General features: G+C 68.8%; 55 protein-coding genes and 2 riboswitches (1 of these 57 only partly in view). Of the genes, 24 read left to right on the top strand and 31 right to left on the bottom strand.

Annotated elements, in window-relative coordinates; all coding sequences use genetic code 11:
- The first annotated feature begins 60 nt into the window (after positions 1-60).
- Positions 61-633 (top strand): peptide deformylase, encoded by a 573-nt coding sequence (locus ACIBTM_RS11190; protein WP_395876354.1) that lies wholly within the window; start codon positions 61-63, stop codon positions 631-633.
- Positions 634-713: 80 nt separating this feature from the next.
- On the opposite strand, the gene ACIBTM_RS11185 is transcribed toward ACIBTM_RS11190, so the two are convergent.
- Entirely contained in the window at positions 714-2,882 is a 2,169-nt protein-coding gene (locus tag ACIBTM_RS11185) for a glycoside hydrolase family 15 protein (RefSeq protein WP_395876353.1), read from the bottom strand.
- 157 nt (positions 2,883-3,039) lie between these two features.
- Between ACIBTM_RS11185 and ACIBTM_RS11180 the strand changes: the two genes are divergently transcribed.
- From ACIBTM_RS11180 to thiD (ACIBTM_RS11170), 3 genes are all read left to right on the top strand, one after another.
- A complete protein-coding gene (locus tag ACIBTM_RS11180; RefSeq protein WP_395876352.1) occupies positions 3,040-3,639 on the top strand; it encodes a LysE family translocator in 600 nt (199 codons plus the stop codon).
- A gap of 36 nt (positions 3,640-3,675) precedes the next feature.
- Positions 3,676-3,806: riboswitch (TPP riboswitch) on the top strand.
- Entirely contained in the window at positions 3,800-5,443 is a 1,644-nt protein-coding gene (gene thiC / locus ACIBTM_RS11175) for a phosphomethylpyrimidine synthase ThiC (RefSeq protein ID WP_395865672.1), read from the top strand. Its footprint overlaps the riboswitch before it by 7 nt.
- Positions 5,440-6,261: a bifunctional hydroxymethylpyrimidine kinase/phosphomethylpyrimidine kinase gene (gene thiD, locus ACIBTM_RS11170; RefSeq protein WP_395876351.1), complete on the top strand. Its 822-nt coding sequence runs from the start codon at positions 5,440-5,442 to the stop codon at positions 6,259-6,261. The genes thiC and thiD (ACIBTM_RS11170) overlap by 4 nt, the downstream gene beginning before the upstream one ends.
- Before the next feature lie 63 nt (positions 6,262-6,324).
- Here thiD (ACIBTM_RS11170) and ACIBTM_RS11165 read toward each other — a convergent pair whose 3' ends face one another.
- Together ACIBTM_RS11165 and ACIBTM_RS11160 are read right to left on the bottom strand one after the other, a co-directional pair.
- Positions 6,325-7,842 carry an alkaline phosphatase family protein gene (locus ACIBTM_RS11165; RefSeq protein ID WP_395876350.1) on the bottom strand — a complete coding sequence of 506 codons (1,518 nt, stop codon included), beginning with the start codon at positions 7,840-7,842 and terminating at the stop codon, positions 6,325-6,327.
- Between the two features lie 94 nt (positions 7,843-7,936).
- Positions 7,937-8,317, bottom strand: coding sequence for a winged helix-turn-helix transcriptional regulator (locus ACIBTM_RS11160; RefSeq protein ID WP_395876349.1), 381 nt, complete (start codon positions 8,315-8,317; stop codon positions 7,937-7,939).
- A gap of 106 nt (positions 8,318-8,423) precedes the next feature.
- On the opposite strand from ACIBTM_RS11160, the gene ACIBTM_RS11155 reads away from it, so the two are divergent.
- From ACIBTM_RS11155 to ACIBTM_RS11145, 3 genes are read left to right on the top strand one after another with little or no spacing between them, the layout of a single operon-like run.
- Complete coding sequence (locus tag ACIBTM_RS11155; protein ID WP_395876348.1) at positions 8,424-9,347, top strand: NADP-dependent oxidoreductase; 924 nt, start codon at positions 8,424-8,426, stop codon at positions 9,345-9,347.
- 23 nt (positions 9,348-9,370) lie between these two features.
- Complete coding sequence (gene thiD, locus ACIBTM_RS11150) at positions 9,371-10,201, top strand: bifunctional hydroxymethylpyrimidine kinase/phosphomethylpyrimidine kinase (RefSeq protein ID WP_395876347.1); 831 nt, start codon at positions 9,371-9,373, stop codon at positions 10,199-10,201.
- A 25-nt stretch (positions 10,202-10,226) separates the two neighbouring features.
- Positions 10,227-11,024 carry an ion transporter gene (locus tag ACIBTM_RS11145; protein ID WP_395876346.1) on the top strand — a complete coding sequence of 266 codons (798 nt, stop codon included), beginning with the start codon at positions 10,227-10,229 and terminating at the stop codon, positions 11,022-11,024.
- Here ACIBTM_RS11145 and ACIBTM_RS11140 read toward each other — a convergent pair.
- From ACIBTM_RS11140 to thiO, 4 genes are all read right to left on the bottom strand, one after another.
- Positions 11,002-11,436 carry a MarR family winged helix-turn-helix transcriptional regulator gene (locus ACIBTM_RS11140; RefSeq protein ID WP_125683770.1) on the bottom strand — a complete coding sequence of 145 codons (435 nt, stop codon included), beginning with the start codon at positions 11,434-11,436 and terminating at the stop codon, positions 11,002-11,004. The genes ACIBTM_RS11145 and ACIBTM_RS11140 overlap by 23 nt on opposite strands.
- A 109-nt stretch (positions 11,437-11,545) precedes the next feature.
- A complete protein-coding gene (locus ACIBTM_RS11135) occupies positions 11,546-12,304 on the bottom strand; it encodes a thiazole synthase (RefSeq protein ID WP_395876345.1) in 759 nt (252 codons plus the stop codon).
- A 1-nt stretch (position 12,305) separates the two neighbouring features.
- Positions 12,306-12,506: a sulfur carrier protein ThiS gene (gene thiS, locus ACIBTM_RS11130; RefSeq protein ID WP_395876783.1), complete on the bottom strand. Its 201-nt coding sequence runs from the start codon at positions 12,504-12,506 to the stop codon at positions 12,306-12,308.
- On the bottom strand, positions 12,506-13,579 hold the full coding sequence (gene thiO / locus ACIBTM_RS11125; RefSeq protein ID WP_395876344.1) for a glycine oxidase ThiO: 1,074 nt from the start codon (positions 13,577-13,579) through the stop codon (positions 12,506-12,508). The genes thiS and thiO overlap by 1 nt, the downstream gene beginning before the upstream one ends.
- A riboswitch (TPP riboswitch) is annotated at positions 13,575-13,682 on the bottom strand. Its footprint overlaps the gene before it by 5 nt.
- 30 nt (positions 13,683-13,712) lie before the next feature.
- Here thiO and thiE point away from each other — a divergent pair.
- Positions 13,713-14,378, top strand: a complete 666-nt coding sequence (thiE, locus tag ACIBTM_RS11120; RefSeq protein ID WP_395876343.1) for a thiamine phosphate synthase — start codon at positions 13,713-13,715, stop codon at positions 14,376-14,378.
- 80 nt (positions 14,379-14,458) lie between these two features.
- Here the strand turns inward: thiE and ACIBTM_RS11115 are convergent, their stop codons facing one another.
- Positions 14,459-15,169, bottom strand: coding sequence for a hypothetical protein (locus ACIBTM_RS11115; protein ID WP_395876341.1), 711 nt, complete (start codon positions 15,167-15,169; stop codon positions 14,459-14,461).
- Between the two features lie 149 nt (positions 15,170-15,318).
- Between ACIBTM_RS11115 and ACIBTM_RS11110 the strand changes: the two genes are divergently transcribed.
- On the top strand, positions 15,319-16,257 hold the full coding sequence (locus tag ACIBTM_RS11110; protein WP_395876340.1) for a threonine/serine dehydratase: 939 nt from the start codon (positions 15,319-15,321) through the stop codon (positions 16,255-16,257).
- A gap of 67 nt (positions 16,258-16,324) precedes the next feature.
- Here the strand turns inward: ACIBTM_RS11110 and ACIBTM_RS11105 are convergent, their stop codons facing one another.
- Complete coding sequence (locus ACIBTM_RS11105; RefSeq protein ID WP_395876339.1) at positions 16,325-17,830, bottom strand: MFS transporter; 1,506 nt, start codon at positions 17,828-17,830, stop codon at positions 16,325-16,327.
- 223 nt (positions 17,831-18,053) lie between these two features.
- Positions 18,054-18,809: a GntR family transcriptional regulator gene (locus ACIBTM_RS11100; protein WP_181772244.1), complete on the bottom strand. Its 756-nt coding sequence runs from the start codon at positions 18,807-18,809 to the stop codon at positions 18,054-18,056.
- A 140-nt stretch (positions 18,810-18,949) separates the two neighbouring features.
- Between ACIBTM_RS11100 and ACIBTM_RS11095 the strand changes: the two genes are divergently transcribed.
- Positions 18,950-19,993 carry an SIS domain-containing protein gene (locus tag ACIBTM_RS11095; RefSeq protein ID WP_395876338.1) on the top strand — a complete coding sequence of 348 codons (1,044 nt, stop codon included), beginning with the start codon at positions 18,950-18,952 and terminating at the stop codon, positions 19,991-19,993.
- Positions 19,990-20,949 carry an N-acetylglucosamine kinase gene (locus ACIBTM_RS11090; protein ID WP_395876337.1) on the top strand — a complete coding sequence of 320 codons (960 nt, stop codon included), beginning with the start codon at positions 19,990-19,992 and terminating at the stop codon, positions 20,947-20,949. The genes ACIBTM_RS11095 and ACIBTM_RS11090 overlap by 4 nt, the downstream gene beginning before the upstream one ends.
- A 108-nt stretch (positions 20,950-21,057) precedes the next feature.
- Here ACIBTM_RS11090 and ACIBTM_RS11085 read toward each other — a convergent pair whose 3' ends face one another.
- Complete coding sequence (locus ACIBTM_RS11085) at positions 21,058-21,741, bottom strand: DUF3159 domain-containing protein (RefSeq protein ID WP_395876336.1); 684 nt, start codon at positions 21,739-21,741, stop codon at positions 21,058-21,060.
- Between the two features lie 273 nt (positions 21,742-22,014).
- Between ACIBTM_RS11085 and ACIBTM_RS11080 the strand changes: the two genes are divergently transcribed.
- The 6 genes from ACIBTM_RS11080 (at position 22,015) to ACIBTM_RS11055 (ending at position 26,515) form a co-directional block, all read left to right on the top strand.
- A complete protein-coding gene (locus tag ACIBTM_RS11080; RefSeq protein ID WP_395876335.1) occupies positions 22,015-22,854 on the top strand; it encodes an SGNH/GDSL hydrolase family protein in 840 nt (279 codons plus the stop codon).
- A 227-nt stretch (positions 22,855-23,081) separates the two neighbouring features.
- The gene (locus ACIBTM_RS11075; protein WP_395876334.1) at positions 23,082-23,801 is read left to right on the top strand and encodes an OmpA family protein; all 720 of its coding nucleotides are present in this window, start codon (positions 23,082-23,084) and stop codon (positions 23,799-23,801) included.
- Between the two features lie 7 nt (positions 23,802-23,808).
- Positions 23,809-24,255 carry a hypothetical protein gene (locus tag ACIBTM_RS11070; RefSeq protein ID WP_395876333.1) on the top strand — a complete coding sequence of 149 codons (447 nt, stop codon included), beginning with the start codon at positions 23,809-23,811 and terminating at the stop codon, positions 24,253-24,255.
- 91 nt (positions 24,256-24,346) lie between these two features.
- Positions 24,347-24,823, top strand: a complete 477-nt coding sequence (locus ACIBTM_RS11065; protein WP_037335500.1) for a DUF6932 family protein — start codon at positions 24,347-24,349, stop codon at positions 24,821-24,823.
- Entirely contained in the window at positions 24,820-25,704 is an 885-nt protein-coding gene (locus ACIBTM_RS11060; protein ID WP_395876332.1) for a hypothetical protein, read from the top strand. The genes ACIBTM_RS11065 and ACIBTM_RS11060 overlap by 4 nt, the downstream gene beginning before the upstream one ends.
- 160 nt (positions 25,705-25,864) lie before the next feature.
- A complete protein-coding gene (locus ACIBTM_RS11055) occupies positions 25,865-26,515 on the top strand; it encodes a DUF4190 domain-containing protein (RefSeq protein WP_395876331.1) in 651 nt (216 codons plus the stop codon).
- Between the two features lie 278 nt (positions 26,516-26,793).
- Here the strand turns inward: ACIBTM_RS11055 and ACIBTM_RS11050 are convergent, their stop codons facing one another.
- From ACIBTM_RS11050 to ACIBTM_RS11020, 7 genes are all read right to left on the bottom strand, one after another.
- The gene (locus ACIBTM_RS11050) at positions 26,794-29,583 is read right to left on the bottom strand and encodes a BTAD domain-containing putative transcriptional regulator (RefSeq protein ID WP_395876330.1); all 2,790 of its coding nucleotides are present in this window, start codon (positions 29,581-29,583) and stop codon (positions 26,794-26,796) included.
- A gap of 481 nt (positions 29,584-30,064) precedes the next feature.
- Positions 30,065-30,964, bottom strand: a complete 900-nt coding sequence (gene thpD / locus ACIBTM_RS11045) for an ectoine hydroxylase (RefSeq protein ID WP_395876329.1) — start codon at positions 30,962-30,964, stop codon at positions 30,065-30,067.
- Between the two features lie 24 nt (positions 30,965-30,988).
- Positions 30,989-31,378 (bottom strand): ectoine synthase, encoded by a 390-nt coding sequence (locus ACIBTM_RS11040; RefSeq protein ID WP_007033454.1) that lies wholly within the window; start codon positions 31,376-31,378, stop codon positions 30,989-30,991.
- A 44-nt stretch (positions 31,379-31,422) separates the two neighbouring features.
- Positions 31,423-32,673 (bottom strand): diaminobutyrate--2-oxoglutarate transaminase, encoded by a 1,251-nt coding sequence (gene ectB / locus ACIBTM_RS11035; protein WP_395876328.1) that lies wholly within the window; start codon positions 32,671-32,673, stop codon positions 31,423-31,425.
- Positions 32,674-32,711: 38 nt separating this feature from the next.
- Positions 32,712-33,203: a diaminobutyrate acetyltransferase gene (gene ectA, locus ACIBTM_RS11030; protein ID WP_395876327.1), complete on the bottom strand. Its 492-nt coding sequence runs from the start codon at positions 33,201-33,203 to the stop codon at positions 32,712-32,714.
- A gap of 223 nt (positions 33,204-33,426) precedes the next feature.
- Complete coding sequence (locus ACIBTM_RS11025) at positions 33,427-36,399, bottom strand: patatin-like protein (protein ID WP_395876326.1); 2,973 nt, start codon at positions 36,397-36,399, stop codon at positions 33,427-33,429.
- Positions 36,400-36,502: 103 nt separating this feature from the next.
- Entirely contained in the window at positions 36,503-37,486 is a 984-nt protein-coding gene (locus ACIBTM_RS11020) for a zinc-dependent alcohol dehydrogenase family protein (RefSeq protein ID WP_395876325.1), read from the bottom strand.
- A gap of 123 nt (positions 37,487-37,609) precedes the next feature.
- On the opposite strand from ACIBTM_RS11020, the gene ACIBTM_RS11015 reads away from it, so the two are divergent.
- The gene (locus ACIBTM_RS11015) at positions 37,610-37,981 is read left to right on the top strand and encodes a winged helix-turn-helix transcriptional regulator (protein ID WP_395876324.1); all 372 of its coding nucleotides are present in this window, start codon (positions 37,610-37,612) and stop codon (positions 37,979-37,981) included.
- A gap of 32 nt (positions 37,982-38,013) precedes the next feature.
- On the opposite strand, the gene ACIBTM_RS11010 is transcribed toward ACIBTM_RS11015, so the two are convergent.
- Both ACIBTM_RS11010 and ACIBTM_RS11005 read right to left on the bottom strand, forming a co-directional pair.
- The gene (locus tag ACIBTM_RS11010; protein ID WP_395876323.1) at positions 38,014-39,258 is read right to left on the bottom strand and encodes a DUF445 domain-containing protein; all 1,245 of its coding nucleotides are present in this window, start codon (positions 39,256-39,258) and stop codon (positions 38,014-38,016) included.
- A 7-nt stretch (positions 39,259-39,265) separates the two neighbouring features.
- A complete protein-coding gene (locus ACIBTM_RS11005) occupies positions 39,266-40,048 on the bottom strand; it encodes an Abi-alpha family protein (RefSeq protein ID WP_395876322.1) in 783 nt (260 codons plus the stop codon).
- Between the two features lie 89 nt (positions 40,049-40,137).
- Here ACIBTM_RS11005 and ACIBTM_RS11000 point away from each other — a divergent pair, with 89 nt between their 5' ends.
- The gene (locus tag ACIBTM_RS11000; RefSeq protein ID WP_395876321.1) at positions 40,138-41,061 is read left to right on the top strand and encodes a maleylpyruvate isomerase family mycothiol-dependent enzyme; all 924 of its coding nucleotides are present in this window, start codon (positions 40,138-40,140) and stop codon (positions 41,059-41,061) included.
- On the opposite strand, the gene ACIBTM_RS10995 is transcribed toward ACIBTM_RS11000, so the two are convergent.
- Positions 41,024-41,422: a pyridoxamine 5'-phosphate oxidase family protein gene (locus ACIBTM_RS10995; protein ID WP_395876320.1), complete on the bottom strand. Its 399-nt coding sequence runs from the start codon at positions 41,420-41,422 to the stop codon at positions 41,024-41,026. The genes ACIBTM_RS11000 and ACIBTM_RS10995 overlap by 38 nt on opposite strands.
- 82 nt (positions 41,423-41,504) lie before the next feature.
- Between ACIBTM_RS10995 and ACIBTM_RS10990 the strand changes: the two genes are divergently transcribed.
- Positions 41,505-42,434, top strand: coding sequence for an AraC family transcriptional regulator (locus tag ACIBTM_RS10990; protein WP_395876319.1), 930 nt, complete (start codon positions 41,505-41,507; stop codon positions 42,432-42,434).
- Here the strand turns inward: ACIBTM_RS10990 and ACIBTM_RS10985 are convergent.
- From ACIBTM_RS10985 to ACIBTM_RS10970, 4 genes are read right to left on the bottom strand one after another with little or no spacing between them, the layout of a single operon-like run.
- A complete protein-coding gene (locus ACIBTM_RS10985) occupies positions 42,422-42,778 on the bottom strand; it encodes a lipopolysaccharide assembly LapA domain-containing protein (protein WP_038507764.1) in 357 nt (118 codons plus the stop codon). The two genes, ACIBTM_RS10990 and ACIBTM_RS10985, sit on opposite strands and share 13 nt — an antisense overlap.
- Before the next feature lie 38 nt (positions 42,779-42,816).
- Positions 42,817-43,965, bottom strand: a complete 1,149-nt coding sequence (locus ACIBTM_RS10980) for a dipeptidase (protein WP_395876318.1) — start codon at positions 43,963-43,965, stop codon at positions 42,817-42,819.
- Between the two features lie 9 nt (positions 43,966-43,974).
- Positions 43,975-44,607 (bottom strand): alpha/beta hydrolase, encoded by a 633-nt coding sequence (locus tag ACIBTM_RS10975; RefSeq protein ID WP_395876317.1) that lies wholly within the window; start codon positions 44,605-44,607, stop codon positions 43,975-43,977.
- Positions 44,604-45,563: a ring-cleaving dioxygenase gene (locus tag ACIBTM_RS10970; RefSeq protein ID WP_395876316.1), complete on the bottom strand. Its 960-nt coding sequence runs from the start codon at positions 45,561-45,563 to the stop codon at positions 44,604-44,606. The genes ACIBTM_RS10975 and ACIBTM_RS10970 overlap by 4 nt, the downstream gene beginning before the upstream one ends.
- A 98-nt stretch (positions 45,564-45,661) precedes the next feature.
- On the opposite strand from ACIBTM_RS10970, the gene ACIBTM_RS10965 reads away from it, so the two are divergent.
- Complete coding sequence (locus tag ACIBTM_RS10965) at positions 45,662-46,123, top strand: MarR family winged helix-turn-helix transcriptional regulator (RefSeq protein WP_395876315.1); 462 nt, start codon at positions 45,662-45,664, stop codon at positions 46,121-46,123.
- Positions 46,124-46,292: 169 nt separating this feature from the next.
- Here the strand turns inward: ACIBTM_RS10965 and ACIBTM_RS10960 are convergent, their stop codons facing one another.
- The 4 genes from ACIBTM_RS10960 to ACIBTM_RS10945 are packed head-to-tail and all read right to left on the bottom strand — an operon-like array spanning position 46,293 to position 51,520.
- Positions 46,293-47,900, bottom strand: coding sequence for a benzoate-CoA ligase family protein (locus ACIBTM_RS10960; protein ID WP_395876314.1), 1,608 nt, complete (start codon positions 47,898-47,900; stop codon positions 46,293-46,295).
- A 17-nt stretch (positions 47,901-47,917) separates the two neighbouring features.
- Positions 47,918-49,339, bottom strand: a complete 1,422-nt coding sequence (boxB, locus tag ACIBTM_RS10955) for a benzoyl-CoA 2,3-epoxidase subunit BoxB (protein WP_395876313.1) — start codon at positions 49,337-49,339, stop codon at positions 47,918-47,920.
- Between the two features lie 7 nt (positions 49,340-49,346).
- Complete coding sequence (boxC, locus tag ACIBTM_RS10950; protein ID WP_395876312.1) at positions 49,347-50,939, bottom strand: 2,3-epoxybenzoyl-CoA dihydrolase; 1,593 nt, start codon at positions 50,937-50,939, stop codon at positions 49,347-49,349.
- 38 nt (positions 50,940-50,977) lie between these two features.
- Positions 50,978-51,520, bottom strand: a complete 543-nt coding sequence (locus tag ACIBTM_RS10945) for a TetR/AcrR family transcriptional regulator (RefSeq protein WP_395876311.1) — start codon at positions 51,518-51,520, stop codon at positions 50,978-50,980.
- A 60-nt stretch (positions 51,521-51,580) separates the two neighbouring features.
- Between ACIBTM_RS10945 and ACIBTM_RS10940 the strand changes: the two genes are divergently transcribed.
- Positions 51,581-52,057, top strand: a complete 477-nt coding sequence (locus ACIBTM_RS10940) for a cupin domain-containing protein (RefSeq protein ID WP_395876310.1) — start codon at positions 51,581-51,583, stop codon at positions 52,055-52,057.
- Here ACIBTM_RS10940 and ACIBTM_RS10935 read toward each other — a convergent pair.
- Entirely contained in the window at positions 52,020-52,451 is a 432-nt protein-coding gene (locus ACIBTM_RS10935) for a hypothetical protein (protein ID WP_395876309.1), read from the bottom strand. The two genes, ACIBTM_RS10940 and ACIBTM_RS10935, sit on opposite strands and share 38 nt — an antisense overlap.
- 188 nt (positions 52,452-52,639) lie before the next feature.
- Between ACIBTM_RS10935 and ACIBTM_RS10930 the strand changes: the two genes are divergently transcribed.
- Both ACIBTM_RS10930 and ACIBTM_RS10925 read left to right on the top strand, forming a co-directional pair.
- Complete coding sequence (locus ACIBTM_RS10930) at positions 52,640-54,541, top strand: ABC transporter ATP-binding protein (RefSeq protein WP_395876308.1); 1,902 nt, start codon at positions 52,640-52,642, stop codon at positions 54,539-54,541.
- A 13-nt stretch (positions 54,542-54,554) separates the two neighbouring features.
- The gene (locus ACIBTM_RS10925) at positions 54,555-55,439 is read left to right on the top strand and encodes an alpha/beta fold hydrolase (RefSeq protein ID WP_395876307.1); all 885 of its coding nucleotides are present in this window, start codon (positions 54,555-54,557) and stop codon (positions 55,437-55,439) included.
- Here ACIBTM_RS10925 and ACIBTM_RS10920 read toward each other — a convergent pair.
- Positions 55,420-55,751: the 3' portion of a 2-keto-4-pentenoate hydratase gene (locus ACIBTM_RS10920; RefSeq protein ID WP_395876306.1), read on the bottom strand. Its footprint extends 430 nt past the window's final position; 332 of the gene's 762 nt are visible here — the last part of the coding sequence; its start codon lies beyond the right edge, outside the window; it ends in the stop codon at positions 55,420-55,422. The genes ACIBTM_RS10925 and ACIBTM_RS10920 overlap by 20 nt on opposite strands.

Genomic DNA, 55,751 nt, shown 5'->3' with positions numbered 1-55,751 from the left:
TATCGGCGTCGGCGCGTCACGGGTAAGGGTGTACCAGAAGGGTCCGACTAAACTGCGCGCGTGACCGTCCATCCCATCGTGATCGCCGGCGAGCCCGTGCTGCACAACCCGACTCGGGAGATCACCGAGTTCGACGACAAGCTGCGCACCCTCGTCGACGACATGTTCGAGACCATGTACGCCGCCGAAGGGGTGGGCCTCGCGGCCAACCAGATCGGCCTCGACCTGCGCGTGTTCGTCTACGACTGCCCCGACGACGAGGGCACGCGCCACAAGGGCGTCGTGGTGAACCCGAAGCTCGAAACGTCGGAGATCCCGGAGACCATGCCGGATCCGGACGACGACTGGGAAGGCTGCCTGTCGGCGCCCGGCGAGTCGTACCCGACAGGCCGCGCTTCGTGGGCGAAGGTCACCGGTTTCGACGTCGAGGGCAATCCGATCGAGGTCGAAGGAACCGGCTACCTCGCGCGCTGCCTGCAGCACGAGACCGATCACCTGGACGGCTTCATCTACCTCGACCGGCTGGTCGGGCGCCATGCCCGCGCGGCGAAGAAGATGCTCAAGTCGAACAAATGGGGCGTTCCGGGCAACTCGTGGCTGCCGGAGGCTCAGCCCGAGTCCGCCGACGACTGACTGTCCCTGCGCGCGCTATGAACGGTCCGTTCCTTGCAAATTTTGCAAGGAACGGACCGTTCATAGGGCTCACGCGAGGGTCAACACCCCAGGAAGTGGCACCGCACGACCCGCGGCTGCTCGATCACCTTCCCGGCCTCCACCGACCACGCGAGCCGGAGGTACTGGGCGTGCGTCCAGGCCAGCGGCGTCGCGGACGCGGTCGGGGTGCCCGCCGGGAAGCCCGGCTGCCCCGAAGGCGCGTTCTCGTCCCAGACCTGCTCCGGCATCGTGTCCCCGGAGCTGCTGACGCGCCCTAGGTCGCCAAGCCGCTTCGCGGCCGTACCCCGGTCACCGGCGGCGAGGTCGTACTCGCCGCGTTCACCCGCGAGCAGCGGCCACAGTCGCCCGAAGGTGGTCCGGCTTTCGGCCGGGAACGTGTAGTCCCACGGCGAGCCGTCGGCCTTCTCGCCGTATCCGTCCTTCGTGTAGCGGTGCCAGAACTGGCCCGTCGGGGTGGTGAACGCGATGTCGGCGTCGGTGACCTTGACGCTGTTCGTGATCACCGGATCGTCGGCGCGGTAGATGCCCAGCCTCACCAGTTCGAGGAACCCTGCGTCGGTCACCGCGCGCTGGTCCATCGTCACGCTGGAATTGCCCAGGTTGTACTTCGTGCCGTTGTCCGCGTTCCCGTCCTTGGTCAGCCGGACGAAGTACGGGTCCTTCGACAGCGGGCCGTTCGTGGTCACCGTCCACTGGGCGAGCTTCGCCTTGAAGGCGTCGGCGGTCGCGAGGTAGCGCGCCGCGTCGGCGCCGGCCCCGTTCGCCTTGGCGAGGTCGGCCGCGCAGACCAGCCCGGCGATCACCGCGGCGATCGTCGAGGGCGAGTAGCCGTCCTGCTCCTCCCAGCGTTCCTGCTGGCTGTACGGCGACGCGTGCCCGTTGTCCGCCTTGTAGGACAGCAGGAATTCCGCCGCCTTGCGCACCCCCCGCCAGGTCTTCGCGTCGGTGCGGCCGAGCTGCTGCGCGAGCACGATCGGCAGCGCGGTCTCGTCGAGCTGGATGGACGTCCAGTACGGCGTGCCGTCGACGTGGCTGTTCTGCGGCAGATGCCCGTCCGGCAGCTGCTGCGTGCCGAACATGTAGTCGACCGACCGGTTCGCGGCGTCGTGGTCGCCGGCGGCGAGCAGCCCGGTCGCGATCTGGTAGAGGTCACGCGGCCAGACCAGGTGATAGGTGCCCGACGGCGACCATTCCGGGTCGTTGTTCCCGAACCGCCACGGCATGCTCGGCGACGCGATGAGCGCGCCCCGGTGGATCTTGTCCTCGCTCGCCGCGAGCATGAGCACCGACGCCTGGTAGAGGTCCCGCTCCCGCTTGGTTTTCAGGGACGACGGCGCGTCCTTCACCTGGCGGAGGTACTGCTTCCAGCCCCGGTCGTACGCTCGGGCGGCGTCGGCGAATCCGCGCCGCAGAGAGGCTTTCGCGTTGGTGAGCGCGTCGGAGTCCTTCGCGCCCATGCCGAGCGAAAGCGTGAAGTCCCGTGAGCGGACACCGTCGGCGGAGGTCTGCCCGGTGATCAGCACGTTGCCCTTGGCCGCGGTCGCGTAATCCTTGAGGCTGAAGGATTTCGTCAGCTGGGTGATGCCGTCGGACGAACCCGCGTAGCCCACCGAAGTCCGTGAGAACGCTGGTTCCGCCGCCAGCGCGGCCGACGTCTTCGCATCCGAAGAGACCGCGCTCGCGCCGTCGGAGCGCGCGGAGTCGTCGGAGCCCTCGTTGGTGAGGTCGGGATCCGCGACCGCGTACACCTGGTACGGACGGCCGGTCAGCGAGACGAAGTCGACGTCGATCAGCACAGTCGCGCGCGCCGGGTCGGTGACGTAGGTCTTGCGGAGCTTCCAGCGGCGCTGGTCGTCGGTGATGGTCTGTTCGTAGGTGAGGCCGCCGGTGCGGCGCACGTGCCGCGCCTTGGCCGAGGAATCGACGGTCGCGAAGCTCCTCCCGTCCGTGACGACGAGGTCGAGCGCCCGCACGCTCGGCGTCGACAGATCCGGGTAGTAGACCTCGGACATCCGGCCGCCCTGCAGGGTGAACCAGACGTTGCTGGCCTGTTCGCGGGCGGTGCCGAAGCCGGTCTTGTCCGCGGGTAACCAGCTCGGATGGGCGCCTGGCGCTCCTGGCGCCTCACCATCCTGTGCGGTGGCGACCGCCGGGACCAGCCCCGCGATCAGCACGCCTGCCAGTGCCGGGAGCACGAGTTTCCGCATATCCACCCCAGACTTCTGTAACGGTGCAGAACCTCCGGGATTCTGTCGTGAATCCCCGGCGCGCACATGCTCCAAACCGGTGAACCGCTAACGCTGTCGACATGTCGGCGGAGGGAATTGCGTTGCTCGCCGCAGCCTCGTGTCCGACGATCGGGCGATGCCGAACCTGCCGGCGTTCATCCCCGCCGCCTTCCTCATCGCGATGGTCCCCGGCCCGGCGACGGTGATGCTGATCAAGCAATCGGCGAAGGGCTCCCGCCGGAACGCGTTCGCCACCGTCGCGGGCATCGAAGCCGGCGTCGCGTCCTGGGGACTCGCGGCGGTGTTCGGTCTCACCGCACTCCTCCTCGCCTCCCAGGTCGCGTACGACATCTTGCGCATCGCGGGCGCGGTCTTCCTGATCCATCTCGGCGTCAAGGCGCTCTTCTTCCACAAGCGCACGGACGACGCGGACACCGCCGAACCCGCCGGCCGCGGGTTCCGTTCCGGCTTCCTGATCAACGTCGGCAATCCGAAGGCGGGCGTGTTCGCGATCTCGTTCCTCCCCCAGTTCGTCCCCGCCGGTGCCGGGCCCGGGCCGCTCCTGCTGTGCGTCGCGGCGTGGATCGCCGTCGACATCGTCTGGTTCTCGTCGCTCGCCCTGCTGGTCACACGCCTGGGTGAGTGGCTGCGCCGCGATCGCGTCAAGCGGTGGCTGGACCGTACTTCCGGCGGTGTCCTGGTCGGCTTCGGAGTGACCGTCGCCTTGGAGGGTTGATTGTCCGCGCCCCGGCGTGGCATGGTCGGGGCACAACCAAACAACCGCGGGAGCTCGCGCCATGGCGGGCTGAGAGGGCGGCTGGAGTCTTTCTAGAGGACCCGGCGCCGCCGACCGCATGAACCTGACCGGGTAATGCCGGCGTAGGGAGTGAACGTCGTTGACGACGCTTGAGAACAAGGCTGCCATCCAGCCGACCGTGACCACCGGTCCGATCACCGGTTCCCGGAAGGTCTATCACCAGACGGAATCCGGTCTCCGGGTCCCCGCGCGGCGGATCGATCTTTCGAACGGCGAGCATTTCGACGTTTACGACACCTCCGGCCCGTACACCGACGACGACGCGCAGATCGATGTCCACAGTGGACTCCATCGGCTGCGCGCCGGCTGGGCCGACGGTCGTGAGCACAACACCCAGCTCGGCTGGGCGAAACAGGGCGTCATCACCCGCGAGATGGAGTACATCGCGGCACGCGAGCGCTGCTCGCCGGAATTCGTGCGGGACGAGGTCGCGCGCGGCCGCGCGGTGATCCCCGCCAACCGCAAGCACCCGGAGACCGAGCCGATGATCATCGGCAAGAACTTCCTGGTGAAGATCAACGCCAACATGGGCAACTCGGCCGTCTGGTCCTCTGTGGAGGAAGAGGTCGACAAGATGGTGTGGGCCACCCGCTGGGGCGCCGACACGATCATGGACCTCTCCACCGGCAAGCGGATCCACGAGACGCGCGAGTGGATCATCCGCAACTCGCCGGTCCCGGTCGGCACCGTGCCGATCTATCAGGCGCTGGAAAAGGTCAACGGGGAGCCGGAAAAGCTGTCGTGGGAGGTCTACCGCGACACGATCATCGAGCAGTGCGAGCAGGGCGTCGACTACGTCACCGTGCACGCGGGCGTGCTGCTGCGCTACATCCCGCTGACCGCGCGCCGGGTCACCGGCATCGTCTCGCGCGGCGGCTCGATCATGGCTGCGTGGTGCCTCGCGCACCACAAGGAATCCTTCCTGTACACCAATTTCGCCGAACTGTGCGAGATCCTCCGCGAGTACGACGTCACCTTCTCCCTCGGTGATGGCCTGCGGCCGGGCTCGATCGCCGACGCGAACGACCGCGCGCAGTTCGCCGAGCTGGAGACGCTGGGCGAGCTCACGCATATCGCCCGCGAACACGACGTCCAGGTGATGATCGAGGGCCCCGGCCACGTGCCGATGCACAAGATCAAGGAGAACGTCGAACTCGAGGAGAAGCTGACCGGCGAGGCGCCGTTCTACACCCTCGGCCCGCTCGCGACCGACATCGCGCCGGCGTACGACCACATCACCTCGGCCATCGGCGCGGCGCAGATCGGCTGGTACGGCACGGCGATGCTCTGCTACGTCACGCCGAAGGAGCACCTCGGCCTGCCGAACCGCGACGACGTGAAGACCGGCGTCATCACCTACAAGATCGCCGCGCACGCCGCCGACCTCGCCAAGGGGCACCAGTACGCGCAGGAGTGGGACGACGAGCTTTCCAAGGCCCGCTTCGAATTCCGCTGGAACGACCAGTTCAACCTGTCGCTGGACCCGGACACCGCGCGCTCGTACCACGACGAGACGCTGCCCGCGGAACCGGCGAAGACGGCGCATTTCTGCTCGATGTGCGGGCCGAAGTTCTGCTCGATGCGCATCACGCAGGACGTCCGCAAGTACGCCGAGGAACACGGACTGTCCACTGTGGAGGCAATCGAAGCCGGGATGTCGGAGAAGTCGACCGAATTCGCCGAGCAGGGCAACAAGGTGTACCTGCCGGTGGTCAATCCGTGACAGTCACACCCAGGACCGCCCTCACCATCGCCGGATCGGATTCCGGTGGTGGTGCGGGCATCCAGGCCGACCTGCGCACCTTCTTCGCCAACGGGGTGCACGGGATGGTCGCGCTCACCGCGGTCACCGTGCAGAACTCGCTCGGCGTGCAAGGGTTCAGCGAGATCCCGGTCGACGTCGTCACCGGCCAGATCAAGGCCGTCGCCACGGACATGGGTGTCGACGCGGCGAAGACCGGGATGCTCGCGACGGCCGAGATCATCAACGCCGTCGCGAAGACCCTCGACGAGGTCCACATCGGACGCTCGACGGGCACGCCGTTCGTCGTGGATCCTGTCGCCGCTTCGATGACCGGGCACGCGTTGCTGCGCGAGGAGGCGCTGGAGGCGATCCGCACCGAACTCTTCCCGCGCGCCACGCTGATCACCCCGAACCTGGACGAGGTGCGGCTGCTGACCGGCGTGGACGTCACCGGGCCCGCGACCCAGCGGGAAGCGGCGGAAGCGTTGCTGGAATTCGGTTCCGCGTGGGTGCTGGTGAAGGGCGGGCATCTCGACGCGGCGCAGGATTGCGTGGACCTGTTGTCCGACGGCGATTCCTGGGTGGAGCTGAGCGGTCCGCGGTTCGACACCCGGAACACCCACGGCGGCGGGGACACGATGGCTTCGGCGATCACGTCCTCGCTGGCGAAGGGGACCGACGTCCCCACCGCCGTCGCAGAGGGGAAGCGGTTCATCGAGCGGTGCGTGGCGGAGTCGTATCCGCTGGGGGCCGGGGTCGGTCCCGTTTCCCCCTTCTGGCGGCTCTCCAGCCCCTGACGCGTGCAATGAAAGTGTCTTTCCTTGCAAATTTTGCAAGGAAAGACACTTTCATTGCACGCGCTAGCGGGTGCTGAGGCGAGGAGCGTCCACCGCCCAGTACCAGTCGTTACCCGCGGCGTAGAGCCGCCAGGTCAGCTTCACCGAACGAGCCCCCGCCGGCACCCGCACCGAAGCCGACGTCGGCACCGAAAGCACGTCGCCGCCCTTGTTCGCCGTGCCGGCCTCCGGCCCGTAGACCAGCACGTTCTGCTCAGGACCGCCGTCGAACGACGCCGTCAGCGCGCCCCGCTGCGTCCCCTCCTGCCGGTAGTGCGAAACGAACGCGACGTCCACAGTGGACTTACCGGTGACGTCGACGGCAGGCGAGACGAGCGAGGAATCGAAAGTGCCGAGCGACGAGGGCGAGCCCTTGTCGTCCCACTCGTCCGGGTCCGCGACCGCGAAGACGCCACGCGCCCGCGCGTTCGCCTCACGCTGCTGGCCGGGGGCGGTGCGGGTCCAGAAGTCGTCGGTGGTGAGAGACCAGCCCTGCCACTCCGTCACCCCGGCGGGCATTCCGGCGGCGTTGCGCACGGTCCAGCCGCCCGGGGCGTCGTGCGTCCAGCCGAGGACTCCGGCCGGGACACCGGTTTCGTCCTGTCGCGGCTTCAAAGCGGCCGAGTCGAAGACGTCCGAAGGCGCGGACCCGAGCGGGTAGCCGTCGTAGGCAGGCGGAGCGGCGATGCCCAGATGCCGCAGCACCGTCGGCGCGATGTCGACGATCTTCGGTGCCACGGCGGGGGTTCCGGCCGGGACCGCGCCGCCCGCGGCGATCACGAAGGTCATCCGCTCCTCGGGGCTGTCGCCGCCGTGTCCGCCGGACGCCGTGTGGCCGTGGTCGGTGGAGATCATGATCAGCCAGTCCTCGTCGGCGCGGTTCGCCCGCGCGTCGACGGCGGCGAGCAGGCGGCCGATCAGCGCGTCGTCGGTGCGCAAAGAGGCTTGGTACTGCGAGGAGTCCGCGCCGTGTTCGTGGCCGGCGATATCCGTCTGTCCGAAGTAGACGAACGACGCGTCGGCCTTGTCCTGCTTGAGATGCTTCTCCGCGTCGACGGCGACCTGCTCGTCGGTCTTCTCGTAGCCCGCGCTGTCGCCGTTCAGGACGAACTTGCGGTCCTGTCCGGTGCGCAGGATCCTGTCGCCGATCGGCGTCCAGTCGACCGCCGCGTAGGTGTCGAGCGCCGAGTTCGCGGTTTCGGCGCGCGCGAGCCAGCTCGGATGCGAGGCGAGATCGTTGCCGGTGAAGGAGTTGTCCTTCACCTTGTGCTTGTCCGGCCAGACGCCGGTGAGGATCGTGGACCAGCCGGGACCGCTGACGGTCGGCGCCATCCCGCTGCCGTACAAGGAACTGCGCGACACGTACCCGCGGTTCGCCAGCGCGTGGACGTTGGGGGTGTCGGCGGCCATCAGCTTGTCGAACCGGGCGCCGTCCAGGCCGATGACCAGCACCTTGGGCGTTTTGGCCGCGGCGACGGCGACACCGGACGTCAGCCCGGCGACGGCTACCAGGGCCGAGAGGAGGGAAAGCGTTCTGCGCACGAAAGCCTCCGGTAACTTGTTCGAACCAATTGTTCGTCAAGTTAGTGCGCCGAACTGTCTTCCCGATGAAGTCCGCGTGCCCCCGCGAAGGACTTCAGCCGACGGGCTCCATCGCCCGCGAGTCGTACTCCTTCCGCGACTGGAGGATCCCGTCGAAGTTGGCGACCGACCATTCGCTGACCGCCATGAGCAGCGTGCCCGCGCTCGCGCCGCGTTCGGTCAGCGCGTACTCGACGGTCGGCGGCGTGGTCGGGTAGACCGTGCGCGTGACCAGGCCGTCGCGTTCGAAAGCACGCAGGTTCTGCGTCAGCATCTTCTGGCTGATCCCGCCGACGGCGCGGCGCAGTTCACCGAACCGGTGCGGCCGCCGCGACAGCGCGCCGAGCACCAGCGCGGTCCATTTGTTGGCGAGCAGATCGAGGACGTCTCGGCACGGGCAGTTCCGCAGATAGATGTCCCACGGAGATTCCGGCACTTCACAGGTAGTTTCCATCAGGTACCTAGTTTACCTAGAAGTGCCTTCTGGCGAAAAGTGACCAAGCCGCCGAACATGAAAAGCACCTACAACGGAGGAGCTTTCGATGCGCGTCGTGACCCAGCAGCGGCTTGGTGGCACTGAAGTACTGGAGGTGACCGAGACCGGCCGTCCGGTCCCGGGCCCGACGGAGGTGCTCGTGCGGGTGCGCGCCGCCGGGATCAACCCGGTCGACTGGAAGACCCGGGCTCACGGCGTCTTCATGAGCGAGCCGCCGTTCGTCCTCGGCTGGGACGTCTCCGGTGTCGTGGAAGAGCTCGGCGTCGGCACGACGCATTTCGCCGTCGGTGACGAGGTCCTCGGCTTCCCGTGGTTCCCCCGGCAGGCAGGCGGTTACGGCGAATACGTGACCGCGCCCGCCCGCCAGTTCGTGCGCAAACCCGCCAGCCTCACCCACGAGCAGGCCGCCGGGCTGCCGCTCGCCGGGCTCACCGCGTGGCAGGGCCTGGTGGACCTCGCCGGTCTCCGGCCGGGACAGCGGGTACTGATCGACGCGGCCGCGGGCGGTGTCGGGCACCTCGCCGTCCAGGTGGCGAAGGCACGCGGCGCGTACGTCCTGGGCACGGCGAGCGCGGGGAAGCACGGCTTCCTCCGCGAGCTTGGCGTCGACGAGCCGATCGACTACCGCGACGAGACCACGACGGCGTCCGATGTGGACATCGTGTTCGGGCTGGTCGGCACGGAGAGCGATCTGCGCTGGCTGGACGCGGTGAAGCCGGGCGGCCTGCTGATCGCGGTCCCCGGCGGCCCGAGCGAGGCTGTCGTGGCGAAGGCGGAGAAGCTCGGCGTGCGGACTTCGGGGATGCTCGCCGAACCCGATCAGCTCGGCCTGCTGGCGCTGACCGGGCTGGTCGAGAAGGGCGAACTGCGCGTCCACGTCGAGCGGACCTTCCCGCTGGAAGACGTCGCCAAGGCGCACGAAGCCGGCGAAGGCGGCCGCGTCACCGGGAAGCTCGTCCTGACCCTTTGAGATCGCGCGTGGAAAATGAACCCATGAGCGAGAACCCGAGCCCGCCGTCGGCGCTGACCATCGCAGGCTCCGACTCCGGCGGCGCCGCCGGCCTGCAGGCGGATCTGCGCACGTTCCTCACCTGCGGCGTGCACGGCCTGGTCGCGGTCACCGCCGTGACCGTCCAGAACACCCTCGGCGTGCACGACCGCACCGACATCCCGGCGCGGATCGTCGCGGGGCAGATCGAGGCGGTCGCGGCCGACATGGGCGTCAACGCGGCCAAGACCGGCATGCTCGCCTCGGCCGAGATCATCCACGCCGTCGCCGCGGCCTGCGACAAGGCCGAGATCGGCCGGGACAGCAAGGTGCCTTTCGTGGTCGACCCGGTCGCGGCGTCGATGCACGGGCATCCGCTGTTCGACGAGGCCGGGCTGGTGGCGCTGCGCGACGAGCTCCTGCCGCGCGCGACCGTCCTCACGCCGAACCTCGACGAGGTCCGCCTGCTGACCGGGATGACCGTGACCACCCGCGAGCAGATGCACCAGGCCGCCGTCGTACTGCACCGGCTCGGGCCGAAGTACGTGCTCGTGAAGAGCGGGCACCTCGTCTCCGACCCGGAATGCGTCGATGTGCTCTTCGACGGCTCCACGTTCGTCGAGCTGCCGGGCGAGCGGTACGCGACGCAGCACACGCACGGTGCCGGGGACACGATGGCGTCGGCGCTGACGGCCGGCCTCGCGAAGGGGATGTCCGTCGTCGAGGCCGCCCGATACGGCAAGTGGTTCGTCTCACACGCGGTCGAAAACGCCTATCCAATGGGCGCGAAGGTCGGTCCGGTTTCGGCATTTTGGCGGCTTGCACCGGAGCAATGAGCACAAGGCGGTTACGATCTCCGCCGTGACAGGACGCGAAACGGTGGCCAGGGTCGTCGAGGACCGCCGCTTCCAGAACTTCATCATCGCGGTGATCGTCTTCAACGCCGTCACCCTCGGTCTGGAGACCTCGACCAGAATGGTCGCCGAGTACGGGTCACTGCTCCACACGGTCGATTACGTCGCGCTCGGGATCTTCGTCCTCGAACTGAGCGCGAAGCTCTACGCCTACCGCGCGAAGTTCTTCCGCGATCCGTGGAACATCTTCGACCTGGTCGTCGTCGGCATCGCGGTGATCCCCACGACCGGCCCGTTCGCGGTGCTGCGGGCGTTGCGGGTCCTGCGGGTGCTGCGGCTGATCTCGGTCGTGCCGTCGATGCGGAAAGTCGTCACCGGCCTGCTCGCGTCGATACCCGGGATGGCTTCGATCGCCGCGCTCCTCGCGCTGATCATCTTCGTCGCGGGCGTGATGGCGACGAAGCTGTTCGGCGTGATCTCGCCGGAGAACTTCGGCGACCTCGGCACCTCGCTGTTCACCCTGTTCCAGGTGATGACGGGCGAGGCATGGCCGGACATCGCGAAGGAGATCATGAAGGAGGCACCCACGGCCTGGGTGTTCTTCGTGGTCTACATCCTCGTGTCCAGCTTCGCGGTGCTGAACCTCTTCATCGCCGTGGTCGTCAGCGGGATGGAGGACGAGCTTCGCCAGGACATCCGCGAGGAAGAGGCGAAGCAGGCCGAAACCCAGGCTCAGGCGAACGAGGAGATCCTCGACGAGCTTCGCGCTCTTCGCGCCGAAGTCAGCGCTCTTCGTCGGCAATAAGCGCTTCGAGGGCGGGCAGAGCCGCCGCCAAGGCCGCCTGGTGCTCCGGGGTCAGCCGTTCGAGGCGTTTGCCGAGTTCGTTCACGCGCGTCGACCGGACGCCGGAAACCAGCCTCTCGCCCTCCTCAGTGGCCTCTGCGAGCCAGGCGCGCCTGTCGATCGGGTCCGATTCACGGCTGACGTAGCCCGCTTCGACCAGCGACGCGACGATCCTCGACATGGTGGCCGCGGCGACGCCTTCCTTCGCCGCGAGATCACCCAGGCGGAGCTGGCCGTAGTGCACGAGCGTGGCGAGCGCCGAGATCGCGCCGTGGCCGGGCCCTGGCACGCCCGCCTGGCGCAGCGACCGGGACAACCTGCCCACCGCCAGGAACAACCTGCCTGAAACGTCCTGGACCGCTGACGTGGTCACCACTGGCTCCTCTGGGTACACGGCGGCGGGTGCGCCTCCGGAAAGTGCCGTCAACCATACGGGCTCCGGGTGCGTAGTCACTGTCAAGGCCGTGAACCGTACAAAAGGGTTATCGAGGAGGGCTCGAGGCGTGCGCCCAGAACCGCTGCGGGATCCGCCCCGCACCGGCGGCCAGCCGCCCGGCGGTGACGGCGGCCCGCATCGCCGACGCCATCCGTTCCGGGTCCGCGGCCCTGGTCACGGCGGTGGAGAGCAGGACGGCGTCGCAGCCGAGCTCCATCGCCAGCGTCGCGTCGGAAGCCGTGCCGATCCCGGCGTCGAGGATCACCGGGACCCCCGCGCGCGACACGATCAGCTCGATGTTGTGCGGGTTCCGGATGCCGAGACCGGTGCCGATGGGCGCGCCGAGGGGCATCACCGCCGCACAGCCCGCCTCCTCCAGCCGCAGCGCCAGCACCGGGTCGTCGTTGGTGTACGCGAGCACGGTGAAGCCGTCCGCGGCGAGCTGTTCGGCCGCTTCGAGGGTCTCGAACGGGTCGGGCAGCAGCGTGCGGTCGTCGGCGTGGACCTCCAGCTTGATGAGGTCGGTTTCGAGCGCTTCGCGGGCGAGCTGCGCGGTGAGGACCGCTTCGGCGGCCGTGCGGCAGCCGGCGGTGTTGGGCAGCAGGCGGATGCCGAGCCGCCGAAGCAGCTCAAGGACGCCGGAGCCGCCTTCGGCATCGGCCTTGCGCATGGCGACGGTGGTCAGTTCCGTTCCGGACGCGACCAGCGCGCGTTCCAGCACGGCGAGGTTGCCCGCGCCGCCGGTGCCGATGATCAGCCGCGACGAGAGCTTGTGCTCGCCGATGACGAGGTCGTCACCGTTCATGTCAGCCTCCTTGCACAGCGGTGAGGATGTCGACGCTGGCGCCCTTGCGCACCACCGATTCCGGCCATTCGCCACGCCGGACGACCACGCCGTCCACCGCGACCGCGACACCCTTCGTCGCCGTGCCCAGCGCCTCCAGCACACCCTCGACGGTGGTCCCGTCGGGGAATTCACGCCACTGGCCGTTGACCTGGATCTCCATCACACCCGCTCCTCGCTCCGCCGCGACGGCGTGGCCGCCGCGACCTCGTCCGGCAACGGCCGTCCGTCCAGCCAGGCGACCGCGGCGTCCGCGGTGACCGGGGCCATCAGGAGACCGTTGCGATGGTGACCTGTCGCGGCGAAGACACCTTCGCCCAGCTCACCGATGAAAGGCATTGTGTCGATGCTCGCCGCGCGAAGCCCGGCTGCCGTCTCGACGAGTTCGTATTCGGTCAGGCCCGGGAAGACGCGCTCCGCGCCTTCGAGCAGCTCACGTACACCTCGGACGGTGACGGTCTCGTCGAAACCGGCCTCGTACTGGGTCGCGCCGAGCACGAGCTGACCGTCGTCACGGGGGACGAGGTAGATCGGGCGGCCCTCGACCATCGCGCGGACGGTCCTCTTCGGCGGCGGCAGGCAACCCCGTCGTGGTCGCAGGCGGAGGATCTCACCCTTCAGCGGGCGGACGGCGCCGTCGAGCGCGGGGTGCAGGTGCCCGGCCCAAGCGCCCGCGGCGAGGACGACGTCGCCTTCAAGGGCTTCGAGCTCGGTGACCGTCTCGTGGCGGAACTCGACACCGTGCACGTCGCACGCGTGTTTGAGCGCGTGCAGCAGCTTTCTGTTGTCCACGGCCAGATCCCCGGGAACCAGGAGTCCACTTCGGACGGATCCGGCGAGACCGGGCTCGGCGCGGCGGGCTTCGCGACCGGTCAGCTGCTCGACCTCACGACCGAGTTCGGTGAGGTACGCGGCGAGCATTTCGAGGTTGCCCGCGTCGGCGCTGTCCAGCGCGACGACGAGCGTGCCGTGCGGTGAAAGGCCCGGATCGACGCCCTCTTCGGCCAGGTCACGGGCGAAATCCGGCCAGCGCCGCAACGACGCCTCGCCGAGGGTGAGCACGTCCTCCTCACCGGGCCAGGCCTCGGTGACCGGCGCGAGCATGCCGCCCGCGAGCCACGACGCGCCGTGCCCCGGATCCGGGTCGTACACGGTGACGCGACGACCGCGCGCGGACGCGCGCCAAGCGACCGCGAGGCCGATGACCCCGCCGCCGACAACCGAAAGTTCCACCATCTGAAATCACGCTCCCTGCGCCGGCATGACCCGGATCAGGTTCCACGGTCGGAGCGGTCTCGGCTCCCTCTCAGCCCGTCCTCGGGCTCCCGTGCGGACCACCCCACCGTAGCGCGCGAGTACCGTCGCCGCCATGCCCACCCTGTCTGGTCCGACGATCCGCGCCCGGCTCGCGGACGCCCGCCTGTACCTCTGCACCGACGCCCGCCGCGGCCGCGGCGATCTCGCCGAATTCGCCGACGCGGCGCTGGCCGGCGGGGTCGACATCATCCAGCTGCGGGACAAGACCGGCGGTGCCCCGATCGAGGCGAAACACGAGATCGCCGCCCTCGAAGTGCTGGCCGAGGCGTGCGAGAAGCACGACAAGCTGCTGGCGGTGAACGACCGGGCGGACGTCGCGCTCGCCGTCGGCGCGCACGTGCTGCACCTGGGTCAGGACGACATCCCGGTGTCGCTGGCCCGCCGGGTGCTGGGGGACGACGTGGTGATCGGCCGGTCCACCCATTCGGCCGAACAGGCCGCGGCCGCCGCCGGGGAACCCGGCGTCGACTACTTCTGCACGGGCCCGTGCTGGCCGACCCCGACGAAGCCGGGCCGGTCCGCGCCGGGACTCGATCTGGTGCGCTCGACGGCCGCGTCCGGCACGACGCGGCCGTGGTTCGCGATCGGCGGGATCGACACCGAACGGCTGCCCGAGGTGCTGGCCGCGGGGGCGTCGCGGATCGTCGTCGTCCGGGCTATCACGGAGGCCGAAGACCCCGAAGCGGCCGCTCGCACGCTTCGCTCCGCCCTCTCCTGACCTCCTGCGTTTCGTCCTCTGAATGCGGTAGTTCGTATCGCCGACTACCGCGTTCAGAGGACGAAACGCGGGGAGGGGGGTCAGGGCACGGGGGTGTTCGAGGCAGGAGCGGACGGCGTCGTCGGGGGCGGCTGGGAGGTCGAAGGCGTGGTAGACGGCGCTGTCGGCGTCGTCGGGGGCGCCTGCGTCGTGGTGGGTGTCGTCGAGGGGGTCGGCGTGTTCGACGGCGTCGTCTCCGGCTTGTTGTCCGGAGTCTCCGAAGGCGACGTCGCGGGCGGGGTGTCGTGCTTGTCCTGCCGCTCCTGCCCCTGTCCGCCGCCGATGATCTTCCCTATGGTCGTCCCGGTCCCGCCGCCGAAGGTCTTCCCGGTCGCGCCCTCGAAACCGGTGATCGCGAGCAGCGCCACCGCGAACGCGACCACGCTGACCCCGGCGATCACCGCCCAGCGTGGCTTGAACTTCCGGCCCGTGGATTCCTCTTCGTCCTCGGACGGTTTCAACCGGACGGTCTCCTGCTCGCCGGGGTCGAGCACCCGGCGCCGTCCCGGCACGGTCAGCACCACTCGCGCCTTCAGTGCCGCGTCCTTCGTCCGCTGAAGCGAACGCAGGTACAGCTCGCCGCCGAGCGTCGTGATCACACTCGCCAGCCCGGCGCCCGCCACCGTTCCGGCCACGCCGAGCGTGGAACCCAGCAGCGCCGCGGTGATCGCGGCCATCGCCGCCGCCGTCACCTGGATGATCCGGCCCTGCTTTTCCGTCTTTTCGGTCTTCTCCGAGGTCTCCTTGGTCATGATCCCGTTCTGCTGCTAGTCGGTCCTCACCCGTCCTAACGAATAAGGCGCACGGGATGCTCCCTTCGTTGTCCGCACGTGAGGAGCACCACGTCATCTGTCCAAAAAGGACTGTCCATGGTTCACAACTCCTTGACATAATCGGACGTATGGATCTGGTATCGATCGAGGAAATCCGCGACGCGGCGAGCCGTGTCAAAGGCGTCGCGGTGCGCACACCACTACTGGCGCAAGGGTGGGCGCCGTTGTGGCTCAAACCGGAAAGCCTTCAGCCGATCGGCGCTTTCAAAGTGCGCGGGGCCTACAACGCGATCGCCGCGTTGACCGAAGATCGGCGGGCGCGCGGCGTCGTCGCGTTTTCCAGTGGCAACCACGCGCAAGCGGTCGCCTACTCGGCGAAGCGATTCGGGATTCCCGCGGTGATCCTCGTCCCGGACGTCGCCCCGCGCGCCAAGGTCGAAGCCACCAAGGCGCTCGGCGCCGAAGTCATCGAAGTCCCGATCGACGCCCAGGAGTCCTCCGCGCTCGCCGTCGCCGAGGAACGAGGGCTCACCATGATCCCGCCGTTCGACCACCGTGACGTCATCGCCGGACAGGGCACCGTCGGCCTGGAGATCGCCGAAGACCTGCCGGACGCCGGCGTCGTCCTCGTCCCGCTCAGTGGCGGCGGGCTGGCCTCGGGCGTCGGCACGGCGATCAAGGAGCTGCTGCCCGGCGCGAAGGTCATCGGCGTCGAACCGGAGCTGGCGGCAGACACCGCCGAGGGCCTGCGCGCGGGCAGGCGGATCGAGTGGCCGATGGACCTGCGGGCGCGGACCAGCGCCGACGGCCTGCGCGCCCAGCCGTCGGACCTGACCTTCGCCCACCTCCAGTCGGTGCTCGACGACGTCATCACCGTTTCGGAGGAGGAGATCCGGAACGCCGTCCGGACGCTGGCGCACCGCGCCCGGCTGGTCGCCGAGCCGAGCGGCGCCACCGCGACCGCCGCGTTCCTCTCCCATCGCGACGCGCTGCCGCCGGGCAAGGTCGTTTCGGTCGTTTCGGGCGGCAACCTGGACCCGGCGACCCTCGCCGACCTCCTCGCCTAGGACGACACGCGTGATCAGACGGACGACACTCGCGACGTCCGTCCAGTCACGCGTGTCGTCCGTCTGATCACGCGTGGCCGCCGGGGCGGACGTGCGTCGGGGGCGAGTCGACCCCGCAGTGGAGACATTCACCCGGATGCGGTGACTCGTCGGTGTCCTCGGCCGAAGGCGTGTCGAGGACACCGTTGTGGATGCCGAGCGCGATCAGCCCGCCCCCGATCGCCAGCGCCGCGCACACCAGCAACGCCGTCCGCCAGCCCGCGGTCAACGCGACCGGATCGGTGTACGCGGCGCCGGACAGTCCGGCGACGGCGGGCAGCACGGCGATCGCGAGCAGGCCACCGGACCGGGCGATGGCGTTGTTGACCCCGGAGGCGACGCCGGCGTACCGGTCCGGCGCGGCGGCCAGCACCGTCGCGGTCACCGGCGCGACGACCGTCGCCAGCCCGGCGCCGAACACGACGACGGCGGGCAGCACCGATCCCAGGTACGAAGATCCCGGCCCGACGCGCATCAGCAGGAGCATGCCGACGCCGACCAGGATCGGGCCGGCGACCAGTTGCGTACGCGGCCCGATCTTCTGCGCGAGCGCGCCCGACCGGCCGGAGAACAGCAGCATGATGACGGTGATCGGCAGCCCGGCGAGCCCGGCCGCGGTCGGCGAATAGTTCAGCGACACCTGAAGCTGCATGACCATCAGCATCATCACCCCGCCGAGCGCCGCGTAGACGACGAAGGTCAGCGCGTTGGCGAGGCTGAACGTCCGGTCGCGAAACAGTTTCGGCGGCACCAGCGGATCGGCGGAGCGATGCTGGATCACCAGGAACGCCGTCAGCCCCGCGACGCCGAGCACGATGGCCACCAGGACGACGGCGTCACCGATGCCGCGTCCGGGCGCCTCCACCAGCGCGCCGGTGAGGCCGGCGAGACCGATCGCGCCGACGGCGGCGGCGAGGAAGTCGGGATGCCCGGTCGCCTCCTCGTCGCGGGACTCGGGCACGTAGCGCCGGGCGAGCAGGACGCAGACGGCGGCCAGCGGCAGGTTGATCAGGAACGCCAGCCGCCACGACCACACCTGCACGAGGACGCCGCCGAGCAGCGGGCCGATCGCCGCCGCGATGCCACCGAGCCCGGACCACGCGCCGATCGCGCGGGCCCGGTCGTCGTGGGCGAAGGACGCTTGCAGGATCGCGAGGGAGCCCGGTGTGAGCAAAGCTCCCCCGATCCCTTGGAGGATCCGGGTCGCGACGAGCATCTCGGTCGTCGTCGCGGCGGCGCACAGCCCGGAGGCGACGCCGAACCAGACGACGCCGACGAGGAACATGCGACGGCGGCCGTAGCGGTCGCCGAGTGATCCGGCGACGAGGATCAGCGCGGCGAGCGCGAGCAGGTAGCCGTCAAGGATCCATTGAAGGCCCGCGACGGACGCTTCGAGTTCTTCGCCGATCCTCGGGAGCGCGACGTTGATGATCGTCCCGTCGAGCATCGCCATACCCGAGCCGACGATGGTCGTGGCGAGCACGCCGCGCGCCACCGGCGTCCCCCACCGAATCCCCGCCCCAACCTCAGTCATGGGATGACTGAATCACGCAACCAGCCACCGGGCCACCGACACCCAAGAATTACCTGACACCTCAGACAAAAGGCGACCGAACGAACTGAACCGGAAGACCTGACTCCCCGACGCGCGCCAGCGCGAAGGGGAGTCCGCACGGGCGCGCCCTCTTTTCGGCCGAAGGCCACGGAAACGTTTTGTAGGGCGCCCGCGCCCTGCGAAACGTTTCCGTCAGCGCGCCCTAAGGAAGCAGCGTGGTGACGAACTTGTAACGGTCACCCCGATAGATCGCCCTGGCGAACTCGACCGGTTTTCCGTCGGTGGCGAAGGAATGCCTCGAAAGGAGCAACATCGGCATTCCGACGTCGGCGCCGAGCATCTCCGCCTCGTGCGGTCCGGCGAGCGCGGTCTCGATCGTTTCCTCGGCCCTTTCCAGCTCGACGCCGTAGTGCTCCCTCAACACGGCGTACAGGGAGCCACCTGCGGAAACGTGTTTGCGCAAACCGCGGAACCGGCCGAGCGGGAGATGCGTGGTCTCGAGTGCCATCGGCTGCGAATCGGCGAGCCGGAGGCGGCGAAGGCGAAGAATCTTCGCACCCACCCGGATTCCGAGCAGTTTCGCCAGATCGGCTTCGACGGGAAGTTCGTCGATCTCCAGGAGCTTGGAGGAAGGCTTGAGGCCCTGCTTGCGCATGTCCTCGGTGTAGGACGACAACTGCAGGCGCTGCGCGAGTTTCGGTTCGGCGGCGAAGGTGCCCTTGCCCTGCACGCGGTGGAGCCTGCCCTCGGCGGTGAGGTCGGCGAGCGCCTGCCGGACCGTGGTGCGCGAAACGGTGAATTCCCCCGCCAGTGCCCGTTCCGTCGGAATCGGCGAGCCCGGGGGCAACGCGTCGAGCAGATCGAGCAGATGCTGTTTCAGCGCCCAGTACTTGGGTTCGCGCTGTCCGCGCATCCCTGCCGTAGCGCCCGCCTCACCCGCGGTGGTTGTCTCCAACATGACCGACTCCCTAAGCCTTCCCACTCGAACGCGCACCGTCCCCGCTAGGAAACGTACCCTTCTCCACAAACGTCCATTCGGGCTAGCATTGGTCTAGACCTACTCGGGGGACGAAGTACGTCCCGGTGGAAGGGAACGAGATGACCGAACAGCGCCCCGGCGAGCACATGGCCGCGGAGATCTCCCAGCAACCCGCCATTCTGGCAGGCATCGTGGAGCGACAGGCCGAAATCGCCGAGGTGGCCGAAGCCATCTCCAAGCGCCCGCCCAGGTTCGCACTGCTCGCCGCCCGGGGCTCCAGCGACCACGCCGCCTTGTATGCGAAGTACCTGATCGAAGTACTCCTCGGTCTCCCCTGCGGTCTCGTCTCGCCCTCCACCGCGACTTTGTACGGCGCCCGTCCCGATCTGCGGGACGTTCTCTTCATCACAGTAAGCCAAAGCGGCGGTTCCCCGGATCTCATCGAGGTCACCGAAACCGCGCGTCGCCAGGGAGCGCTGACCGTCTCGGTCACCAACACCCCCGAATCGCCGCTGCGCGCCGCCGCCGAACTCGGCGTCGACATCGGCGCGGGGCTGGAAAAAGCCGTGGCCGCCACCAAGACCTACTCGGCCACCTTGCTGTCGCTTTACCTTCTGATCGACGCGGTCCGCGGCGGCAAGGGCGAGGACGCGGAGAAACTCGGCGAATTGGCCCAGGCCACCCTCGACGGTTCCGTCGAAGGCGTGCAGCGCGCGGTGGACCGCTACCGCTTCGTCGACCGGGTGCTCACCACCGGCCGCGGTTACTCCTACGCCACGGCGCTGGAAGGTTCCTTGAAGCTGGCGGAAACCAGCTACCTCGCGGCCCGCGCGTACAGCGGTGCGGATCTGTTGCACGGCCCGGTCGCCGCGGTCGACGGCGAGACCGCCGTGCTGGCCGTGACGAGCCAGGGACACGGAGTGGGCGCGATGCAGGAGGTCCTCGAGGCCGTCGGCAAACGCGGCGCGGACGTGCTCGCGGTCGGTTCGGCTTCGGCCGACGTCCCCGCGGCGCTGCGGATCGGCGTCGCGCCGTCCGCCGAAGAGGTCGCCCCGATCCTGGAGATCCTGCCCATCCAGCGGATCGCGCTCGGTCTTTCGCTGGCGCGCGGCGGTGACCCGGACAGCCCCCGCGGGCTGCTCAAGGTGACCAAGACCCGGTGAGTCACGTCATCGGTGTGGACGCCGGAGGCACGTCGACGCGAGCGATCGCCGTCGACGCCTCCGGCGCCGTCCTCGGCACCGGGCGCGCGGGCGGGGCGAACCCCAACTCCCATCCGCCGCACACGGCCGCGTCGCGGATCGCGAACGCGATCACCGGCGCGCTGGGCGGACTCGACCCGGCCGCGACGGCCGCGTGCGTCGTCGGCATGGCAGGCGTCAGCAAACTGAGCGATCCGTCGATCGCGGAGATCTTCGAAGCCGCTTGGAAGGACGCGGGAATCGGTCCGGTGCGGACGGTCCCCGACCCGGAGGTCGCCTACGCGTCGGCGACTTCCTCTCCGGACGGTTCGGTACTCGTGGCGGGTACCGGATCGATCGCCGGCCGGATCCGCGGCAGGCGAATGGTGTCCACCGTCGGCGGCTACGGCTGGTTGCTCGGTGACGAAGGTTCGGCGTACTGGCTCGGCCGTGAAGCCGTTCGCTCCACTTTGGATGTTCTGGGCCGCGGCGGCGAACCCGGTCCGCTCGCGCGCGCCGTGCTCATCGAAGCGCTCGGACCGTCCGCAGTGGACCCCGGGAGCGACCGGACCCCGGACGCGTCACTGTGGCGCGCGCTCATCACGAGCGCCAATTCCGAAGCGCCGATCCGGCTCGCCAGATTCGCCCCGTTCGTCAGCGAGGCCTACCGCGAAGGCGACCCTGCGGCGGACGAGATCACCACCCGCGCGGCCGCCCTGCTGGTGACGAACGTCATGACCGCGCGTGATCCCGGGGAGACGACGCCGATCGTCCTGGTGGGCGGTGTGCTGTCACCGGAGGGCCCGGTCGGGGCGAAGGTCCGCGCCGAACTCGCCGGTCTCGAGGTCCTGACCAGCACCGACGGTGTCCTCGGCGCCGCTTGGCTCGCCGCCGTCGACGCCTATGGGGAAGGGGCACCGCGGCCGGTGCCATCCTGAAAAAACACCCGGAACAAGCCCGAAAAGACCAAACCATCGACTCCGGGGCCGAACTCCGGGTACCGTAGGACCCGGCCCCCGGACCCTCCCCCCTCGCCGGGGGCCGCCTTATGTCCTGGGCAGCCCATTCGGCTCGGAATCCGAGGGATCTTCGTTTTCCTCCACCACCCGCAGACCGGGGTGTTCCGGCGGCAACGTGCGGTAGAGCACCCAGCCGCTCACGGCGACCGTCACCGCGACCAGCGGCCAGGACAGCACCGTCCGCGCGATACCGAGCGCGACCACCTGCCCGCTCCACCACAGCGAGCCGTACACGGCGACCCGCAAGGTGTACTGCAGGAAGACCCACACCCAGCTCGCCCGCGAATACGCGCGCAGCAGCGCGGGATCACGGCGCCAGCGGGTCTTCTGCCCGATGACGAGCCCGACCACGACGCCGAGCAGCGGCCACCGGACCACGATGCTGGCCGCCCACAGCAGCGCGCTGGCCACATTGGACAGCAGCTGGATGAGGAAGAAGTCTTCGGCGCGGCCGGTGTGCAGCGCGATCAGCGCGGCGGCGATCACCGCGGCGAGGCTCACCACGACCGCGCGGGCCTTGTCGCCCCGCGCGACCCGGTACCCGCCGAGCAGCACCGCCACCCCGATGGCCGCACCGGCGCCCCAGGCGATCGACTGACCGGCGATCAGCCAGCCCAGGACGAAGGCCACGGGCGGGATGCTCGCGTCGATGGCGCCACGCCGCCCGCCGAGGATCTGGGCGAGCGACTCGCGCGGGGGTCGTGAGGTCACCCTTACAGCCTGCCGGATCTATGAGCCTGAACACCCGGGCGGGGAGACGTTCGCCACATACCGTGTCCGTTTTACGCCTACTTGAGGTGAATCTCCGCAGCCCAGGAGTGTACATCCCGGTAATGGAGATGCATGGACGTCCGACAAAATAAGAGACTGTGTCAACGGGCTGAACCATGGGTTTCGGCCAGGTGGGATTGCAGGGGCGCTCTCAGCTGTTAGTTGTGGTGTACAAGTACCAACCGGGGGCACACGGACGGAAGGGGACCCAACGTGTACGGATTCGACAGCTACGTGGCGATCGGTGACAGCTTCACCGAAGGACTCAACGACGACCTGCCCGACGGCACCTTCAGGGGCTGGGCGGACAGGCTGGCAGAGATCCTCGCCGAAGGCAGGCCAGATTTCCAGTACGCGAACCTCGCCCTCCGCGGGAAGATGCTCGACGAGATCCTCGAAGAGCAGCTGCCCATCGCCCTCGAAGTGAAGCCCGACCTGGTCACCCTGTGCGCGGGCGGCAACGACATCATCGTGCCGGGCGCGGACGTGGACGCCGTCGCCGCGCGGCTGGAGGCGGGGGTCGCCAAGCTGCGCGAGGCCGGGATCCCGGTGCTCATCTTCAACGGGCCGGACACCAAGTACCTGTCCGTGATGCATGTCCTCCGGGGGAAGGTCGGCATCTACAACGCGCATCTGTGGGCGATCGCCGACCGGCACGGCGCCAAGATGGTCGACATGTGGGCGATGGCCCCGCTGCACGACCGCCGCGCCTGGAGCGACGACCGGCTGCACTTCACCCCCGAGGCCCACCGGCGGATCGCGCTCCGCGCGGCCGAGGTCCTCGGCGTCCCGGTCGCCGACGACTGGCGTGAGCCGTGGCCCGCGTCCGAGCAGCCGAGTACCTGGATCACGTCGCGCCGTTCGGACCTCGAATGGACGAAGGCGCATCTGCTGCCGTGGATCCGGCGTCAGCTCAAGGGCGAGTCCATGGGCGACGGCCTGTCCCCGAAGCGTCCCGAACTCGCGCCGCTGCTCCCGCTGGAGCAGATCGAGTCGCCGGGCGTGACCCTGCCGGCGAAGGATCTGCGGGAGATCCACCACCACGCGAGCTGAAGCGCGCGAAGGCCCCCTTCCCTCGGCTGAGCCGCGGCAAGGGGGCCTTCACGCGCTTCAGGGCCGCCGATCGATGTCACCCAGAAGGGTCATGTGCCGACCCGGCGACCGGCCTCGGGCCGCGGTCGACGTCGCAGGCCAGACCGGGTGTGCGGCACCTCTCGGAGAGCGCGGGACGTGCGGAAAGCCGGTTCGCCAACCGGACTGACGCGGCTTACAGTCCCTTCATGCCCGGTACACGCTGGAGCCGCTTGCTGCCTACAGCGCTGCTGGTCACGCTCGCCTTGACGGCGATCACCGTCTGGTCGGCCTCGGACGACATCGAGGCCGAGCTCGCCGCGCGCGCGAAAGCCGCGCTCGCCGACGTCGGCGTCTCCGGCGGTCAGGTGAGCTTCTCCGGCCGTGACGCGAGCCTCACCGGTTTCCCGCCGGACAAGGCCGCGCAGGCGATCGACGCCATCCAGCGGATCGACGGGGTACGGACGGTCGAGATCTCCGGCGACACCGCCCCGCCCGCGGGCCCGGTGACGACCAGCGGCGAGCCGTCGGGCCCGCCCGCTCCGCCGAGCCCGTCGCCCAGCCCGGCACCGACCTCGGCCAAGCCGACGGACAAGGCCGGGTTCCAGGCCGAGATCGACCGCCTGCTGACGGCCACGCCGATCACGTTCGAACCGGACACCACCGAACTCACCGCGGACGGCGAACGCGGTGCGCTTGAGATCGCGAAGCTGCTCACGGACGCGCCCCGCGAACTGAAGTTCCGGATCACCGGGTCGGTCGCGACCGGTTCGGACCGGAAGCTCGCGCTGAACCGGGCGCTCACGGTGGAGCGGCTGCTGGAGCGCAACGGGGTCAAACGCGACCAGGTGTACTCCCCCCAGCGCAAGAACTCCGACGGCGCGAGCGGCGAGGGCCGCCGCGTCGACATCACGGCTGAACAGAGGTGATGGCCTGATGCTCTGGCTCTTCGGGCAGATCTGGCTCTGGCTGCTCATCTCGTTCGCCCTCGGCTGCGGTGTCACCTGGCTGCTGATGCGCGGCGAACGACGTGACCGGCCTGCCGCGGAACCGGCGGCCCACGAGCCGGTGCGCTCCGCCGGGATCCCGGTGGAGCACGAACGGGGCCCCGAACCCGTGCCCGAGCCGCTCTCCACCGAACGGACGCAGTTCCTCCCGCCCGCGCGGGTCCACGGCGACGACGAGCCGTACGACCAGGAGGCGGAAGGCCACCGTGAGGGTCAGCTGATCCCGGAACCGGTGCGGGCCTACCACCCGGAGCAGCCGGAACCGGCCGCGCGCAACGGCGAGGGCGGGCACGAACCCGAACCGGTCTGGCCGAGCGACGAGGACTGGCCGCCCGCCGAACGCGCACCCGACCACCGGCCGGGGCAGGGCCACTGACACTCGCCTGGTAAATTCGGCTACGCACTGTGAGCGGGACGCCGGGTACGTTTCTTCGATCGGGATCTCCGGCACACGAAGGAGGCTCCGATTGGCGCTCCCCTATTGGACGCCGCACAACCTGCTGCCTCCTGGCCGCCATCCCGCCGATCTGGCCGATGTCTACGAGCGGCTGGTCTTCGACGCGCCGCATCAGAACGATCGTGAAATCCTCTTCAGCGCGCTGAACAGTTATCTGGGCGTCGCCCGGCGGATCATGCCGACCGGCCGCGCGTGGATCGGCGGCGATCTGACCGCCAGGACCCCGCACGCACCGCTCGGGCTCGACGTGGTGCTGATCCCGGACGAATGGGGCGCCCTCAAACGGCTCGACGACGCGGGCCGCTCGGCGCTGTACGGGTTGCTGACCTTGCGCGGGGTCATCGTCGGCCAGCCCGCGATGTATCTCGACCAGGTCCAGCCCGTCGGCGGCATGCTCGACGGTTTCCTCTGCCGCCCCGGCGACGAGGAGATCTGGGAAGAAGTGTGGGCATCGGGTGGCAGGGGAATTCCGGAAGTGATCTGGTGAGGAACGAATTCCGGCGTATCGCCGACGAGATCCCCGGCGGCACCTGGCTCGACGACCTCGCCCGCGCGTCGGCGATGGCCGCGTACGCGAAGTTCGAGCGGACGTCGCGCTCGCCACTGCTCCGCGTGTCCGTGCTCGGCGAGTCGCATCTGGACGCGTACACCTTCTCCGACATCAGCCGCGCGTTGCAGGACGCGACGGCGAAGATCGGGCACATCATCCGCAATCCGTCGGGCGAAGTGACCTTCGTCCAGCCCGCGGACCGGGAGAAGGCCCCGCTGATCCAGCGCGGCCAGGCGGGCAACACGATCTTCTTCGGCTTCCCCGAACCGGCACTCGACGACGCGCTGATCCACGACGGGATCGAGTCGCTGTCCGAACGCGCGGTCAAGGAGCTGTGCGACTTCCTGCCGGCCAACGGCTCCGACGACGGCGCGCTGGACGCGGTGCTGCTGCAGCGCGACACCGTCCGCAACGCGGTCAGCGACATCGTCAACGCGGTCAGCAAACACGCCGGGATCGGGATGGCCCTGACCCCGACGGCGGGCGACGAACTGACCCGCAGCATGACCACCGAGCAGGCGAGGATCCTGTCCGGGAGCCTGCGCGAATCGCGCGAGGCGGTCGGCTACGAGACGGTCAGCGGCAGGCTGGACGGCGTCCGCACCCGGCGCCGGATCTTCTATCTCGAACGCGAATCGGGCGGCACGATCCAGGGCGCGGTGGCGCCGGATCTGCTCGACGAGATCAAGGAGAACCTGGACCGGCCGGTGACCGCGCGGTTGCGCGTCGTGCGCACCACGACCATCGACGGCCGCCGCGGCCGCCCGGTGCACGAACTGCTGGAGATCACCCCGGAAGTCAGCCTGTTCGATCAGTGATCGGGTTTCCGACATTCGGCGGTGCCACAATTCTCGTCAGAAAATGTCGATGACCGCTTGATCATCGTGGAATGATGACTTTTCCGGCAGGTAACAATTTCGGCCATTGCCCCGAACGATGGGTTAACGTCTTCGGACGGAAGCCTCCGAAAGGGCATGTATGCCGACCGATCCACCTCTCCCGCACCCGCCTGCCACCCGCTACGGCCCAGGGTTCGCCGCGCACGGAACACGGCACCGGAAACCCAAGAACGGCCTGATCATCGCAGGTTTCCTGGTCGGCTTGGCGGCACTCGGGGTCGCCTTCGTCCCGGTCGCCGGGATCGCCGCTTGGCCGCTCGCCGTGATCGGAATGATTCTTTCCGTGATCGGTTTGATCAAAATCAAGAAGGGGGAAGCGGACAAGAAGGGAATGGGGATCGCGGGGCTCGCGCTTTCCATCGCCGGCCTGCTGGCCGCCGGCGGGTTACTGGTCTACACCAGTTTCTTCGCCACCGGCGAGTCCGGACTGCACATCCCGGCCGTCGCCGGGGACAAGAACACCGTCGAGTTCGTCGTCAGCGCCTCGGGCGGCGCGACCATCCGGTTCGGCTCGCTCAACGACCAGCGCACCGAGACGACCCCGGCCAGCACCGACGAGTGGCGCGGTACGGCGTCCTTCAACTCGGGCGACTACCTGCTCACCGTCACCGCGGACACCCGGAACTCGTCGGTCAGCAACCAGATCGCCTGCTCGATCCTGGTCAACGGCCAGAAGGTGGCGGAGAACAAGGGCCAGACCATCGCCCTCTGCACCGCCGGGACCGGCTGACCCACGCGTTTCGTCCTCTGAATGCGGTACTTGCGTGTGCAAGGACCGCATTCGGAGGACGAAACGCGGTGGTGCCGCCTGGCGGCCGGCCGGTATCGCCCCCACCTCCACCGGCCGGACCGCCACGAGCCGCTCCTGGCGGCCCTTCAGACGGGCCCGGAAAGGGCCCGCCCGAGCGCCGATCTCTACCTCATGCCCCTCCCCTAGGGCTCGATCGACGCTGAATCGGACCCTACGCGCGTGAGCGGCGAGGCCACTAAGAATCCGCTAAGGATCACTCACGGACTTTCGCCGAGGTCCGTGAGTTCCGCACGGACCAATCCCGCGAGCTTCGGATTGGCGTCCGCGAGGATCTTCAGCGCGAGCGCGAATTGCTCACGGGCACCGTCCACATCCGACCCGGCCCGCAGCACCCTGCCCAAGGTCAGCCGCAGAACCCCCTCCTGGAGGACGAACCGCCTGCTGATCGTCAGGTCCACGGCCTCCCAGACGTACCGCTCGGCCGCGGCGAGTTCGCCGATCCGCATGCTCAATTCGGCCAGATTGTTCAGCGAGACGACGACGTAGCTGTCGTCGCCGAGGGTCCGGTCGATCTCCAGGGAGGCGACCTGGTGCCCGATCGCCTCGATGAACCGCCCGGCCCGCTTCTCGGCCTCGGCGCAGTTGTTGAGCGCCTGTCCGCGCAGTTCGAGGTCGCCGGTGCGGTCGGTCTCCTCGACCGCCTGCCGCAACGTCCCGATGGCCTCGTCGTACCGGCCAAGGAGGGTCAGCGCGGAGCCGAGGTGGATGTTCGCCGAGACCATCAGCCTGCTGTCGCCGATCGCGCTCGCGAGTTCCAGCGCGCGTTCGGCGTCGGCGAGGCAGCCCTGCGGCAGCTCGAAGGTGAGCGCGATGGCGCACCGGGAGATCAGCATCCAGCACCGGCCGAGGACGTCGCCGGACCGTTCGGCGGCCTCCAGCCCGATCCCGACCAGCCGCGTCCACTCGTCCAGCAGCGGGTACACCGCGCGATAGGTGTGCGCGACCCTGGCCAGCCGCCAGACGTCGTCGTGCCGTCCGGCGGCACGGGCGGCTTCGAGGACTTCGATCAGGTTCTCCCATTCCGCGGTGAACCAGTCCTGCGCCTCGTCGAAGGAACCGATCGGCGGGGTCTGCGCGTCGGTCAGCACCTCGGTGAAATCGAGGGGGTCGACGATCCGCAGCATCTTGCGCCGGGCCCGGTCGCCGACGGCCTGATAGAACCGCACCGAACGCGACAGGATGTCCTCACGGTCGGCCTCGTCGAGTTCGTTCTCCGCCAGTTCGCGGAGGAACAGCCGGACCAGATCGTGCGGGACGAAGGAATCGCGGCCGGTTTCGGTGAGCAGGTTGTGCGCGGCGAGCACCCGCAGATGCCGCCGCGCCTCGGCGACGGTGACCCCGCCGATCGCGGCCGTCAGATGCGAACCGGCCGAAACGCACTGGACGACGCCGAGCCGCAGGAACGTGTTCGCGACCTCGGGCGGCAGTCCGCGGAACGAGACGTCGAACGCCGCGCGGACCCCGTCGTCCGGCCCTTCGACGTCGAGCGCGGCCAGCCTGGTCCGTTCGTTGCCGAGTTCGTCGACCAGATCCTGCGCGGACCACTGCGCGCTGGCGGCGAGCCGGGCTCCCGCGATCCTCAGCGCCAGCGGGAGATAGCCGCACAGCCGGGCGAGCGCGTGGTTGAGGTCGTAGCCGGCAGGCCCGGCGAGCTCCTCGATCAACCGGACCGCGTCACCGGGCGCGAGCGTGCCGAGCACCCGTAGTTTGGCGGCGTTGGACACGGCGATCCCGTCGAGCCGGGAGCGGCTGGTCACCAGCGTCATCGACCGCGAACCGGGTGGCAGCAACGGCCGTACCTGCTCGGCGGAGCGGGCGTTGTCGAGGATCACCAGCATCCGGCGGCCGGCGATCATCGACCGGTAGAGGGCGACGCGTTCGTGGACCTGTTCCGGGACACCCTCGGCCGGGACGCCGAGCCCGAGCAGGAACTGGGTGAGCAGTTCCGCGGGCTCCAGCGGCGGATGGTGCGGGTCGAAACCGCGCAACGCGGCGAAAAGGATGCCGTCGGGGAAGCGGCGGACCGCCCGATGCGCCCACCACACCACCAGGCTGCTCTTGCCGATCCCGGCGGTGCCGGTGACCACGCCGACCGCGGTCTCGCCCGCCTCGGCCCGCTCGGCGAGTTCGTCGAGCCACGCCAGATCCGCCTCGCGTCCGGCGAGGTTCGGCACCGCGGGCGGCAACTGCTGGACGGGCGCCGCCTCGGACTTCGGTTCCTCGACGACCTTGACCGGCAGATCGTCGTTGAGGACACGTTCGTGCAGCCAGCGCAGGTCCGCGCCCGGCTCGACGCCGAGGGTGCGCAGGGTCGCCCGGGACACCGTGCGATAGAGCTCGAGCGCGTCGCCGCGGCGTCCGGCGTGGTAGAGCGCGCGCATCAGCTGACCGGCCGTGCGCTCGGCGAGCGGATTCGCCCGGACCAGCGGGCTGAGCTCGACGATCAGCTCCGCGTGCCTGCCGAGTTCGAGATCCGCGTCGACCCTGGCACCGTGGACGGCGAGCCGCAGATCCTCCAGTTCGGGGGCGCGGACCGAACCCGGCACGCCGGCCAGCGCGGGCCCCTGCCAGAGCGCGAGGGCCTCGGCGAGCAGCTCGGACGCCTTCTCCGGCTCTTCCGCCGAAGCCCGCTCCAGCAGCGACCGGGCACGGTGGACGTCGATCCGGTCGGGCTCGACCGTGAGCTGGTAACCGGGCGGCGCGGTGAGGATCCGGGCGCCGCGCGGATGGTCGCCCTGGATGCCCCGGAGCACGCGGCGCAGATGCGAAACGTTGCCGTGGACGATCGTGCGGGCGGTGGCGGGCGGATCGTGACCCCAGAGCGCGTCGATGATCTCGTCGAGCGCGACGACCTTGTTGACCTTCAGCGCCAGCAGCGCGAGCAGGCCGCGGACGCCGGGACCGCCGACGGGGACCGGCCGGTCGCCGTCGAGGAGGCGCACGGGACCGAGAAGCTGGAAGCGGGCAGGGGAACCGCTTTCGCCCATGGCAAGCCCCCCTCCCTCCGATCTCTCCCCTTACCGGAGTAGCCAACCTACCGCGCGAAGAGCCCGCCAACCAGGACGCTTGAGGCCGTGAAGGCCTCCTTCACTACTTTCAGGGTAAGTAAGGAGGCCTTCACGACCTGCCCGGCGCGCGCCTGAGGTACATGAAGGCCCCCTTGCTTGCGTCTAGCGCAAGGAAGGGGGCCTTCATGTACTTGGCGAAAAAAGGCTCCGCACCATCAGTCCCGATCTGATGGCACGGAGCCGGGGGATGTCCGACTTGGGCCGCCTGGGGGCGCGACCCACATCGGACATCGGCGTCCACGTCCGTCCGGGTGGGCTCACCCCGAGCGAAGAACCCGTTCGGTCGTCGACAACACCTACGTGAGCGAGCCCACTGGCCCGCTCACGTGGCGACAACGTAACAGGGCGCACACCGACGGCTACAAGCGCCCCGTCATGGCCTTCGCGACCTGCGGTTTCGTCAGCGCGTCAGCGGGGTCGAGTCGCGGCCGGCGATGAAGGCCGGACGCGGTTCGATCGCGGCGTACGGCTTCCGCAGCGCGTTCTCGACGCTGTTGAACACGACGAAGATGTTCGACCGCGGGTACGGCGTGATGTTGTTCGAGGAACCGTGCATCACGTTCGAGTCGAACCAGAGCGCGGAACCGGCCTGTCCGGTGAATTGGTCGATTCCGTATTCGGCGGCGAGCGCGGTGATGTCTTCCTCGCTCGGGACGCCGACCCGCTGCTCTTTCAGCGAACTCTTGTAGTTGTCCTCCGGGGTTTCCCCGGCGCACTGCACGAAGGTCCGCTGCGAGCCCGGCATCACCATCAGCCCGCCGTTGAACGGGTAGTTGTCGGTGAGCGCGATGGAACAGCTGACCGCGCGCGGCACAGGCATGCCGTCCTCGGCGTGCCAGGTCTCGAAGTCCGAGTGCCAGTAGAAGCCGGTGCCCCTGAAGCCGGGCATGTAGTTCACACGGCTCTGGTGGATGTACACCTCAGAGCCGAGGAGCTGCCGGGCCCGGTCGAGCACGCGCGGGTCGCGGACGAGTTCCGCGATCAGCTCGCTGGTCTCGTGGACGTCGAAGATGGAGCGGACTTCACCGGTCTTGGCCTCGGTGATCACGCGCTCGTCGTCGCGGTGGTCCCCCGACGACATCCTGACGAGCTCCTGCCAGTACGTCTGGACCTCGCCAGGCGACAACAACTGGTCGACGACGGTGTAGCCACGCGTTTCGTGATTGGCGAGGGTGGCCGCGTCCAAGGGACCTTCGGCCTCGGTGCCCCAGACGGTGGGGTGCGCCCTCGGCAGGTGTTCGGGTTTACCCGTGATGCGGGTCGGGTAACTGTCGTCGACTCGGGTGTCGGTCAGCGTCAATGCAGTCGCCTCCTCGAGCGATTTCTAGGGTTCGGTGACGAGCGGGTACACGCCGTTTTCGTCGTGGACCTCACGGCCGGTGATGGGCGGGTTGAACACGCAGACGCACTTGATCTCGGTCTTGGGCCGGACCTGGTGCTTGTCGTGGTCGTTGAGCAGGTACAACGTGCCCGGCTTCAGCTGGAAGACCTCGCCGGTCGCGGTGTTTTCGAGCTCGCCTTCACCGGAGGTGATGAACACCGCTTCGATGTGGTTCGCGTACCAGAAGTCGTTGACCGTCCCGGCGTACAACGTGGTCTCGTGCACCGAGAAACCGACGCCCTCCTTGGCCAGCACGATGCGCTTGCTGCGCCAGTTCGGGGTCTTGATGTCGGCGTCGGTGTCGGTGACCTCGTCGAGTGTTCTGACAAGCAACGGAAAACTCCTTCTCGTTCCTGGTTGCGGGCGGTCGGTTCGGGTCAGTTGAGGACGGCGGCGACGGCCTCGTCGATGATCGACAGGCCCTTCGTGAGCTCGTCGTCCGTCAGCGTGAGCGGCGGGAGGACCTTCATGACCTCGCCGTCGGGGCCGGAGGTCTCCATCAGCAGCCCGCGCTCGAACGCGGCGGCGCAGACCTTGCCCGCGAGGTCGCCATCGGCGAACTCGATGCCCCGGGCGAGGCCGCGGCCCTTCGCGAACAGGTTCGCGTCCGGATACGCCTCGACGATGCCCTGGAAGGCGGCGGCGACGCGCTCACCCTTGGCCTTGGTCGACTTCTCCAGCTCGTCGTCGCTCCAGTAGACGCGCATCGCCTCGGTCGCGGTGACGAACGCCGGGCTGATGCCGCGGAAGGTCCCGTTGTGCTCACCCGGCTCCCAGACGTCGAGGTCCGGGCGGATCAGCGTCAGCGCCATCGGGATGCCGTAGCCGCCGATGGACTTCGAGAGGCAGACGATGTCGGGTTTGATCCCCGCGTCCTCGAAGCTGAAGAACGGGCCGGTGCGGCCGCAGCCCATCTGGACGTCGTCGAGGATCAGCAGGATGCCGTGCTTCTTGCACAGCTCGTCCAGCGCCTTGAGCCACTCGACGCGCGCGGCGTTGATGCCGCCCTCGCCCTGCACGCCTTCGACGATCACGGCGGCGGGCTCGTTCAGGCCGCTGCCGGAGTCTTCGAGCAGCTTCTCGAAGTAGAGGAAGTCCGGGATCGAGCCGTCGAAGTAGTTGTCGTACGGCATCGGGGTGGCGTGCACCAGCGGGACACCCGCGCCGCCGCGCTTCATCGAGTTGCCGGTCACCGAGAGGGCGCCCAGCGTCATCCCGTGGAAGGCGTTGGTGAAGTTGATGACCGACTCCTTGCCGGTCACCTTGCGGGCGAGCTTCAGCGCCGCCTCGACGGCGTTCGCGCCGCCGGGTCCGGGGAAGACGACCTTGTAGTCGAGATCGCGCGGCCGGAGGATCTTCTCCTGGAACGTCTGGAGGAAGTCCCGCTTCGCCACGGTGAACATGTCGAGCGCGTGCGTCACGCCGTCACGGGCGATGTAGTCGATCAGGGCCCGCTTCAGCGCCGGGTTGTTGTGCCCGTAGTTGAGCGCGCCCGCGCCCGCGAAGAAGTCGAGGTAAGCCTTGCCGTCTTCGTCGTACAGGTAGCTCCCCTGGGCCCGGTCGAACACCACGGGCCAGCCACGGCTGTAACTGCGTACTTCGGATTCGAGTTCCTCGAAAATGCTCATCACGTTTTCTTTCTTCCTGAGATCCCCGGATTTACGTTCTATTGACTGCCGAGCGGACCGATTCTGTACAGGTCCTCCTGCTCATGCGTTCCTTCCTCGGCCGGGAAATCCGTCGCGGAGAACAGATCCCGGCGTTCCACGGTGGTGTCCCACCGCTTGGCGAACGAGGCGAACAACCGGATCGAAGCCTCGTTGTCCGGGGTGATCGTGGTTTCGAGGTACCGCACGCCCTGGGCGGTCAGACGGCTGAACAGCTCGTCGAGCAGGGCTCCGGCCAGGCCTTTTCCTCGCTGGGACGCGTCGACCGCGACCTGCCAGACAAAGCCGGTGTCCTGCTTGCGGTATCCGATCACGAAGCCGACCGGGATGCCGTCGACTTTCGCGACGACCGAGGTGTCGGCGAAATCGTGGCACCACAGCAAATAGGCGTAAGGCGTGTTGAGATCGAGCTTCTTCGAATCGCGGGCGATTCTCCAGAGCGCGGCACCGTCTGCCTTGGTCGGAGTTTCGATCAAGTGCTTTCCGGACATGTCCAAGAAACGTACCGGAGGATTCGGGCGAGGTCAGATCAGCGCGGGCACGGCAAGGCGGCTACCTGCAACAACCTCGAAACACACGTGATAAAGGTAACTGTAACGTTTGAAGCGCAGCGCGAGTGGGTAAGGCCGCTTCGGTGCGGTCTCACTGCACGTGACGATACCAACCGTTACCACTTCGTCGCACGGTCAGGACGCGATTCGGCTTCCGGCTCCGCTATTCGCGACGCCGTTTGCGACCCGCGAGCGAACCGATCGGCGTCCAGATGGCGGGCAGCACGAGCAGCAGGCAGACGACCAGCCACCACACCGGCGCCTCGCCGCGCCGCCACCCCGCGACGACGTCACCGAGCCAGCCGAAGAGCGGATCGCGCACCGGTGGCAGGAACGCGGCGAACAGCAGGGCCGCCACCACCAGCACACCGAGCACCGTGAGCACCATCCGCCACGTCTTTCTCAACGTCATCAGGCTGACCACCAGGAACACCACGGCACCCGCGGCGACCGGCACGCCGACCCACTGCAGAACCGGACCGCCCTGTCCACCGAGGACGAAGCCCGCCAGCACGGTGATCAGCGCGGCGAGCACGTTCCACGGTGACGGCAGGGTGGCCGCGCCCCGCGTGATCCACCACGCGCTGCGTCCGGCGGCCTTGGCGAAGGTCGCGGCCGGCTGGACCGACTTCGGCACCCGCGTCGCCCCCGCGGCCGCGTTGAGCCCGGCGGCACCAGCCTTGACCAGCGTCTTCGTCAGGAGCATCGTCCCGCGTTCGTGCTCGAACCGTTCGCCGGAGACCTGGCACGCCTGGAACGCGCGCTGGGTCTGCTCGTCGGATTCCGGCTCGTTCTCGATCATCCGGCGGAACCGTTCCGACGGTTTTCCGTTCCCCTTGGCCGTTTTCGCGTCGTGTCCACAGTGGAGGCCGACACACGGCAGTTCCTCGCGCGCGATCTCCAGCTGCCGCACCCTGGCGAGCACCATCGCCGTCACCGGCATGCTGATCGGCAGGGCGGCTTCGGTCTCCACGTCGGCGAGTTCGCCGTCGAGCCCGAGGAAAGCCAGCTCCCCGGCCAATTGCGCGCGCAGGGCGTCCGCTTCCTCTTGGGACAGCCCGTCTTCCGTGCCGGGCTGTCGCCAGCCGATCTCCTTGAAGGTGTCCCGCACCCGTCCCCGGAACGCCTCGCGCCCGACGACGTCGCGCAGCAGCCGCAGCCGTTTCGGGTCGAGCAGGCACTGCACCAGCCAGCCCGCGCCGTCGACCCGGCCCCACATCCAGTCGTTCGCGCGCCAGGACGCCTTGTAGAACGCGCCGAAGTAGTCGGCCTGCATCCCGGTGAGCTTGTCCCAGGAACGGCGGCGCTTCATATCCATCAGCGTCCGCGAATCCGCGCTCACCTGGACGAGATCGACCCGCTGGTCGACCGACGGCGGCTGCGCGAGCAGTCCCCGGGTCGCGATGTGGAGGCGCACCAGCCGCGAGGTGACGATCGCGTCGGCAGCGCTCGACTCGTCGGAAGTGAGCCCGGTCCAGGCCAGCAGCGTGCTGACCGCATCGGCGGCTTCGGTATCGGGTTTCGCCTGTGCCAGTGGCAAAAGGATCGGCGTCGCCTGCCGGAGCGCGGCGACGACGAGCGGCCACGCCTCCTTCAGCGTGTCCGAACGGCCGAGCCCCGCCCATTCCTTGGCGAGACCTTCGATCCAGGCGGCCAGCGTGACGTCGGCAGGCGGCGGGCCCTGTTCGGTGACCCAGCCCGAGAGCCGTTTCCCCCGTGCGGCCTTGTGACGCGCTTCGTGCAGCAGCACCCGGCAACGGTTGAGCTGCACCGCCTGTTCCGGCGACGGATCGAGCCGGAAGCCCGCGTTCACCAGCTGGAGGCCGGTGGCCACCGAATCGTCGAGCGCGGTGGTACGGAAGGCGACCAGATCCGCGAGTTCACAGGTGTCCTTCGGCGGCTCGGCGGGCAGGCCGTCACGCAACCCGGCCGCCGCGGCCGCGCGGAGCTGCGCCGCCGTGCCGGACGCCCACTGGCGGCCTTGATCCTCCACATCGGACAGTGAGAGCCTGCGGGTCGCCTCGCGGACCAGCGCGGTGGCGTCCTCCTGCACCCGGCGGTCGCGGTAGTCGTTCATCAGCCGCTGGTCGACCAGCGTGTCCGGGCCGCCGCGAACCCCCATCGCGGCCAGGGAGACCCTGGTCCCCCTGGTGCGCACGACGGCGTCGTTGTGCCTGGTCAGGTCTTCCAGTTCGGCGCTGATCGTCTGGCTCAGCACGGTGCCGACGACCTTGCTCATCGCGCTGCCCAGCAGCGGCGGGCGCTCGGGATCGACCGCGACCCGCTCGGCCTCGCGTTCGGCCGTCGGCACCACGTACAGCAGCAGCCGCCGGACGTCCGAATGCGACTGCCGTTCGAAGATCTCCCGCAGCGCCGGCCGCAGCGGTTTGTTGAGCAGGACACCGCCGTCGGTGAGCCAATGCGACCGCGTGACGTCGGTGTACTTCGTCATGTCCGGATGCAGCGGGCCGGTCTTCTCGCCGATCGGCATCCGGGAGAGCTCGAACGCGCCGGGGAACGACGCCGTCGACCGCGCCGCGAGCGCGAGCGGGCCGACCACGTCGTCCGTCCACAAAGGAGCGTCGAAGCGGAACAGCAGGCGATGTTCGGTGTCCCGCACCAGATTTCCGAGCGCGTCGTCGAAGCGGGTCGTCTCGCCGTCGATCATCGTGCCGGTGAGCAGCACGGTGATGTCGGGACAGTCGGGTTTCACCGTCGCCTTGTCGGTGATCCGGTGCAACGCGTCCTTGAGATCCCCGAGCAGCACCTTGTCGCCGTCGAGCAGCGAACGCGGCTCCTTCTCGCCGGGGTCGCGGATCAGGTTGTCGAGCGATCCCGTGCTGATCCACGTGTCGCGCAGCACCTGGGGGCTCGACCGGAACGCCTCGGCCAGCCCGAGGCACGCCGCGTTGATGCCGCCCGCGCTCGTGCCGGTGAGCACGTCGAGCGAGACGGTGGCGTTGAGCAGGTCGAGCAGGGCCCGGTACGGGCTCTTCGATTCCGGTGCTCTCGACGCCTGGAGCAGATGCGAGGTCTCGGTGGCGACCCCGCCCATCCAGACCGCGAGGCTCGCCCCGCCCACCATGGTCATCGCCAGCCGGATCTCCTGCGGCCACGGGCTCCCCGCGTCGGCCATGTGCGCCCTCCCCAAGGCTCAAGTGCAGGGGGCACTTTAGCCCGGACGGGGCAGCCGGTGTACCGCCGATGGTGCGCCCGTAAGGGCAACCGGGACGGTGGCCTCAGTCCACGGTGAGCACGATCTTCCCGAACTGCCGGTTCGATTCCAGATACCGGTGCGCTTCGACGACGTCGTCGAGACGGAAGGTGCGGTCGACCCGGGATCGGAACGACCCCGCACGCACGCCGGCGCGGATGAAGGCGTTGGCTCGGCGGAGCCGTTCGGGATTCATCGTGATACCGAAGGCGTTGAACATCCGCATGGTCGGCGCGAACCACAGCGGGAACGGCGTTTCCTTGGTGTCCAGTGCGCCGTAGACGACGATCGCGCCGCCTTCCGCGGTCGCCTCGGACAGCTTGCGCACACCTTCCCCCGCGATGGCGTCGAAGACCAAGTCGGCTCCGCGGCCGCCGGTATAGGCCTTGGTGCGTTCGACGACGTCCTCCTCGGTCGTGACGATCACGTGCGCCGCACCGGCTTCGTACAGCCGTTCCGTCTTCGCGGGGGTGCGGGTCGTCGCGATCGTCGTCGCGCCGATGTGGTTGGCGACCTCGATAGCGGCCAGCGCCGTCCCGCTCGAGGCCGCGGTGATCAGCACGGTGTCGCCCGCCCGCACCTTGCCCTCGTCGATGATCGCGCCATAGCCGGTGAGCAGCGAACCCCACATCGCGACGGCATCGACCGGGCCGAGCCCGTCGGGCCGGTGCAGCGTGGCGCTCGCCGGGACGATCGCCTGCTCGCCGTAGACCCCGTATTCCTTCTGGGAGAAGCCCGCGATCGTGGTGACCAGGTCGCCCTTCTCGAAGCCCTCGACGTCCGGGCCGACCGCGTCGACGACACCCGCCGAGGTGTAGCCGAGTTTCGCCGGGAAGTTCTCGGCCCGCTCGAAGTAGTAGCCGCCGCGGAACATCGCTTCGGCGCGGTTGAGGCCGATCGCCTCGATCGAGATCCGCACCTCGCCGGGTCCCGGCTCGCCGATCTCGACGTCCATGACCTCCAGCACCTCGGGCCCGCCCTCGGTGCGGAACCGTACAGCCTTGCTCATTCTCATCCCCTTGAGTCGGTTACGACTTGTAACGGGGGACATCGTCTGTCACGATCGGATCCGCCGGAAGACGGCACTTTCCTGTGACGACGGAACAAGCCTGTTACGAACGAGGTCAACGCGATGAGCGACGCCGAAGATTTTTCCGCCGAGGAGCCCTGCTCGCTGCGCGAGGTGCTCGGGCTGGTCGGCGACAAGTGGACGATGCAGATCCTGGTGCGGCTCACCGACGGGCCACGACGGTTCAGCGAACTCGAACACGGCATCGAGGGGATCAGCCGCCGGATGCTCGCGCTGACGCTGCGGAACCTGGAGCGCAACGGCCTGGTGACCCGGACGGTCTACGCGGAGGTCCCGCCGCGCGTCGAGTACGCGATCACGGAACACGCCGCCGAACTCGACGCGCCACTGCACGCGCTTTCGGCGTGGGCGGCCAAGCACCGGTCGATCGTGGGCCAAGCGCGTCGCGCCTACGACGCCACGAAAGCCTCCTAGCCTCCGCATTTCGTCCTCTGAATGCGGGGGTGTCAGGCGGCGAAGTGCTCCAGCAGGAGGACCTGCGCCTCACCGACGGCGAAGCCCAGGACCGCGCCGGTCGCGATCAGGATCCATTCGTCCTGTTGGAAGGCGGGCCGCAGCAGTCCCTCGAATTCGCGCGGCGACAGCTCCTTCATCTTCGTCACCAGCACGTTCCGGATGTCCATCGCGTCGGTCGCGTAGTTCTCGATGTACCGCATGGTCTCCGGCAGCTTGTCCATGATCTTCTCGGCGATGTTCAGCTTCATGTCCTGGTACCGCCTGCTGCCGACGGCGAACACCACCAGCGGTTTCCCGACGCCGACGCGGCGCCCGAGCTGTGCGTCGAGCTGCCGTTGGATGAGCCCGAGCACCCGGTCCGACAGCGGGCCGCGCAGCACCGCCTCGATCACGTTGTGCGGGGTGATGATCTCCTTCGCGATCAGCGCGCCGTACGCCTCCGCGACCTCGCCGCGGCGTTTCAGGAACAGGCCCTGCCAGCGCACCCCGAAATACCGGCGCTCCTCGATCGGATAGAAGATCATCCGCAGCGCCAGCCAGTCGGTGAACCAGCCGGTGAAGAGCCCGAACAACGGCATGATCAGCGGGAACTTGAACAGCACCCACGCGATCATCTGGATGACGCCGATGAGCCCGCCGAAGAAGATGCCGGAGCGGGCGATGAACTTGAACTCCTTGTCGCCTGCTTCCTGGAAGATCCGGTTCAGCAGCCGTTTGTCCTTGACCAGTGCGGTGACCACCATGCCCTTGAGGTCGAACACACTGTCCACATCGGACTTGATCAGCTCAAGCACGGCCGCGACCATCCGCGGCGTCTCGGCCTGGACGCGCTGGATCACCAGCCGCTGCATCCCCACCGGCAGCGATTCCCACAGCCCCGGCTGGTAGTGGGCGGCGACGTCGCGCACGATGTCCTCGACGGCGGCCTGGAGCGGTTTTTCGATCTCCTTGGCGATTCTCTGCGGATCGAGCCGGGCGACGACCTCCGCCGGTTTGATCAGCTGCTCGGTCATCGTGTCGCAGGCGATACTCGCCATCCGCGCGGCGCGTTTGGGCACGATGCCCTGCCAGCCGAGGAAGGGTTTGATCCCGATGAACTCGACCGGCTGGAACATCATCCGGATCGCGACGAGTTTGGTGGTGTAGCCGATCAGGGCGGCGACGATCGGGATGGAGACGTAGAGCGGCCAGTGTTCACCGAAGTCGGCGAGGATCCCGTCGAGGAACGCACCCATGCCGGTGTCAACCGGCGCTCGGGTCGCAGGCCTGCCAGAACTGGGCGCCGAGCCGGGAAATGTGGACCGTGCGTTTGACGAACTTGACCCGTTTCACCGACTTCTCCGCCTCGCGGACGGTCTCGTCGGTCAGCAGGATCTCGTACTGCGTCTCCAGCGCCGGTACCTCTTCGTCCAGCTCGACCAGGCCGAGCCCGATCAGCCTGGTGAGGTAGCCGGGCACCTGGTCGGGCAGCGACACCCCGGCCGCCTTGCCGACGGTGGAGGCGTTGCGCAGCACGAACCGTCCGGCGGCGCCGAGGCTCGTCCGCTCCGCGACGTCGACGGCGGGGAACGGCGAGCCGTCGGAGAGCGCGGAAAGGATGCGGGCCTCGTCCGGCGTGAGCTGCCGCAGGATGATCGCGTAGAGGTACTCACGCGCCCGCTCGCGGCCGAAGCCGATCGAGTGGTTGAGCAGCTCGGCCATCGCGGCGCGGAGCGGTTCGAGCTGGGCACGGGTGTGCACGAGGGTGATGGTGGCCTCGACCGGCCGGGAGCCGTTGGTGTCGGGCCGGTTCATCGCGGACGCGGCGGTGAGCGCGGCGTGGTACGGGTCGTCGACCTCGTCGAGACGGCGGCGCAGCTCCGAAAGCAGCTGCCGCTCGCCTTGTTTGACGATCTGTTCGGCGATCTCGACGCCGGGGAGTTTGCGGGTGAATTCGAAGCCCGTGCGTGCGGCCCAGCCCGCCAGCTGTCCCGCGCGTTTGGCGAAAGCGGCCAGGTCTTCGCCGGTGGGTCGATCGTTGCTCACGGGCACTCCCCTCGCGTTCGCGCTGATGCTACCTGCGAGTAGGCCGAATGGCCGAAATTGTGATCGACGAGGGTGTTTGGATAGTCACCATGAGCTTCACGCGCTGGGGTCCGCCGATCGACGTCCTCCCGCTGTTCGCGCGGGAGGAGCAGGCTCTGCTCGACGTGCTGACCGGGCTGGACGCGGATCAGTGGGCCGCGCCGACGGTGTGCACGGGCTGGACGGTGCACGATCTCGCCGCTCACATCCTTGGCGACAAACTCGGCAGGCTGTCCCGCGACCGTGACGGCTACCGGACGACGGCACCCCGCGAGGGCGAGCGGTTCGGGGACTTCATCGACCGGATCAACGACGAATGGGTGGTCGCGTGCCGGCGGCTGTCCCCCGAAGTGCTGTTCGCGATGCTGGTGGACAGCACCTCTCAGATCGCGGAGATGTGGGGCCGTGCCGACCTCGACGCCGTCGGCGATCCGGTGAGCTGGGCGGGGGACGAGCCCGCGCCGGCGTGGCTCGACGTCGCCCGCGAGTACACCGAGTTCTGGGTGCACCAGCAGCAGATCCGCGAGGCCCTCGGCGCCCGGATGCTGGACGATCCGGATTTCCGCGGACCGGTGGTCGACACCTTCATGCGAGCGCTGCCGCACACCCTGCGTGACGTCGACGCCCGCGTCGGCAGGCAGGTCGCCTACACCGTCACCGGCCAGGGCGGCGGGAAGTGGACGGCGCGGCGGACCGCGGACGGCTGGGAACTCGGCCGCGTCGCGCCGACGTCACGAGCGCCGCTGGCCTCGGTGACGACGGACGCGGACACCTTCTGGCGGCTGTGCACCCGGAACCCGGCGGACCGCGACCGGGTCACCGCCGAGGGCGACGAAAGCGTTTGCGCAGCCGTGCTCGGGATGACGTCGATCATCACATCAGCGTCTGTGGGTGAACCCGCTCGGTCACTTTCAGGTTCCATCTTCAGCTCCGCCATCACATCAGGTAGCGGCTCACCCTCTCCGGCCGAATGACGAGCCGCACCAGATCGAGGGTCTGGATCCCGGCGAGCTCGCCCGCGTGAGCCGGGTCTTCGAGGTCCCAGTAGCGCTCGGCGAGCCGGGCGGCCAGCTCCTGCGCGCCGCCGGGTTCCACCGTGGCGCGGCCGGAGACGGAGACCCAGCGCTCTCGTTCGCCGACCGGCGCGGCCACGATGATCGACGCGCGGGGATCGCCGTCCAGCCGTCGCACCTTCGGCGATTCCCGGGGTGTGAACAGCTGGATCGCGCCTTCGCCGGTGGCCTCGAACCACACCGGCCGGACCGGGCCGTCGGCCACGGTCAGGAAGCCGTGCAGGGGGCGGCGGAGGAATTCGAGGTCGTCGGGAGTCAGCATGCGCTTGATTCAATACGGCGAATCCGGACGTGCCCATAGGTGAAAGGCCGGATCGCCTGTCCATTCGTCTAACCTCGGCCGCGTGGACGTGTTCAGTGACCTGATCCGCGGGGTGCGCTCGCACGGTTCGTTGTTCGGCAGTACGACGCTGTCCCCGCCGTGGGCACTGCACTTCGTGGACGGCGCGCCGCTGACCCTGTGCGCCGTGCTCACCGGCGCGGGCTGGATCGTGCCGGAGGACGGGCCGCCCGAGCCGCTTCGCGCGGGCGAGACGGTCATCGTGCGCGGACCCGCGACGTTCACCTTCGTCGACGAGGTCGGCACTTCGGCCGAACCGCTCGCGTGCGGCGAGCACTGCGTGACGCCCGAACAGGGCGGGACCCGGCACCGGCGCGGCTGGGTCGACGACCCCGGCGGCGAGACGACCTTGATCGTCGGCGCGTACCCGGTGCGCGGCGAGATCGGCCGTCCGCTGCTGGACGCGCTGCCCGTCGTGCTGCGGGTGGACGCCGGGGGCGCGGGCGACCCGGTCCTGGAGCACCTCGCCGCCGAAGCCGCCGTCGACGCGCCGGGGCAGCAGGTGGTCCTCGACCGGCTGCTCGACTGGATGCTGGTCTGTTCCCTGCGGGAGTGGTTCGACCGGCCGGGCGGTGCGCCCCCGGCATGGTGGGCCGCGCAGCGGGATCCGGTGGTGGGCGACGCGCTGCGCCTGCTGCACGCGGAACCGGCGGCACCGTGGACGGTCGGCTCGCTGGCCGCGCGGGCCGGGGTTTCGCGCTCGACGCTGGCCAAACGGTTCGCCGATCTGGTCGGTGAACCGCCGCTGACCTATCTCACCCGCTGGCGGATGACGCTCGCCGCGGATCTCCTCACCGGCAAGGAGTCCGCGACCATCTCGGATATCGCCCGCACCGTCGGCTACTCCGACGCCTTCGGGTTCAGCGCGGCGTTCAAACGCGTGCGGGGCGTCAACCCCAGCGAGTTCCGGCGGGACGTCCCTCAGCGCAGCTGATGCCGGGACTTCTTGGCCTGCTTGCGCAACTGCAGGATCCGGGCGCCGCCGACGAGCGCGACCAGCGCGCCGCCGGCGATCACCGAGAACAGCATCGCGACCGCCAGCGGCATGCTGCCGGACATGCCGAGGAAGTGGACGGTGGCGGTGTCCTGGTTCTGCAGGATGAACACGAGCAGGAACACCAGCACGATCAACGCCACGATGACGGCGATCCAGGTGCCGCTCACCCGTGTCCGTTTGAGTTTCGGGCCGGCCTCGAACTTTCCGCTGTGTCGTGCGCCGCCCGCGGTCTCGGGCGGCCTGACGGGAACCTCGGCGGTGCCTTCCTCCGGCTGCGTCATGCTGGACAGTGTCCGCCGAAGCGGGCTTGATCGCGCTCTCAAGCGTCCGAACGGGTGACCTCGTCCGCCGCGCGCAGCACGCGCAAGGTGTTCTTCCCGGCCAGCTTCGCGCAGTCCTCTTCGCTCCAGCCGCGTTCCAGCAGCGCGGCGAACAGCACCGGGTACTTCGAAACGTCTTCGAGGCCTTCGGGCAGCGTCGCGACTCCGTCGTAGTCGCCGCCGAGTCCGATGTGGTCGACACCGGCCACTTCGCGCGCGTGCTCGATGTGCGCGACGACGTCGTCGATGCCCGCCTTCGGCCTTTCGGGACCGCCTCGCTCCTCGGTGAACTTCGTGCGCTGGTCGATGTTCCGGTAGTCCTTGCCCGCGGCTTCCATGTCCAGGCGCAGCTGGTCGCCCCATTCGGAGACCTTCGGCGAGATGAAGCCCGGCACGAACGTCACCATCGCGACGCCGTCCTTCGCCGCCAGGGTTTCCAAGACGTCGTCGGGGATGTTGCGGGGATGGTCGTTGACCGCGGTGCAGGAGGAATGGCTGAAGATCACCGGCGCGGAGCTGACCTCCAGCGCGGCGCGCATGGTGCTCGGCGCGACGTGCGAAAGATCGACCAGCATGCCGATCTTGTTCATCTCGCGGACGACGTCGCGGCCGAAGTCGGTGAGCCCGCCGTGCTCGGGTTCGTCGGTGCCGGAGTCGGCCCAGGTGGTGTTGTAGTTGTGCGTCAGCGTCATGTAGCGGACGCCGAGGCGGCGCAGGATCCTCAGCACACCAAGGGATTCGGCGATGCTGTGGCCGCCTTCGGCGCCCAGCAGCGAAGCGATCTTGCCGTCGCGGAACGCGGCTTCGGCCTGGTCGGCGGTGTCCACGAGGGCCAGTCGATCGGGGTATCGCTCGGCCATCTGGTGCACGATCTCGATCTGTTCGAGGACCGCCGTCACCGCGCTGTGCCCCTCGAACTGGCAAGGCACGTAGACGGACCAGAACTGCATCCCGAGCCTGCCCTCGGCGAGCTTCGGGAAATCGGTGTGGAGATGCGGCTGGCGGACCGTGAGATCCGTGCCTGCCACGGCCTCGACCGGATCCGGCCCGGTCGTCACCCGCAACTCCCATGGCAGATCGTTGTGCCCGTCCGCGAGGAGGACCCTGTCGAGCAGGGCCTGGGCGCGGACGAGGTCCCCGTTAGTCATCGGACGATTTTACGTTCGCGTGCTTTGCTCTCCGCGCCGCCCGTTGAGCCACCCCGCGGCCGCTACCAAACCGTTGCCGGTGACCTGGTGCCCGCCGGGATGCCGGTGGGCGACGACGTCCGCGCCGCGTTCGCGCAGGTCACGGACGAGTGACTCGGCCGAACCCAGTGGCGCCATCGGATCGTGCTCGCCGTTCGACAGGAACACCCGCGTGCCGGACAGGTCTTCGCGTGGCGGGGAAGGAAGCGGTGACATCGCCGCGAACAGCGCGGACTCCCGGACGGCGTCCGGGCGGAGCAGGGTCGTCGCGGCGGCGATGTTGGCGCCGTTGGAGAACCCGATGGCGACGAGCCGCCGGTCGCCGAGGCCGTACTCCTCGCGCGAGGCGAGGACGAAATCGGCCAGCTGGTTCGCGCGGAAGACGACGTCCTCGTGGTCGAAGACGCCCTCGGCCAGCCGTCGGAACCACCGCGCCGCACCGTGTTCCGACACCGGCCCGGCCGGCGCGAGCAGCGCCGACGCCGGGCTCAGCCGCCGGGCGAGCGGCACGAGATCGTCCGGCCCGCCGCCGGTGCCGTGCAGGAGCAGCAGCACCGGCTCGCCGGGCGCGCCTTCGACGTACTTGTGCTCCAGCTCCGTCATCGCGGGTTGTTCTCGCTCGGGAGGTCCAGCTTCGGCAGCATGGCTTCGATGTCCTCGCGTTTGGGCTCCAGCCACGGCGGGAGTTTCAGCGCGCGGCCGAGTTCGAGCAGCGGCTCGTCGATCGCGAAGCCGGGTTCGTCGGTCGCGACCTCGAGCAGGGTGCCGCCCGGCTCGCGGAAGTAGATCGAACGGAAGTACTGACGGTCCAAAATAGACGTCACGTTCACGCCGTCGTCGATGAGTTCGTCGCGCCAGGCGGCCTGGGTCTGTTCGTCCGGCGCGCGCCAGGCGACGTGGTGCACGGTGCCCGCCGCCACCAGCCCGCGCGGGGCGTCGGGCGTCACGAGGACGTCGACGAGCGCGCCGGGGCCGCCCTCACCGGCGGAGAACCGGAGGCGCTCGCCGTCCTGGTGCACGAAGGACAGGCCGAGGCCGTCGGTGAGCATCCCGGCGGTCGCGTCCTCTTTGGACACCGACAACGTGACGGAGTGCAGGCCGCGGATCGCGTGTTCGGCGGGGACGAGCTTCGTGTCCCACGGGTCACGCGGGTCGCCCTGGGGATGCGCGACGAGCGCGAGCTTCAGGCCGTCCGGGTCGGCGAAGGTGAGCGTCTCCTCACCGTCGGAGTTCCGGATCTGGCTCGTTTCGACGCCACTCGCGGCGAGGTGCTGCTTCCACCAGCCGAGCGAAGCCTCCGGCACGGAGAACGACGTCGTGGTCGCCTGGCCGGTGCCGTGACGGCCCTTCGGCGCGTCCTTCCACGGGAAGAACGTCATCAGCGAGCCGGGCTTGCCGGACCCGTCGCCGTAGTAGAGGTGGTACGTGCCTGGGTCGTCGAAGTTCACGGTGGTCTTCACCAGCCGCAGGCCGAGGGCCCGGGTGTAGAAGTCCGCGTTGCGCTGGGGGTCGCCACCGATGGCGGTGACGTGGTGCAGGCCCGAAGTCTTGATCGACATGGTGCCCCTCCTCTGGAGCCGGTGAAGTCAAGCTAACCCGATAACCTCTCGCGCGCAAGATATATTCCTGGAAGAGTTCCTGGTGTACCCTCGCCCGCGTGACAGTGGTGAAGCCGGAGGAACCGAACGACGACGAAGTGGTCACGTGGTGGGGCCTGGTGATCGAGGGCTACCTGGCCACGCAGGACAAACTGATGGGCGAGATCGCCGAACGGTTCGGCCTGGCGCCGGCGTCGTTCGACATCCTGCTGCGGCTCGTGCGCTCACCCGAGCACCGGATGCCGATGACGCGGCTGGCCGTCGAAGCGGCGCTGTCCAGCGGCGGGTTCACCAAGGTCGCGGACCGGCTGGTCGCCGCGGACCTGATCTGCCGCGTGCCCAGCCCGGACGATCGCCGGGTCACGTTCGCGGCGCTCACCGAGCACGGCCTCGACGTCGCGGAAAAGGCGCGGGCCGCGTGCGCGGAGATCCTGCGGCGCATCGTTCTGACTCCGCTCGGTGACGACGCGCACTCGCTCGCCGAAGCCATGCGGACCCTCCGCTCCGTCAACGGCTCCTGAGTTCCGCCTTCAATCACGCGTGTTCGCCGCTCGATCACGCGTGTCGTCCCTCTGATCACACGTGCCGTCCATCCAGTCACATCGGCTCGGCGTGCCGCATCGGCGAACTCGCGTGATCAGACGGCGCACTCGCGTGATTGGAGGGACGACACACGTGATCAGGCGGACGTCAGCCGGGGAGAGGTGAAGCGGGATCGGGCTGGTAGGCCCGGACCTCGTACATGTCCCGCACCAGTTCCCGGATGACGTTGCGCCGGATCTTCCCGGTCGCCGTCTTCGGCAGTTCGCCCAGCTCGACGATGCCCCGCGGCCGTTTGAACGACGCCAGCCCGGCCCGGCAGAACTCGATCAGCTCGTCCGGGTCGAGCCGGCACCCTGGCACGCCGACCACGCACGCGACCGGCTTCTCGATGCCGTCGGCGTCGAAGGCGGCCACCACCGCGACCTCGGCGACCGCCGGATGTTGCCGCAGCCTGTCCTCGACCTCGGTCGGCGAAACCCAGATCCCGCCTGGTTTCAGCATGTCGTTGAAACGCCCCAGACAGGTGTAGGTGCCGTCGGCGTTGCGCACGAAGCTGTCGCCCGTCCGCAGCCACTCGCCCTGGAAGACCTGCTTCGTCGTCTCGTACCGGGCCCAGTACCCGGTCGCGATCGACGGTCCGGCGACGAACAGCTCGCCGGGCTGCCCGGTCGGCACCGGCTCGCCGTGTTCGTCACGCAACGCGATCTCATAGCCCGGTACCGGCGTCCCGGTACTGCCGGGGCGGACCTGGCGCGGCCGGTTGGACAGGAAGATGTGCAACGCCTCGGTCGAGCCGATCCCGTCGAGGATCTCGACGCCGAACCGGTCGCGAAACCGTTCGTACAGCACGGCGGGCAGCGGTTCGCCCGCCGAAACCGCTTGGCGCACCGAGGCGAACGTGTCGTCGGGGATGTCGCTGGCGAGCAGCGCGGCGTAGAAGGTCGGAACGGCGAAGAACAACGTCGGCCGCTCCGCGCGGGCCCTGGCGGCGATCAGTCCCGGGGTCGGCCTCGCCGGTTCGAGCAGTGCCGTCCCGCCCGCCGCGAGCGGGAAGAACGCCGAATTCCCCAAGCCGTAGGCGAAGAACAGCTTCGGCACGGAGAGGAACCGGTCGTTCGGCCCGATGTCCAGCACGCCACGCGCATACGTCTCGCAGACCGCCCGGATACCCGCGTGCCGGTGCATCGCACCCTTCGGCTTACCCGTGGTCCCCGAGGTGTACAGCCAGAGCGCCGGCGAGTCCTCCCAGGTCGGCGCCGGTTCGAACCCGATGTCGTCCACTGTGGACAGGTCGCCCCACTGGTGCACGCGGATGCCGGGCGGCAGTTCGGCCGCCTTCGCCCTGTCCAGCACGACGTCGGTGACCTCCGGCGCCAGCCCGAGCGCGACCGTCGCCTGCGCGGCGAACTCGCCGGAGACGCACAGGACCCTGGCCCGGGAATCGGCGAGCATCTTGCCGAGGTCCAGTCCGGTGACCATGGTGGACACCGGCACCGCGACCGCTCCGGCCAGCATCGCGCCGAGGATCCCGGTGAGCAGTTCGACGTCGTCGGCCATGCAGAACAGGACCCGTTCCTCCGGACGGACGCCGATCGCCTTCAGCCCCGCCGCGACCCGGCGCGTTTCGGCCGCCAGCCCCGCATAGGTGAGACTTCGCCTCGGGGAAACGACCGCGTCCTTCGCGCCCCGCCCTTCCGCCAAATGCCGGTCGAGCAGGTAGCTCGCCGCGTTGAACCCGGTAGCAGCAGCGGTCACGGGCGCACCTCTATCGCTCAGCTCAGGTAAACGTATTCGTAGTCGAACGGTTTCCCATTGATGCCCTGGCGTGGCGGCGCCACCCAGCTCGCGATCTTTCCTCGCTCGTACACCGGGTGCATCAGCGATCGGACGAAGGTCAGGTCTTCGGGAGTGGGCAGCCACTTGCGTTTGCCGGCCAGCCAGGTCCGCTCGTCGACAACGGTGCCGTCGGGCGTCACATGGTGGCCGGAGTTTATGCCGACTTCGCGATTGAATCCAGGGTGCGGGAGGACGAATCGAAAGTCGATGCCCGCCTCGTCCAGGATCTTGTTCCAGCGGTTGACCCCGGTCTGGCAGTCGGCGCGGTACTCCTCCCGCAGGTCGAGGTTCAGCAGCAGGATGGCCGCGTGTTCCTCGCTCTCCCAGGTGCCGTCGGCTTTCGGCCGGGACAGCGATCCGGCGGCGTCGGTGAGCTTGTGGTCGTCCTTGCGGCGGGGCTCCTGCCAGCGGCCTTTCAGCCCGGCGGTGTAGTAGTTCGCCGCGTTGGTCGACGTCTCCCCGCCGAACAGGTCGAGCGAGACGGTGTAGTGGAAGTTGAGGTAACGCTGGATCACGTCCAGCGGGATCCCGCCGTGCCCGGCGATGTCGAAGGTGTCGTGCTCGCGGATCAGCTCGGCACTGCGGGTGACCACCCTGTCGACCCCCGTGGTGCCGACGAACATGTGGTGCGCCTCTTCCTTGAGCATGAATTCACAAGTTCTGGAAAGCGGGTCGAAGCCGCTTTCCTTGAGGGTGCCGAGCTGATATTTGCCATCGCGATCGGTGAAATAGGTGAACATGTAGAACGCGAGCCAATCCGCGGTCTCCTCATTGAAGGCGCCGAGTATCCGCGGGGCATCCGGACTTCCGGAATTCCGGAGCAGCAATCCTTCCGCCTCGTCGCGGCCTTCGCGGCCGAAGTAGGCGTGCAGCAGATACACCATCGCCCAGAGATGACGGCCTTCTTCGACATTGACCTGGAAAAGGTTCCGCAGGTCGTAGAGGCTCGGCGCGGTGAGGCCCAGCAATTTCTGCTGTTCGACCGAAGCGGGTTCGGTGTCGCCCTGGATGACGATGAGCCGCTGCAGGTCGGCGCGATATTCGCCGGGAACCTGCTGCCAGGCGGGCTCGCCCTTGTGCTCGCCGAAACCGATGACGCGGTCGGGGTCGGGCTCCGCGAGGAAGATCCCCCACCGGTAGTCGGGCACGTTGACGTGGTCGAAATGCGCCCAGCCGTCCCGCCCGACACTCACCGCGGTACGCAGATAGACCCCCTGCGTCCGCAGCGTGGGGCCCATTTCGCCCCACCAGTCCAGGAACTTCGGCTGCCAGCCCTCCAGCGCCCGCTGGAGGCGGCGATCACCGGAAAGGTCGACGTTGTTGGGGATCCGGGCGTCGTAATCGATCTTGGTGGGCATGCGCTGTTCAAACCCGCTTCCTGTCGAAGACGGCCTTCTGACCGGTACCGTAGCGACGCAGCGCACCCTCGGGACCGGATGCGTTCGGACGAGTGAAAATCCAGTTCTGCCAGGCGGCGAGCCTGCCGAAGATCTTGCTTTCCAGCGTCTCGGGCCCCACGAACCGGTGATTCGCCTCCATCCCGGTCAAGGCGTCCGGACTGAGCGAAGCCCGCCCTTCCAGCGCGATCCGGATCTCGTCCTCCCAATCGAGGTCGTCCGGCGCGTCGGTGACCAGGCCGAGTTCGTTCACTTCCGCCGGGCTCAGCGCCTTGCCTCGCACCTCCGCGAGCCTGGTGACGTGGTCCGGGGCTCCGAAGAAGCGGGATTCGAGGCGTGTCAAGCCGTTGCCCATCGGGAAGCGGCCGAAGTTGGCTTCGGACAACGTGATCGACGCTCGTTCTTCACTGTCTTCGTCATCGATCGGCGGACCGTCCAAGATGTACTGCCGGTCGGCGGCGAGCGCGAGTTCCAGCAGGAGACCGGCGTAGCAGCTTCCCGGCTCGACGAGGGCGATCAGGCTGCGGCTGGTGACGTCCAGCCGCTTCAGCGTCCGCTTGAAGTAGTGGACGATTTCGTTGCTCAGAACGTCTTTCGCGTCGAACACGGCGCGTTCGTGTTCGAGAACCTTCGCCGGATCGCCTTCCGTGCGGAGCACCCACGTGCCGAGTTCGGGTTCGTTGGTCCGCAGGCGGAGGATCGCGTCGTCCAGTTCGCGCGTGACGTCCAGCAGCCAGCCGTCGTCGTCCTCGGGGCCTTTGACGGTGATCGTCGCTTCGGTGTCGCCGCGGACGATGTCGACATAACGATGCGTCAGCGGCTTCAGTTCGACGCCTTCACCGTCGAGCCTCTCGCTCGTCCGCGCGAGCTCCTTCGCCCTGGCCAGTACGGCTTCGCGAAACCCCTGTCGCGGCACGAGTTCGTCGACGAGCCGCCAGTCGACGGCCGTCCGCCCCTTCACCCCGTCGGGACGGGTGGCGAAGACGTCGGCGAGGTCCCGCCGCACGCCGCGTTTGTCGACCACCCGGGTGAGTCCGCCGGTGCCCGGGAGGACACCGAGGAGCGGCACCTCCGGGAGCGCGACGGTCGAGGAGTTGTCGTCGACCAGCAGGATCTTTTCGCAGGCGAGCGCGATCTCGTAGCCGCCGCCGGCGCAGGTGCCGTTGACCGCGGCGACGTAGAGCTGGCCCGAGTGCGCGGCCGCGTCCTCCATGGCGTTCCGGGTCTCATTGGTGAATTTGCAGAAGTTCACCTTCCACTCGTGCGACGACGACGCCAGCATGCGGATGTTCGCGCCGGCGCAGAAGACGTTGTCCTTCGCGCTGGTCACGATGACCACGCGGACTTCGGGATGCTCGAACCGCAGCCGCTGCGTGGCGTCGTACAACTCGATGTCGACGCCGAGGTCGTACGAGTTGAGCTTGAGCTCGTAACCCGGCACGAGGCCGCCGTCCGCGTCGACATCGAGTTCGAGCCACGCGACGTCGCCGTCGGTGGTCAGTTTCCAGTGCCGGTAGCCGCTGGGATGACGTTCGAACGTCACCGATGTGGTCCGCGTCACCCTTCCGATTGTCTACAACGCACTGATAAGCGTCAATGTTATGTAGAAAGTTGGTCACGGAGCAGGTCGAGGAAACGACCCCAGTCGGCACCCTTGCGAATGACCGACGACAGGGCGCCGACCAGGAGGTGGACGTCGGCGACCGTGCAATCCGAACGAAGGAGGCCGGCGGCCTGATCGTGGGCGATGATCTCGGCGACCACGGTCTCGAGGCGTTCGCGCGCGGTGCCGCGCGGCTCGCTCCCCGGCCGCCCGCGTGCCGAGTCGATGGCGGCGGTGAGCCCCCGGTCGCCTGCCAGCAGCTCGCCGACGAACCGGAAATAGCGCTCCAGGCCGCAATCCTCGCCGAAACAGTGCGCCCTCGCGTACTGCTCGATCTCCGCGAACCGGTGTTCCGCCGCGGCCTCGACCAGCGCCTGACGATCCGGGAAGTGCCGGTACACGGTCCCCACGCCGACACCGGCCGCGCGGGCGATCTCCGGCATCTGCACGTCTTCCCCGCCTTCGGCGAACAACGCGCGCGCGGCGTCGATCACCCGCGCCCGGTTGCGCTCCGCGTCCGCTCGCGGCTTGGTTGACAACCCGCCCTCCTCGCGATTAAGTGGAAACGGAGTCCGTTTCCGATTGAAGGGCAGCATAACATGTCGAAGGACCGATTTCTCCTGCTCGAACCCGGCGAGGCCCGCCCCGGCCGCGTGCCGCTGCCGCCCGCGTTCAGTGTCAAGGCGATGACCGAGGACACCGAGACGAGGTTCTCGTTGCTGGAGGTCACCCTCGCCATGGACATCCCACGGCACGTTCACCACGAGGCCGACGAGTGCATCTACGTCCTCGAAGGCGAACTCGGGATCGAATTCGACGACGAGACCCACATCGCGACGAAGGGCACTTTCGTCCTGCTGCCGCGCGGAGTCCCGCACGCTTTGCGCCGCGTCTCCGAGCCGCCCCGGGTCCTCCAGATCTCGTCCCCCGGTGGCTGGGAGCACTACCTGGAAGACCTGTTCGAGGCGGGATCGGCCGTCTTCACCCAAGGCGCGATCGACCCGGCGAAGATCAACCGGGTCGCCGCGCCGCACCACATCACGTATGGGAGCCGACCGCCGCTGGAACGCGGTTGAGTTTCGTCGCCGCCCAGGTCACGAAGGCCCACAGCAGCAGCGCCGCGGCCAGGTCGGTGTAGATCGTGGCGAACCAGAAGGCCGGGATCCGCGGCACGGCGATCAGGAAGTGACCGAGACTCGCGAGCCCGGACAACGAGTAGACCATCAGGAACGCGAGCGCCCGCCAGTAGCGTCCGCGCAGGTAGTCGCGGTAGCCGGCGGCGCCGAACGCGGTGAAGAGGACGTACGCGACGACGACCAAGGTGGCGGCGACCCCGACCGGGATCCCCTCGACCTGTGGATAGTCCGCCGCCCTGACCACGTTGTGCGCGTAGTGCAACGTGGTGGTCAGCAGCGCGAAGGCCAGGATCAGCCGTAGCGCGGTGAGTCCCCGGCTTCGAAGAGCTTCCATGCTCGCCCCCTTGCGACTTGATAGATCGCTCTAGCGAGAGCGTAACGCATGGCGGTGACCTTCCCAAGTACATGAAGGCCCCCTTTCTTGCGCTAGACGCAAGGAAGGGGGCCTTCATGTACTTGGGGCGAACGCCGAGCACCCTTCAGCTCTCGGAAATGTCGGTGGGTGCGCGTAGAGAAGGAGGAGTGCCCGAAGCGACCGTGCCCCTGATCGGGGTCGAGAACCTCAAGATGCCCGAATGGGCCGCGGTCGACGAGACCGTGGCCGAAGCGGGAATGCTCAAGGCCATCCGCACGCTCCCGTCCGCCGTGGCCATCGTGCTGCGGCTGGCCTGGCGGACGTCGCCGCGGCTGACCCTGCTCGCCGGCGTCGTCCACCTGCTTTCCGGTTGTGTCACGGCGTTCGGCCTGCTGGCGACGGCGAACGTGTTCATCGCGTTGCTGGAGAGCGGGCCGACGCCGGAAAGGGTGCTGCAATCGCTGCCCGCGCTGGTGGTCGTCGTCGGCACGTATGCCTTGCGCGCGCTGCTCGACACGGCGGTGGCCGCGGTCGAGGGCGCGCTCCGGCCGCGAGTCGTGACATCGGCGGGCGACGAGGTCACCGCCGCGATGGTCCGGGTGCGGCTGCTGGCCTTCGAGGACGCCGACTTCCGGGAGCTGGCCAGGCAGGGCGCGCGGTACGGGGTCCGGTCGATCGAGATGAGCCTGCGTTGGCTCGCGGATCTGACGTCGGCGCTGATCTCACTGGTCGCCGCGCTGGTGGCGGCTGGCCTGCTCAACCCGTGGCTCGCGCCGGTGCTGCTGCTCGCCGCGGTGGCCGACGGCTGGGCGGCAGCGAAGGTCGCGCGCCTGAACTACCGGCATTATCTCGACACCGTCGGCCGCAACATCCGGAAAGGGATCGTCGAGGAGGTCGCCACCTGGCGGCAATTCGCCCTCGAACGGCACGCCCTCACCCTCCAGGAGCCCCTGCTCCAGGAGTACCGGCGGATCACCGAAAGCCTGATGCGCGAAGAGGTCCGGCTCGCGCATCGCAGCAACATGGTCCGGCTGACCGGGCGCGCGGCGGCCGGGGTGGGCACCGCGATCGCGTATCTGGTGCTCGGTCTCCTGCTCTACAGCGGGCAGATGGAACTCGCCCTCGCCGGGACGGCCGCGCTCGCCATGCGGACGGCGTCGAATTCGCTGTCCATCACGATGCACGCGGTGAACTCCCTGTACGAGGAGTCCTTCTACATCGCGTTCTTCCACCGTCTGCTCGTGGAATCCGAAAAACGCGGGCCGGTGAAGGGCGGGGTCGCCGCTCCTCCGGACCCGGCGGAGATCCGGCTGGACAACGTCGGGTTCACCTATCCCGGCCAGGAAACCCCGGCGCTGCGCGAGGTTTCGCTGACCATCCGGCGCGGCGAGGTGATCGCCCTCGTCGGGGAGAACGGTTCGGGCAAGACCACGCTGGGCAAACTGCTCACCGGGCTCTATCCGCCCTCGGAGGGAAAGGTGTACTGGGACGACGTCGATCTCGCGGGCGCCGATCACGAGTCCGTGCACGCGAACATCGCGGTGATCGCCCAGGATCCCGCCGAATGGCCGATGACCGCGGAGCACAACGTGACCGTCGGCAGGCTCGGCCGGGAAGACCCGGAGCGCGTCGCCTGGCAGGACGCGATCACTTCCTCCGGCGCCGACGAGGTGATCGAATCCTTGCCCGCCAAGGAGAAGACGGTGCTGTCCAAGAAGTTCGACGACGGGCAGGACCTTTCGGGCGGGCAATGGCAGCGGATGGGCATCGCCCGCGGGATCTACCGTGACGCCGCCGTCCTGGTCGCCGACGAGCCGACGGCCGCGCTCGACGCGAAGGCCGAGGCCCGGGTCTTCGCCGGGCTGCGGCACGCGAGTGTTTCGGGGGCGGGCAGGCGCACGACGATCCTGGTGACCCACCGGCTGGCCAACATCCGCTCCGCGGACCGGATCCTGGTGCTGGAGAAGGGACGGCTGATCGAGCAGGGCACGCACGCCGAACTCATCGAGGAAGGAGGGCTCTACCACGAACTTTACGAAATCCAGGCTCGCGCCTATCGCGGCGAGTAGGCACACTGTCGTGATGCCGGAGAAGATCGCCGAAGTGAACGGCATCCAGCTGTGCCACGAGACGTTCGGCTCGCCGGACGGCAGGCCGTTGCTGATGATCATGGGCCTGGCCTCGCAGATGATCTGGTGGGACGACGAGCTCTGCGAGAACCTCGCCGCCGAAGGGTTCTTCGTCATCCGCTACGACAACCGCGACGCCGGCCGGTCCAGCCGGATGACCGGCCGGGTGAACCTGCCGCTCGCGTACACGCTGCGCACGGCGCCGTACTCCTTGGCGGATATGGCGGGCGACGCCGCCGGGCTGCTGACCCAGCTCGGCGTCGCGAGCGCGCACGTCGTGGGTGCGTCGATGGGCGGGATGGTCGCGCAGACGCTGGCCATCGAATATCCGTCGCGGGTGCGGTCACTGACGTCGATCATGTCGACCACCGGCAACCGGTTCGTCGGGCGGCCGAGCGCGAAGGCGATGGCGATGTTGCTTTCGGCGCCTCCTCGCGGCCGCGAGGAGTACGTCGAGCAACTGGTGCGCACGTTCCGCGTGATCGGCTCGCCCGGTTATCCCTTCGACGAGGCCCGGATGCGTGAACGCGCGGAGCGGTCGTTCGAACGTGGCGTCGACCCCGGCGGGACGGCCCGGCAGCTGGCGGCGATCGTTTCGAGCCGGGATCGCTTCCGCGCGTTGCGGAAACTCGACGTGCCCGCGCTCGTCGTGCACGGTTCGAAGGATCCGCTCGTGCACGTTTCCGGCGGCCGGGCGACGGCCCGCGCGCTGCGGGAGTCCGAAATGGACATCGTGCCGGGGATGGGCCACGATCTGCCGCGCGCGATCTGGCCCCGGCTGACGCGCGGTCTGGTCCGGACGGCCGACCGCGCCGACGTCAAGACCCGGCGAGCGTGATCGAGCCCAGATGCGAGAAGTGCGCCGCCACTCGTGAACCCGGGCGCACGTCGACCGCGTCGGTCATCCCGCCGGTGAACACGAGCCAGCCCGGCTCCAGCGCGCGCCCGCGCGCACCGAGGGCGTTGGCCGCCAGCGCCAGCGCTTCCGCCGGATGCCCCAGCACCGCCGCCCCGGTGGCGGTGTCGACGATCGCGCCGTCGACCTCCAGCAGGGCCGCCTCCAGCGAGAGATCCAGCGAAGACGGCTGTGCGCCCACCGGACCGAGCGTGACGTACGCGGAAGAACCGTTGTCCGCCACGGCGTCCGGCA

This window comes from Amycolatopsis sp. NPDC049868 (genome assembly GCF_044461365.1).
Taxonomy (GTDB): domain Bacteria; phylum Actinomycetota; class Actinomycetes; order Mycobacteriales; family Pseudonocardiaceae; genus Amycolatopsis.
This window is presented reverse-complemented; position numbering and strand designations above follow the sequence as displayed.

Coding starts and splice junctions, on each gene's coding strand:
- ACIBTM_RS10995 (WP_395876320.1), bottom strand. CDS start 41,422: ATGCTGACTCCCGACGACCTCGAATTCCTCCGCCGCCCCCTGCACGGC.
- ACIBTM_RS10970 (WP_395876316.1), bottom strand. CDS start 45,563: ATGTCGATCAAGACTTCGGGCCTGCACCACGTCACCGCCATCGGTGGC.
- ACIBTM_RS11155 (WP_395876348.1), top strand. CDS start 8,424: ATGCGCGTCGTGACCCAGCAGCGGCTTGGTGGCACTGAAGTACTGGAG.
- ACIBTM_RS10985 (WP_038507764.1), bottom strand. CDS start 42,778: ATGACGCAGCCGGAGGAAGGCACCGCCGAGGTTCCCGTCAGGCCGCCC.
- ACIBTM_RS11025 (WP_395876326.1), bottom strand. CDS start 36,399: ATGGCCGACGCGGGGAGCCCGTGGCCGCAGGAGATCCGGCTGGCGATG.
- ACIBTM_RS11185 (WP_395876353.1), bottom strand. CDS start 2,882: ATGCGGAAACTCGTGCTCCCGGCACTGGCAGGCGTGCTGATCGCGGGG.
- ACIBTM_RS11135 (WP_395876345.1), bottom strand. CDS start 12,304: ATGAACGGTGACGACCTCGTCATCGGCGAGCACAAGCTCTCGTCGCGG.
- ectA (WP_395876327.1), bottom strand. CDS start 33,203: ATGTCCGGAAAGCACTTGATCGAAACTCCGACCAAGGCAGACGGTGCC.
- thiS (WP_395876783.1), bottom strand. CDS start 12,506: ATGGAGATCCAGGTCAACGGCCAGTGGCGTGAATTCCCCGACGGGACC.
- thiD (WP_395876347.1), top strand. CDS start 9,371: ATGAGCGAGAACCCGAGCCCGCCGTCGGCGCTGACCATCGCAGGCTCC.
- ACIBTM_RS10980 (WP_395876318.1), bottom strand. CDS start 43,965: ATGACTAACGGGGACCTCGTCCGCGCCCAGGCCCTGCTCGACAGGGTC.
- ACIBTM_RS11100 (WP_181772244.1), bottom strand. CDS start 18,809: ATGTTGGAGACAACCACCGCGGGTGAGGCGGGCGCTACGGCAGGGATG.
- ACIBTM_RS11180 (WP_395876352.1), top strand. CDS start 3,040: ATGCCGAACCTGCCGGCGTTCATCCCCGCCGCCTTCCTCATCGCGATG.
- ACIBTM_RS10925 (WP_395876307.1), top strand. CDS start 54,555: ATGCCGGAGAAGATCGCCGAAGTGAACGGCATCCAGCTGTGCCACGAG.
- ACIBTM_RS11110 (WP_395876340.1), top strand. CDS start 15,319: ATGGATCTGGTATCGATCGAGGAAATCCGCGACGCGGCGAGCCGTGTC.
- ACIBTM_RS11020 (WP_395876325.1), bottom strand. CDS start 37,486: ATGAGCAAGGCTGTACGGTTCCGCACCGAGGGCGGGCCCGAGGTGCTG.
- thiO (WP_395876344.1), bottom strand. CDS start 13,579: ATGGTGGAACTTTCGGTTGTCGGCGGCGGGGTCATCGGCCTCGCGGTC.
- thiE (WP_395876343.1), top strand. CDS start 13,713: ATGCCCACCCTGTCTGGTCCGACGATCCGCGCCCGGCTCGCGGACGCC.
- ACIBTM_RS11010 (WP_395876323.1), bottom strand. CDS start 39,258: ATGGGTGCGTTCCTCGACGGGATCCTCGCCGACTTCGGTGAACACTGG.
- ACIBTM_RS11105 (WP_395876339.1), bottom strand. CDS start 17,830: ATGACTGAGGTTGGGGCGGGGATTCGGTGGGGGACGCCGGTGGCGCGC.
- ACIBTM_RS11070 (WP_395876333.1), top strand. CDS start 23,809: ATGCTCTGGCTCTTCGGGCAGATCTGGCTCTGGCTGCTCATCTCGTTC.
- ACIBTM_RS11075 (WP_395876334.1), top strand. CDS start 23,082: ATGCCCGGTACACGCTGGAGCCGCTTGCTGCCTACAGCGCTGCTGGTC.
- ACIBTM_RS11000 (WP_395876321.1), top strand. CDS start 40,138: ATGAGCTTCACGCGCTGGGGTCCGCCGATCGACGTCCTCCCGCTGTTC.
- ACIBTM_RS11055 (WP_395876331.1), top strand. CDS start 25,865: ATGCCGACCGATCCACCTCTCCCGCACCCGCCTGCCACCCGCTACGGC.
- ACIBTM_RS11115 (WP_395876341.1), bottom strand. CDS start 15,169: ATGACCAAGGAGACCTCGGAGAAGACCGAAAAGACGGAAAAGCAGGGC.
- ACIBTM_RS10935 (WP_395876309.1), bottom strand. CDS start 52,451: ATGGAAGCTCTTCGAAGCCGGGGACTCACCGCGCTACGGCTGATCCTG.
- ACIBTM_RS11095 (WP_395876338.1), top strand. CDS start 18,950: ATGACCGAACAGCGCCCCGGCGAGCACATGGCCGCGGAGATCTCCCAG.
- ACIBTM_RS11015 (WP_395876324.1), top strand. CDS start 37,610: ATGAGCGACGCCGAAGATTTTTCCGCCGAGGAGCCCTGCTCGCTGCGC.
- boxB (WP_395876313.1), bottom strand. CDS start 49,339: ATGCCCACCAAGATCGATTACGACGCCCGGATCCCCAACAACGTCGAC.
- ACIBTM_RS11050 (WP_395876330.1), bottom strand. CDS start 29,583: ATGGGCGAAAGCGGTTCCCCTGCCCGCTTCCAGCTTCTCGGTCCCGTG.
- ectB (WP_395876328.1), bottom strand. CDS start 32,673: ATGAGCATTTTCGAGGAACTCGAATCCGAAGTACGCAGTTACAGCCGT.
- ACIBTM_RS10975 (WP_395876317.1), bottom strand. CDS start 44,607: ATGACGGAGCTGGAGCACAAGTACGTCGAAGGCGCGCCCGGCGAGCCG.
- ACIBTM_RS10940 (WP_395876310.1), top strand. CDS start 51,581: ATGTCGAAGGACCGATTTCTCCTGCTCGAACCCGGCGAGGCCCGCCCC.